Source organism: Qipengyuania aestuarii (genome assembly GCF_019711535.1).
Lineage (GTDB): Bacteria > Pseudomonadota > Alphaproteobacteria > Sphingomonadales > Sphingomonadaceae > Qipengyuania > Qipengyuania aestuarii.
The window spans coordinates 731142-788812 of sequence record NZ_JAIGNP010000003.1; the positions used below are offsets into that span (position 1 = coordinate 731142).

49 protein-coding genes and 1 tRNA gene (2 of these 50 cut by a window edge) are annotated in these 57671 nt (G+C 61.5%); 36 read left to right on the plus strand and 14 right to left on the minus strand.

From position 1 onward, the window contains the following. From K3175_RS13390 to K3175_RS13405, 4 genes are all read right to left on the minus strand, one after another. Window positions 1-469: the 5' portion of a hypothetical protein gene (locus tag K3175_RS13390; protein ID WP_221543904.1), read on the minus strand. It extends 116 nt beyond the left edge of the window; 469 of the gene's 585 nt are visible here — the first part of the coding sequence; the start codon lies at window positions 467-469; its stop codon lies off the left edge, out of view. 86 nt (window positions 470-555) lie between these two features. Further along, window positions 556-1104 carry a hypothetical protein gene (locus K3175_RS13395; RefSeq protein ID WP_221543905.1) on the minus strand — a complete coding sequence of 183 codons (549 nt, stop codon included), beginning with the start codon at window positions 1102-1104 and terminating at the stop codon, window positions 556-558. Window positions 1105-1173: 69 nt separating this feature from the next. Next, on the minus strand, window positions 1174-2085 hold the full coding sequence (locus K3175_RS13400; RefSeq protein WP_221543907.1) for an exonuclease domain-containing protein: 912 nt from the start codon (window positions 2083-2085) through the stop codon (window positions 1174-1176). A 156-nt stretch (window positions 2086-2241) separates the two neighbouring features. After that, the gene (locus K3175_RS13405) at window positions 2242-5637 is read right to left on the minus strand and encodes a hypothetical protein (protein ID WP_221543908.1); all 3396 of its coding nucleotides are present in this window, start codon (window positions 5635-5637) and stop codon (window positions 2242-2244) included. A 666-nt stretch (window positions 5638-6303) separates the two neighbouring features. Here K3175_RS13405 and K3175_RS13410 point away from each other — a divergent pair. Genes K3175_RS13410 through K3175_RS13435 form a run of 6 tightly spaced genes read left to right on the plus strand, consistent with a single transcriptional unit; the run spans window position 6304 to window position 14729 of the window. Further along, window positions 6304-6933 (plus strand): DNA polymerase III subunit epsilon, encoded by a 630-nt coding sequence (locus K3175_RS13410; RefSeq protein ID WP_247710896.1) that lies wholly within the window; start codon window positions 6304-6306, stop codon window positions 6931-6933. A gap of 2 nt (window positions 6934-6935) precedes the next feature. Beyond that, on the plus strand, window positions 6936-8489 hold the full coding sequence (locus K3175_RS13415) for a type I restriction-modification system subunit M (RefSeq protein WP_221543910.1): 1554 nt from the start codon (window positions 6936-6938) through the stop codon (window positions 8487-8489). Then, window positions 8489-9529: a virulence RhuM family protein gene (locus tag K3175_RS13420; RefSeq protein ID WP_221543912.1), complete on the plus strand. Its 1041-nt coding sequence runs from the start codon at window positions 8489-8491 to the stop codon at window positions 9527-9529. The genes K3175_RS13415 and K3175_RS13420 overlap by 1 nt, the downstream gene beginning before the upstream one ends. Beyond that, on the plus strand, window positions 9526-10737 hold the full coding sequence (locus K3175_RS13425) for a restriction endonuclease subunit S (RefSeq protein ID WP_221543914.1): 1212 nt from the start codon (window positions 9526-9528) through the stop codon (window positions 10735-10737). The genes K3175_RS13420 and K3175_RS13425 overlap by 4 nt, the downstream gene beginning before the upstream one ends. Further along, entirely contained in the window at window positions 10734-13991 is a 3258-nt protein-coding gene (locus K3175_RS13430; RefSeq protein WP_221543916.1) for a type I restriction endonuclease subunit R, read from the plus strand. Before K3175_RS13425 ends, K3175_RS13430 begins: the two co-directional genes overlap by 4 nt. A gap of 3 nt (window positions 13992-13994) precedes the next feature. Further along, window positions 13995-14729, plus strand: a complete 735-nt coding sequence (locus K3175_RS13435) for a M48 family metallopeptidase (RefSeq protein ID WP_221543918.1) — start codon at window positions 13995-13997, stop codon at window positions 14727-14729. Between the two features lie 306 nt (window positions 14730-15035). Here the strand turns inward: K3175_RS13435 and K3175_RS13440 are convergent, their stop codons facing one another. The 3 genes from K3175_RS13440 to K3175_RS13450 all read right to left on the minus strand — a co-directional run bounded on the left by K3175_RS13440 (window position 15036) and on the right by K3175_RS13450 (window position 18903). Next, window positions 15036-16349, minus strand: a complete 1314-nt coding sequence (locus K3175_RS13440; RefSeq protein WP_221543919.1) for a CitMHS family transporter — start codon at window positions 16347-16349, stop codon at window positions 15036-15038. A gap of 83 nt (window positions 16350-16432) precedes the next feature. Continuing rightward, the gene (locus K3175_RS13445) at window positions 16433-17827 is read right to left on the minus strand and encodes an OprO/OprP family phosphate-selective porin (RefSeq protein ID WP_221543920.1); all 1395 of its coding nucleotides are present in this window, start codon (window positions 17825-17827) and stop codon (window positions 16433-16435) included. Then, window positions 17824-18903: an ABC transporter substrate-binding protein gene (locus tag K3175_RS13450; protein ID WP_221543921.1), complete on the minus strand. Its 1080-nt coding sequence runs from the start codon at window positions 18901-18903 to the stop codon at window positions 17824-17826. Before K3175_RS13450 ends, K3175_RS13445 begins: the two co-directional genes overlap by 4 nt. 100 nt (window positions 18904-19003) lie before the next feature. On the opposite strand from K3175_RS13450, the gene K3175_RS13455 reads away from it, so the two are divergent. From K3175_RS13455 to K3175_RS13465, 3 genes are all read left to right on the plus strand, one after another. After that, on the plus strand, window positions 19004-19669 hold the full coding sequence (locus tag K3175_RS13455) for a response regulator (RefSeq protein ID WP_221543922.1): 666 nt from the start codon (window positions 19004-19006) through the stop codon (window positions 19667-19669). Then, entirely contained in the window at window positions 19659-21053 is a 1395-nt protein-coding gene (locus K3175_RS13460; protein WP_221543923.1) for a sensor histidine kinase, read from the plus strand. Before K3175_RS13455 ends, K3175_RS13460 begins: the two co-directional genes overlap by 11 nt. Window positions 21054-21214: 161 nt before the next feature. After that, window positions 21215-21358, plus strand: a complete 144-nt coding sequence (locus tag K3175_RS13465; RefSeq protein WP_221543924.1) for a hypothetical protein — start codon at window positions 21215-21217, stop codon at window positions 21356-21358. 15 nt (window positions 21359-21373) lie between these two features. On the opposite strand, the gene K3175_RS14370 is transcribed toward K3175_RS13465, so the two are convergent. After that, window positions 21374-23215 (minus strand): M61 family metallopeptidase, encoded by a 1842-nt coding sequence (locus K3175_RS14370; RefSeq protein ID WP_221543926.1) that lies wholly within the window; start codon window positions 23213-23215, stop codon window positions 21374-21376. A gap of 131 nt (window positions 23216-23346) precedes the next feature. Here K3175_RS14370 and K3175_RS13475 point away from each other — a divergent pair, with 131 nt between their 5' ends. From K3175_RS13475 to K3175_RS13540, 14 genes are all read left to right on the plus strand, one after another. Continuing rightward, window positions 23347-24153 (plus strand): class II glutamine amidotransferase, encoded by an 807-nt coding sequence (locus tag K3175_RS13475; RefSeq protein ID WP_221543928.1) that lies wholly within the window; start codon window positions 23347-23349, stop codon window positions 24151-24153. 38 nt (window positions 24154-24191) lie between these two features. After that, window positions 24192-25907 carry a thiamine pyrophosphate-dependent enzyme gene (locus K3175_RS13480; RefSeq protein WP_221543936.1) on the plus strand — a complete coding sequence of 572 codons (1716 nt, stop codon included), beginning with the start codon at window positions 24192-24194 and terminating at the stop codon, window positions 25905-25907. A gap of 51 nt (window positions 25908-25958) precedes the next feature. Beyond that, window positions 25959-26237 carry a hypothetical protein gene (locus tag K3175_RS13485; RefSeq protein ID WP_221543938.1) on the plus strand — a complete coding sequence of 93 codons (279 nt, stop codon included), beginning with the start codon at window positions 25959-25961 and terminating at the stop codon, window positions 26235-26237. Window positions 26238-26670: 433 nt separating this feature from the next. Next, window positions 26671-27225, plus strand: coding sequence for a DUF4402 domain-containing protein (locus K3175_RS13490; protein WP_221543941.1), 555 nt, complete (start codon window positions 26671-26673; stop codon window positions 27223-27225). A gap of 80 nt (window positions 27226-27305) precedes the next feature. Further along, on the plus strand, window positions 27306-27791 hold the full coding sequence (locus tag K3175_RS13495; protein WP_221543943.1) for a DUF4402 domain-containing protein: 486 nt from the start codon (window positions 27306-27308) through the stop codon (window positions 27789-27791). Between the two features lie 200 nt (window positions 27792-27991). Next, on the plus strand, window positions 27992-28489 hold the full coding sequence (locus K3175_RS13500) for a DUF4402 domain-containing protein (protein WP_221543945.1): 498 nt from the start codon (window positions 27992-27994) through the stop codon (window positions 28487-28489). 71 nt (window positions 28490-28560) lie between these two features. Continuing rightward, entirely contained in the window at window positions 28561-29091 is a 531-nt protein-coding gene (locus tag K3175_RS13505; RefSeq protein ID WP_221543947.1) for a DUF4402 domain-containing protein, read from the plus strand. Window positions 29092-29239: 148 nt separating this feature from the next. Next, complete coding sequence (locus K3175_RS13510; RefSeq protein WP_221543949.1) at window positions 29240-30151, plus strand: fimbrial biogenesis chaperone; 912 nt, start codon at window positions 29240-29242, stop codon at window positions 30149-30151. 59 nt (window positions 30152-30210) lie between these two features. After that, entirely contained in the window at window positions 30211-33009 is a 2799-nt protein-coding gene (locus K3175_RS13515; RefSeq protein WP_221543951.1) for a carboxypeptidase-like regulatory domain-containing protein, read from the plus strand. A 79-nt stretch (window positions 33010-33088) separates the two neighbouring features. Then, window positions 33089-34246, plus strand: a complete 1158-nt coding sequence (locus K3175_RS13520; RefSeq protein WP_221543952.1) for a PepSY-associated TM helix domain-containing protein — start codon at window positions 33089-33091, stop codon at window positions 34244-34246. After that, entirely contained in the window at window positions 34243-34446 is a 204-nt protein-coding gene (locus tag K3175_RS13525; RefSeq protein ID WP_221543954.1) for a hypothetical protein, read from the plus strand. The genes K3175_RS13520 and K3175_RS13525 overlap by 4 nt, the downstream gene beginning before the upstream one ends. Next, window positions 34443-36554 (plus strand): TonB-dependent receptor, encoded by a 2112-nt coding sequence (locus tag K3175_RS13530; RefSeq protein ID WP_221543956.1) that lies wholly within the window; start codon window positions 34443-34445, stop codon window positions 36552-36554. Before K3175_RS13525 ends, K3175_RS13530 begins: the two co-directional genes overlap by 4 nt. 176 nt (window positions 36555-36730) lie before the next feature. Beyond that, window positions 36731-37768: a diacylglycerol/lipid kinase family protein gene (locus K3175_RS13535; protein ID WP_221543958.1), complete on the plus strand. Its 1038-nt coding sequence runs from the start codon at window positions 36731-36733 to the stop codon at window positions 37766-37768. Further along, window positions 37765-38661: a hypothetical protein gene (locus K3175_RS13540; RefSeq protein WP_221543960.1), complete on the plus strand. Its 897-nt coding sequence runs from the start codon at window positions 37765-37767 to the stop codon at window positions 38659-38661. Before K3175_RS13535 ends, K3175_RS13540 begins: the two co-directional genes overlap by 4 nt. Here K3175_RS13540 and K3175_RS13545 read toward each other — a convergent pair. Beyond that, window positions 38652-39149: a DUF2141 domain-containing protein gene (locus K3175_RS13545; protein ID WP_221543963.1), complete on the minus strand. Its 498-nt coding sequence runs from the start codon at window positions 39147-39149 to the stop codon at window positions 38652-38654. The genes K3175_RS13540 and K3175_RS13545 overlap by 10 nt on opposite strands. Window positions 39150-39380: 231 nt before the next feature. Here K3175_RS13545 and rpe point away from each other — a divergent pair, with 231 nt between their 5' ends. The 10 genes from rpe to K3175_RS13595 all read left to right on the plus strand — a co-directional run bounded on the left by rpe (window position 39381) and on the right by K3175_RS13595 (window position 50688). After that, window positions 39381-40043, plus strand: a complete 663-nt coding sequence (rpe, locus tag K3175_RS13550) for a ribulose-phosphate 3-epimerase (protein WP_221543965.1) — start codon at window positions 39381-39383, stop codon at window positions 40041-40043. Next, the gene (locus K3175_RS13555; RefSeq protein WP_221543966.1) at window positions 40040-42037 is read left to right on the plus strand and encodes a heparinase II/III family protein; all 1998 of its coding nucleotides are present in this window, start codon (window positions 40040-40042) and stop codon (window positions 42035-42037) included. The genes rpe and K3175_RS13555 overlap by 4 nt, the downstream gene beginning before the upstream one ends. Before the next feature lie 7 nt (window positions 42038-42044). Further along, complete coding sequence (purH, locus tag K3175_RS13560; RefSeq protein ID WP_345719363.1) at window positions 42045-43631, plus strand: bifunctional phosphoribosylaminoimidazolecarboxamide formyltransferase/IMP cyclohydrolase; 1587 nt, start codon at window positions 42045-42047, stop codon at window positions 43629-43631. Window positions 43632-43905: 274 nt separating this feature from the next. After that, entirely contained in the window at window positions 43906-44586 is a 681-nt protein-coding gene (gene msrA, locus K3175_RS13565; protein WP_221543970.1) for a peptide-methionine (S)-S-oxide reductase MsrA, read from the plus strand. A gap of 37 nt (window positions 44587-44623) precedes the next feature. Continuing rightward, window positions 44624-45091: a Fur family transcriptional regulator gene (locus K3175_RS13570; protein ID WP_221543971.1), complete on the plus strand. Its 468-nt coding sequence runs from the start codon at window positions 44624-44626 to the stop codon at window positions 45089-45091. A 173-nt stretch (window positions 45092-45264) separates the two neighbouring features. Beyond that, window positions 45265-47187, plus strand: a complete 1923-nt coding sequence (gene dxs, locus K3175_RS13575) for a 1-deoxy-D-xylulose-5-phosphate synthase (RefSeq protein WP_221543973.1) — start codon at window positions 45265-45267, stop codon at window positions 47185-47187. Between the two features lie 95 nt (window positions 47188-47282). Then, window positions 47283-47675 carry a hypothetical protein gene (locus K3175_RS13580; RefSeq protein ID WP_221543974.1) on the plus strand — a complete coding sequence of 131 codons (393 nt, stop codon included), beginning with the start codon at window positions 47283-47285 and terminating at the stop codon, window positions 47673-47675. A gap of 160 nt (window positions 47676-47835) precedes the next feature. Continuing rightward, the gene (locus tag K3175_RS13585) at window positions 47836-48291 is read left to right on the plus strand and encodes a hypothetical protein (RefSeq protein WP_221543976.1); all 456 of its coding nucleotides are present in this window, start codon (window positions 47836-47838) and stop codon (window positions 48289-48291) included. Between the two features lie 132 nt (window positions 48292-48423). Further along, window positions 48424-49833 (plus strand): serine hydrolase domain-containing protein, encoded by a 1410-nt coding sequence (locus K3175_RS13590; protein ID WP_221543977.1) that lies wholly within the window; start codon window positions 48424-48426, stop codon window positions 49831-49833. Window positions 49834-49890: 57 nt separating this feature from the next. After that, window positions 49891-50688 (plus strand): crotonase/enoyl-CoA hydratase family protein, encoded by a 798-nt coding sequence (locus tag K3175_RS13595; RefSeq protein WP_221543978.1) that lies wholly within the window; start codon window positions 49891-49893, stop codon window positions 50686-50688. A 114-nt stretch (window positions 50689-50802) separates the two neighbouring features. On the opposite strand, the gene K3175_RS13600 is transcribed toward K3175_RS13595, so the two are convergent. The 5 genes from K3175_RS13600 to K3175_RS13620 form a co-directional block, all read right to left on the minus strand. Next, window positions 50803-51486, minus strand: a complete 684-nt coding sequence (locus K3175_RS13600; protein ID WP_221543980.1) for an NnrU family protein — start codon at window positions 51484-51486, stop codon at window positions 50803-50805. Window positions 51487-51544: 58 nt separating this feature from the next. Continuing rightward, a complete protein-coding gene (locus tag K3175_RS13605; RefSeq protein ID WP_247710898.1) occupies window positions 51545-52030 on the minus strand; it encodes an FKBP-type peptidyl-prolyl cis-trans isomerase in 486 nt (161 codons plus the stop codon). A 14-nt stretch (window positions 52031-52044) separates the two neighbouring features. Continuing rightward, window positions 52045-53424 (minus strand): amidohydrolase family protein, encoded by a 1380-nt coding sequence (locus tag K3175_RS13610; RefSeq protein ID WP_221543982.1) that lies wholly within the window; start codon window positions 53422-53424, stop codon window positions 52045-52047. Then, window positions 53421-54797 carry an amidohydrolase gene (locus K3175_RS13615; protein WP_221543984.1) on the minus strand — a complete coding sequence of 459 codons (1377 nt, stop codon included), beginning with the start codon at window positions 54795-54797 and terminating at the stop codon, window positions 53421-53423. Before K3175_RS13615 ends, K3175_RS13610 begins: the two co-directional genes overlap by 4 nt. An 82-nt stretch (window positions 54798-54879) precedes the next feature. Further along, complete coding sequence (locus K3175_RS13620) at window positions 54880-56568, minus strand: peptide MFS transporter (RefSeq protein WP_221543986.1); 1689 nt, start codon at window positions 56566-56568, stop codon at window positions 54880-54882. Between the two features lie 215 nt (window positions 56569-56783). On the opposite strand from K3175_RS13620, the gene K3175_RS13625 reads away from it, so the two are divergent. From K3175_RS13625 to K3175_RS13635, 3 genes are all read left to right on the plus strand, one after another. Continuing rightward, window positions 56784-57125, plus strand: a complete 342-nt coding sequence (locus tag K3175_RS13625) for a GntR family transcriptional regulator (RefSeq protein ID WP_221543993.1) — start codon at window positions 56784-56786, stop codon at window positions 57123-57125. A 150-nt stretch (window positions 57126-57275) separates the two neighbouring features. Next, window positions 57276-57560 (plus strand): integration host factor subunit beta, encoded by a 285-nt coding sequence (locus tag K3175_RS13630; protein WP_221543995.1) that lies wholly within the window; start codon window positions 57276-57278, stop codon window positions 57558-57560. Window positions 57561-57624: 64 nt separating this feature from the next. Then, a tRNA-Leu gene (locus K3175_RS13635) sits at window positions 57625-57671 on the plus strand (it continues 38 nt past the right edge of the window).

A 57671-nucleotide genomic window follows, 5' to 3' on the forward strand; every position in this document is an offset into this window, starting at 1 on the left:
GGGCCTCGTCTGGCGCCTTGCGCGACCGGGATAGGATGTTCGCGCCGGGTTCGGCGCGTTCGATCCGATACGCCGCGGCGATTTCCTCCAGCACTCTGTTGGCGCACTCGAGCGGCAGGATGTCGAGATCCGCGCGCTCGCGCTGCAGCAGTTGCAGGTCAGCCGGAGGAAGTGGGCCACCTGCAGCAAAGCTGTGCCGCAGATAATATTGCGCGGTGCGCGAGGCCCTCGCGATCACCGTCGCGTGTCTAGGGATGCGCGCGGCAATTCCGTCGAGGATCGAGGCGCGCGTGGCCGTCCGATCAAACGCAGCGTGATCGATGGTGAACCGGGCGCCGGCCTTTCGGCACCGGGTGACGGTGAAGAGCGCGGTCGAACGGATTGCCGAGCGTGCGGCGTGCTCGCTGGCATCGCGGATGATGACAAGCGAGCATAGGGTGTCTGGGTGCCGCCTGGAATTCGTGGTCATGGAAATGGTCCCTTGCTGGTGAACGAAAGAGGGCGGCGCTCCCGCTGGAAGCGCCGCCCTCTCGTGGTTGGTGAATGTAGACGCGGTCAGGCTGCGGCGGTGTCGACTGGGACTGCAGTGCCATCGGCATGGAAGGCGAAAGTGGTTTCTTCCCACGCACCGGATTCGAGCAGAGGACCGACCGCTTCGACCGCAGCTGCGATGCGGCTCTCGGCACGGATGCGCGCCTTCCGGCGCGTCGCAGCCTTCTCGACGGCGACCTCCCGCAGCACGCCCCGTTCGTCGATGTCGAACTGACGGCTGCGATCCATGGTCACGAGTACCAACGGCTTCTCGGCGCCGACGCAGGCCGGCTCGACCCGCACTAGGCCGATGCCGTCCAGCATTCGGAAGACCAGGAAATACCAGGCGGGGGAGGTGTCGCTCGGCGAGCTGTAAACCGCGAACACCGCATCTTGGCGATCTTCGGCGGCCTTGCAGGCTAACGCCTCCATAACAGGCAGGGTCGCGGCGCTCACGCAGCCGAACGTAATTGCCGAGGTGCCGGTGCCTGTTTCCGGCAATCCGAGCTCAAATTGGAGGGCGAGCGCGTTCGCCCGGTGGGCTCGGAGCCCACCGACTTGGGTATTGTTCATTATTCTGTTCCTTGTTTTCGGTGACGGCCATGCTGGCCGGAGCTTTTCCCTCACCCGGGAGGCTCGTAATCAGCGCCTCCACGACACCACTTCGACCTTCCGCTCTACCGGCTCCCAGGTCCAATCTGCTCGATACCGTTCGACCCAATCGACGGGGACGATGGTAGGATTGCGGCCCACCAGTTCGCGGTACCACGCGACCTCGGCGTCATAGTCCGCTTCGCGCACGAGCTTGTGATTCACGCCGCGGTCCGAATATCGATATCCACGGCGATGCACGTCTTTTCGCAGGCGATACGGCAGATCGCTCGCCTCGAGGCGCCAGGTTGGCGATCGCGCACCGGCAAGCGCATGTGCCATCACCGTACGTCTGTCGCGGCATTCGTGTGCGAGCAAATGGATCAGGCTTGCGACGTCGTCGGCCGCGCGATGCGCGGTCGGATTGAACATCCCAGCCTGCATCAGAAGATACCCCTGCGCGTGACCGTCGAAGCCCAAAGCGTGCCAATCGACATCCGCCATGGCGCAAATCCACGGCATCTCGCCGACCTCCGGGACGAGCATTTCGAGGTGCTGACGGTCGAATTTGGAGTGAAAGGCGAGGCATGCATCAGCTGTCTTGAGATGCTCGGCGATCTTCTGCGGCACGAGCCGTTTGCCCACGACCATGGTGTCGGTAATGCCAGTGATCTTTTCAATCTGTGGCTCAATCGGCCGTGAGGGCTGCTGTAGACCGCATTTCACGCGTTCCACCTCAAGGATATGCCCCTGCTGATCGACGACGATCATCGCGACGGCGATTTCGAGGATTTCGTGATACTGGGGATCAAGGCCATCGGTCTCGAGATCGATCACCGCGATCTTCATGAAGGGCGGTCCCGCATTGGTGGGTGGTCGCCATTCCTGCAGCGGTGTTATCCGGTGCAGGACGCGGGTCTGGCCGTCGTTGCCCCGCGCGGCCGGAGTGGTTGGGGTATTCATATGTCGTTCCTCGTTGTTGATGAACGAGGACAGCCGCAGGCATTTTTCCTTCACCCCGCTGTCCTCCCAGACAGCGTCGTTTCCCGGTTTTCATACGGCCGAGCATGCCGAACTTTTCCTAATGTGGTTGCGCGACGGCCACTGCGCAAAGTCGCATCAGAAACCTTGGCCAAAGCCGTTTGCGATTGCCGCCTGCAGGTTGTGCCTGCTTGGAGGCTTATTGGCTTTAGATGCCATGAGAGCGATTTCCCCGTTGAGCGCAATCGCCATAAATTCGCGTCGCCGACTTGCGGCATCATTGCGCGCCGCACCTTTGGTGGGCGTGAGAGGCTGTGCAGCGAATTGAAGGGCTTTGGCAACATTTGGCTCGACTGACCATTTTTTCAACAGGCGGTCGACGCCGCTTCCGCGCGACCCCGCCAGCGTCCACTCGCCATGGACACCTTCCAGTTCGGCCGATCTCGAGGTCGCAGCAGTAGCAAGCCATGCCAGTTCTACCTTCTGATCGAAATCGATGATCCCGAGTGCCCGTTGAAGCCGAGGATCAGCAATGTCGCGATCTGTGAGCGCATATTTCTCCCGGAAGGGCGCTGGCACATCGTAGCCCGATCCGAGCTTCTCGACTAAGAACGGTCCGTCCATCAGCGCTCTCAAGAACGCAAAGTGTCGCGAACTTTCCGTCGCAGGCCCACTCTCTTCGCGGCGGCTCGTCTCTTCACTATTACCGGAGCTTGTTTCTCCTCTCGATGGGGCGTTAGCAGATGAGGAAGCAGGGTTCGATTGCGCATCGTTCTGCACCAAGCGCCGCTTGGAATGATTCGCTTGTGCAACCGGACCAATAGTGACCTCCCTTTGTTTGGCCCCAGAAACTCTAGGCATTGCGGGGCCGCTTACGCCCTCAAGTTCGTCGTCTGTGGGAGCGACGGAACGGCTCTGCGTGTTCTTGCTGAAGCCGCGCTTTAAACCGTCGGCGGCCAGCTGCTTTTCATTGGGTGTATTGTCACGACTATTCCCTGATGGCGGACTACCCTTGCTCGCGACTCTTGGTGCGCCAGCTCCAATACGGATGTTGGCGGCCTCTCCCGGGATGATACTGGGCTTATTACTTGAGCTAGCGCTCTCGACCTCTTCAGGGTGGTCAGGAACCTTTCGCGTTTTCGTCGGATACTGGTCATGCTGAAAAACGCGGCCCGCGAGATCAGCAGGAGAGGCCACCGACTGGTCCGTTTTGATCATCTTAGCATCGGCAGTTTGGGTGCGGGTCGAGTTTTGCTGTTGCGCTTGCGCCGATAGGGTATTCGGATCATCGCTTGGCCCCTCGGCCAATTTACCCTCGATGTCGGCTGATACCGGGCTTTTCTTCCCGGAATTCCCGCTGGGCTCCGAATCTGCTTGTTGGGCGAGCCGCTCAAGCATGGTCGTCACCCGCTGCCGTTCAATAGCATTGGGATCCAGTGTTCTCGCATCATTTCTCGCCGCCTCTTTCGTTGCGGCAGTATCGGCAAGCGACGGATCGGCTGTGCGCGGGTGGGTATCGTCCCTCCCTTGGGTCGGTGCCTCTTGGATTGTTTCCGTTTCGTTGGCGGAAGCAATAGCCACAGGTGGCTGAACACGGGCGAGGGGGGACTGCGTCAGGGCCGCGTCAATTTCAGGAAGCCAGGAACCGTAGTCATCGAACAGGATCTCGGCGCACCGTAGGTGTTCCTGCGCATCCTCCATCAAGTCGTAGGTGCGCTTGAACTCTTTGCCGGAAAGCTTCTTCGGATGTTGAGGCAGGCGTTCGCTATCGGCGGTAATCCTGCGCGCGGCATGAAAATGAATATGACGAGCGCGCGATGTCAATCTTGCCTTGAGCATGGCTGCAGCGTCTCGCACGAAGCGCAGGGTCTGCGTAGGCGCATCCGTCGGATGCATCGCAAGAGGGTGCTGACGTAAGAGTTCGCCGACTTGATGATCCCACTGACGCTGCTCGTTATCGTTACCGTTGAGAGTGGGGTACCCCTGTTTCTCGCGCCAGTTCTGCCGGGGCCCAAGGTGGACGTCAGATTCCTTGTCGATGCCGATTTCGGATAGCTTGCCAGGGTGAAAGCGCGTCTCGCTACCAACAGCGCGTAGCTCCTCGTTCACAACACTTGCGTACTTCTCCTTGAGATCGAAGATCCACCCATCGTTACGCGTATCCTGGTGAACGTTGCGGTCGAAGGGGTAAGTGGTTTTCTTCTTTCCGGAGTCGGTCTTGTAGTGGAGCACGATATCCGGCTCCCACATACCCTCCCATTCTGATTGCGGATTGGCCGCAGCTTCCTCCCACAGCTCGATTTGCCGCTTTAGCTTCCCGTTTTTGGGATAAGGCTTCCCTCTGGCAGCATAGTCGGCTTTGCTTTTTTCGAAGGCATCCATAAGCGACTGTGGTACCGCCGGGGGCGATGCGCTAGAAAATCGCCGCATGGGTCGTGGGTGATAATCAAGGTGGTAGTGACCGTTCAGCGGATTGTTGTTTTCGTCGGCTTCGTGAAACACGCAAACGAAGGGTAGATCGCGCCTGCGGAATTCATTCGTGAATTTTTCCAAGACGCGTCGTTTGGCTGCGGCATCCAGTTCCTTGGGTATCTCGCCCACGATGCGGCGCTGAAGTTCAGGCGAACTCCCCGCATAGTATCTGATTTGATCGGCGCGGCTCCGGGGTTTCTGTCCCTTTGATGTTTGGGCGGCGCTGCGTTCATGCCACCCGCACCCCCGGAGCGCAGCCAACGTCGCTTCAATCTCGTCCTTCTCGACGTCGATCCACTCGCTGCCGCCCGCAAGAATTTGCTCGCGCACCTTGGATGGCAAAAAGTTGCGCTGCAGAACCGACTGCCAGAACGGGTCGTCGCGGACCGGCCGAACTTTGAGCCATGGCTTTTTCTCTGGACCGGCTGCCCTGATCGCCGTCTTGGCGACGATTTTCCATGCCGGTGCGAAATCTTGCACTGCGCCCAGATTGGAAAAAATCATCGGCCCGACCTCGTCGGCAGGGACCACATCCCGCGCCATATAGTCGGTACGGTCTTGTGCTTCCTTGGCGAGCAGGGCCTCTAACCCCGGCACTTTGTCCGCATCTTGCAAGTAATGGTCATGCTGAGCGACCGACGCGATGGCCTCCTTCGTCGAACCGCTGATTGTCTCGTGCGCAAAATGAAATGTGCGCTTACCGCTAGGTGCTTGATACGTCCGGGGGCGCGTAATCGGTGGCGCAAAGCGCTGGGCTGAAGCAGTCCCCGGTTCGGCACCCCAGAGCGTGCGGGCGGGCCCACGCCTATCGAGGCCGCCGACCCTTCCGGTAATGTCTATGTCTTTCGACATGCCGTCGCTGAAGAAGTTCTTCGTTGCCAGAATGCGTGCGTCGGTCTGGATTCGGATTTTCAGTTCGGCACGACCTGCCTTTCCTTGATAGCGATAAAGCTGACCCGCGGTCAGGTTGGGTCCGTGCATGAGCCTGACGCAATCGCTCTCCAGCGCCTTGAGGTGCTCAAGTGCTCGTCTAGCCAGCAAGCGTTTGGCTTCCATTTCCATAAATGGAAGTATGGCGAAGAACAGGGATCGATCACAATCGGCTAAACGCCCATTTTTGGTTGCGTATGCGGAAATGTATTCTTACACTTGCACATACGCAAATGAGAGCGGTTCGCAATTTACTATCGCTTAGGTTTCCCTTGATTTGCGCAAGCATACAGGTCTTAGGCGCCAGCCGGACCTTTATGCCCTATTACGCCTAAAAGAATTAGGGCCGCCAGCCCTTGCCAACCCTCGAACTGGGGTGAGGCGGTTGGTCTGCTAGGATTCCCGAAAATTATGCGAGAGCATCGGGTCTTTGGGCACGTATATTCCGACCGATGTATAGCAAGCAGGACACCCTTCGGACACGGGGGTGGTAGCGCCCTTATAGCAAGCAGGACACCCTCCGGTCAGGTGGCCGGTGTGGGCGGCAGCACCTTACAGCTGATCGAGCGGCAAGAGGTTAATTCGCTTGTGGGCGGGCTTCTGGCGTTGCGCGAACCGTCGCCGGGCGGCCGTCGAAGCAAGTGCGCCGACTAAGGCACCGGGTGCACCTTGTAGCGCGGCTTCGAGTGTCCGAGCGAAGTAGGCCAGCGCTTGGGTCAGCGGCGAGGGCAGCAAACCGCGTGCCACTACGCAAGACGGGATCAAATCAAGTTAAAAAATTGCTGGATCGCAAATCCATTGACTTTAGTCACCGATCATCTAGATCGGCGATCCATGAGAAAAAATCTTAGCCTTGATTCGATCTCGCGCGTCAGCAGTGGCGTCGCAGTCGATCGCTCTGGCGGGGGCGCGTTTGCAGTTATGGTAGGCGACGTCGGTACCAACGTGCTGATCCCTGCAGGGCTGGGTGAAGTGGGTTTTGCAGGTGAGGATGCGCGTCTGAAGGATTTCGACATCCTCATCTCTCTCCGCGGCAAGCGGAACGGCTCGTCGGTCTTCAAGGATGATAGGTTTGAGGGACGCCCCGTCCATGCCTCGCTCGATGTAGCCGTGATCAGGTTGCATCAGCCGGACCATATGGCTGCACTTGCGCTGTCGTTCTGGTTCAATCTCGAGAGCACCCAGCGCCTGCTGGCAGTGCATCGAGTTGGTAGTCACGCGTTCAGGCTCCCCCTGCCCGCGCTCCGGAAATTTCAAGTTCCGCAATTTACCCCGCAGTCGGCCGACCTGTTCGTCCGCGCCGGCGTTGCTGGGCGGCAGGTGTTGAAGCTTGAGCGTGAAATCTCCGCTCGCAGAGAAATCGTATTCGAAGAAATGATGACCCAAGCTGCCGCGCAATTTGCCGGCGGCCCAGGACGAGAGGATTAGTCGTGACCGCAATTAAGCAATCGGATGTCAACAAGGCTGCATGGGATGCATGCGATACGTTCCGGGGGACGATCGATCCTGCCGCATACAAGGACTATATCCTGGTCTTCTTGTTCTGGAAGTTCCTGAGCGACCTCTGGGCCGACGAAAGGAAGGCTGCCGAAGATCAGTATGACGGTGACAGCGAACGCGTGGAGCGGCGTCTTTCGCGGTTTCGGTTCCAGATCCCGGACGGTGCGAGCTTTCACGATCTGTATCCGAGCCGGAGCGCCGACAATATCGGCGAACAGGTCAATGTTGCGCTGGAGGCCATCGAGCAGGCCAACATCGCAAAGCTGGAAGGCGTGCTGAGCGAGACGGACTACAACAGCCGCAACAACCTTGGCGAGACGGCCGACCGCAATCGGCGCATCAAGGACTTGTTCGACAACTTCGCGCGTTCCGCACTCGATTTCTCGCCTTCCCGCTTTGGCGGTGAGGACAACGCCGAAGACGTTATCGGCGAAACCTACATCTATCTGATCTCCCGTTTCGCATCTGACGCGGGCAAAAAGGCCGGCGAGTTCTTCACGCCGCGCAAGGTTTCGGAATTGCTGGTGCGGCTGGCCGATCCGCAGCCCGGCAACAAGATCCTCGATCCAGCGTGCGGTTCGTCCACCTTGCTCGTCCGTGCGGCCGAGTATGTCGCTGGGGTCGAGGGCAAAGACCACGCAAGCGAAGCCGATGCCCAGGTCTTCGGACAGGAAGCCACCAACCAGACCCAGGCACTCGCCCGGATGAACATGTTTCTCCATGGCCTCGATAATGCGCGGATCGAATGGGGCGACACGCTCACCAACCCGAAGTTCGTCAACGGCGATGCACTGATGCGGTTCGACCGGGTCATCGCCAACCCGCCATTCTCGCTGAAGAAATGGGGGCATGAGGTCGCGGGTGATGATCGCTTTAACCGCTATCATCGCGGCGTCCCGCCGAAGTCCCGCGGGGACTATGCGTTCATTAGCCACATGGTCGAGAGCGCCAAGCCGCGCGAAGGACGCGTGGCAGTCATCGCACCGCACGGTGTGCTGTTCCGTGGCGGGGCCGAAGGAAAGATCAGGCAGGCGCTGATCGAGGAGAACCTTCTCGACGGCGTGGTCGGCCTGCCCGCCCAACTCTTCCCCTCGACCGGCATTCCGGTTTGCATCGTCATCTTCGACCGCTCGCGGGAGAAGGGCGGGGCGCGAGAGGATGCCGACGACGTCTTCTTCATCGATGCCAGCCGTGAATTCGTGCCGGGCAAGAAGCAAAACGAGCTGTCGAAGGATAACCTGAAAAAGATCGTCGATACGTGGCGCGCGCGTGAGGATGTCGAACGCTTCGCCAGCGTGGTCACGCGCGAGCAGATCGCCGAGAACGGCTACAACCTCAACATTCCGCGCTACGTCGATACCTTCGAGCCCGAGGAGGAAATCGACATCGCGGCGGTGCAGGCCGAGATCGAGGAGCTGGAGAAGGAACTGGCTGAGACGCGCCAGAAGATGAACGGCTACCTCAAGGAGCTGGGCGTTCTCTGATGGCTAATCGGAAATCCAATGGAGAGCTGATCCAGTATCAGACTGAGGACGGTGTAACCGTTATTCGGCTGCAGGCGCGAGACGGCAATGTATGGCTCAGCCAGGCTGAGATTGCGGACCTTTATCAGGTGACGCCACAGGCGGTGACCCAGCACATCCGGGCAATCTACGAGGACGAGGAATATGACGAGGAGGCAACTTGTAACGATTACTTACAAGTTCGAATCGAGGGCGGACGCGAGGTAAAGCGCTCGATTGCGCACTACAGCCTGCCCATCATCCTTGGCGTTGGCTTCCGCGTGCGGAGCCCGCGCGGCGCGCAGTTCCGGCGCTGGGCGGCGGATGCTCTGTCGGAATATCTGGTCAAGGGCTTCGTCATGGATGACGAGCGGTTGAAGGACCCCGAGGCCGACTACTTCGATGAGCTGCTCGCCCGCATCCGCGACATCCGTTCATCGGAGAAGGTATTCTACCGCAAGGTGCTAGATATCTACGCGCTCAGCGTGGATTACGACCCCAAGGCGGAAACCAGCCAGACCTTCTTTCAAACGGTGCAGAACAAGATGCACTGGGCGGCGCACGGCCATACCGCCGCCGAGGTGATCCACGCCCGTGCTGATGCACAGAAGGACCATATGGGCCTCACCAGCTGGGCGGGCGAGACGCGGGGCAACCTGCCGCGCAAGGACGATGCGCGCGTGGCGAAGAACTACCTCGAGGAAGACGAGATTCAGGCGCTCAACCGCATCGTCACCGCCTATCTCGAATTTGCCGAATTGCAGGCAGAGAACCGCAAGCCGATGTATATGAAGGACTGGATCGCCAAGCTCGACCAGTTCCTCTCCCTGTCCGACCGCGAGATCCTGACGAATGCCGGTCGCATCTCGGCGAAGCTCGCCAAGGAGAAGGCCGACGCTGAATACGACAAATGGCACACCCGCGCCATCGAAGCGCCGAGCGCTGTCGAACGACATTTCCTCGAAGCAACGCAAGCGGTGGAGCAGATCGGCGCGCAGCGGAAGAAGGGGAAAGCAAAGTGAGCGGCTTACCGATGGTCCCGTTGGGCAGCATAGCTAAAGTCTACGATGGCACTCATCAAACCCCCCAATACGTAAGCGAAGGGGTGCCCTTCTATAGCGTCGAACACCTCACTAGAAATGACTTTAGCGACACCAAATTCATCGCACGCGAAATATATGATGCAGAAATCCGCCGAGTAAAAATCGAGCGTGGGGACATCCTAATGACCCGCATAGGCAGTATTGGAGAGACGCGTCTTATAGACTGGGACGCTGAAGCTTCTTTCTATGTTAGCCTGGCACTCGTCAAACCCAAGCCCGATATATCTTCTCGTTACTTAGCGCACGCGATGCAGGGTGCGCATTTTCAGCGCGAACTTTATAAGCGAACTTTGCACGTAGCATTTCCGAAAAAGATAAACCTTGGCGAAATTTCAGAATGCACGATCCCGCTGCCTGAGATTGATGAACAAGAAAGAATCGCATCTGTTCTGGACGCTTGGGATAAGGCAATATCTGAGGCCAAAAGTAGCGCTGAGACACATTCAATCCGTTTGGAATGGCTGATTGACGCAGTGCTTTCCGGTAAGAGTCGCCTATCCAACTTCAATAAATCATGGTCGAGACTGCAGCTTTCGGACGTGCTGACGGAGCATAAGCTGCGCAGTAGCGGTAACGAGGACGTTTTTTCAGTAAGCGTGCACCGTGGCTTAGTGAACCAAATTGAGCACCTAGGCCGCTCTTTCGCCGCGCAATCCACGGACCATTATAACAGGGTCATGCCCGGGGACATTGTTTACACCAAAAGTCCCACGGGCCAATTCCCTCTTGGCGTCGTTAAACAAAGCACTTTGGACGAGGATGCAATTGTATCGCCGCTTTATGGGGTGTTTCGGCCAAAGAGCAAATCGTTGGGGTCGCTATTGGACGCACTCTTTTCGGTTCCCTCGTTCGCAGTAAGATACCTCACGCCGCTTGTGCAAAAAGGGGCTAAGAACACTATTGCTGTGACAAACAACCAATTTTTGGAAGGCCGCGTTATGCTGCCGTCAGATGCGGAAGAAATTGATGCGCTTGCCGATTTAATAAAGACCCAGCGAGAGATTATCACGCATAGCAAAAAGCTCGTCTCACTTCTCGAAGATCAGAAGCGTGGGATAACGCAGAAGTTCATAGGTGGCAAAGCGGGAGTATCAGACCGCCCTGGGTTTAGTAAAACAGAAGCATGACCTCCCCGCGCTTCTCCATCAGCGAAGAAGGCGGCGTGCAGCTGCCCGCCGTCATGACCCTAGCGCGGCTGGGTTGGCGCTATGTCAGCCGGGCCGAAGGAGAAGCGCAGCGCCGCGGTCGGCTGGAGCAAGTCATCCTCGAGGATGTGCTCGCTGAGCGCATGGTGGCGATCAATCGTATCCGCCAACGCGGCAAGACCCACACCGTGCCTGAAGAGTCAGCGCGCGAGCTGATCGAGAAGCTGAAGGAAGCGGCCAGCGATCGCGCCATCGGTCTGATGCCCGCCAACGAGCGGGTGACGAACCTGCTCAAGCTTGGCGAGAGCGTCGACGTGGAAGTCGATGGCGAGAAGCGCGGGCGGCAGCTCAAGTTCATCGACTGGGACACGCCTGAGAACAACCTCTTCCACATGACCGCCGAGTTTCCCGTCCGCCGCGAGCGGCGCGAGGATACGCGGCGACCCGATATCGTGCTGTTCGTCAACGGCATCCCGCTGGTGGTGATCGAGGTGAAGTGCTCCGCAATCGAAACCCAGCAGGGCATTAGCCAGCAACTGCGCAATCAGGCGCCCGACGAGATCCCGCGTCTCTTCACCGTCTCGCAAATGCTGATCGCCGCCAACGACAGCGATCCGCGCTACGCTACCAGCGGCACACCATCGAAGTTCTGGTCGCTCTGGCGCGAGGAAGAGATCGCCGACAACCAGGTCGAGCGGATCGTCAACGCCGGGCTCGACCCGGACGAAGCGTCGAAGATATGGATCGATTTCGACCGCCACCGCCGCACACATGATGGCCTTATGGATCCGGGCGCGGGCGGGCGGCTGCCGAACCAGCTCGACTGCCTTCTCATCAGCCTGTGCCGCCCCGACCGCCTGCTCGATATCGTCCGCGGCTACACGCTGTTCGACAATGGCGTGAAGAAGGTCGCCCGCTACCAGCAGTATTTCGGTGTGCGCCGTTCGCTCGAACGCGTCCGCCAGCACGATGATGATGGCCACCGCAAGGGCGGCGTTATCTGGCATACGCAGGGTTCGGGTAAATCGCTGACGATGGTGATGCTGGCCGGCGCCATCGAACGCGAGTTCGGAAAGGCGCGCTTCGTGCTGGTGACAGACCGTGTTGATCTCGATCGGCAGCTTACGCAGACTTTTCGTAATGCGGGCAAGCAACCGCAGCAGGCTACGCGGGGTAGCGACCTGATCCGCATGCTGAAGGACAAGCGTCCTGTCATCACGACGCTGATTCACAAGTTCAAGGCGGGGCTTGCATCTGCGGGTAGCTTCACCGATCCCGATACCGACATTTTTGTGCTCGTGGACGAAAGCCACCGGAGCCAGACGGTCAAGGATATCGACAGTCTGCACCGCCAGATGCGCAAGGTGCTGCCCGGCGCCGCCTATATCGGCTTCACCGGCACCCCGCTGCTGAAGCGCGAGAAGAGCACCTTCGACCGGTTCGGCGGGCTGATCCACGATTACAAGATCGACCAAGCCGTTGCGGACAAGGCGGTGGTGCCGCTGCTCTACGAAGGCCGCCACGTCGAGATGGAGGCGCAGCAGGCGAACCTCGACAAATGGTTCGAGCGCAAGACGCGCGATCTGACGGACGGTCAGAAGGCCGACCTGAAAAAGCGCATCGCCCGAGCGCAGGTTGTCCAAGGCGTGGAGCCGTGGCTGAATGAAGTCGCCCAGGACGTAAGCGAAGATTTCGAGCGGACGATGTTGGGCACGCCCTACAAGGCTCAGCTCGTCGCTCCCTTGAAGCGCGAGGCGGTGCTGCTGCACAAGATGCTCGAGGAGATCGGCATCGTCGAAAGCGCCGTTATCATCTCGAAGAGCGACGACCGTGAGGGTCACGATGACGTCGGCGACGATGACGACGATATCGTGCAGTCCTTCATCAAGAAGGTCGAGGCGAAGCAGCCCTTGGCCAAATACGAGGAAGACACGATCCGCGCCTTCAAGTATGGCGTGGGAGTGGATGTTTTGATCGTAGTCGACAAGCTGTTGACCGGCTTCGATGCGCCGCGCAACCAGACGCTCTACATTGCCAAGAACCTGCGGGATCATAAGCTGCTGCAGGCAATCGCACGGGTAAATCGACTGTTCTCCAGCGAGGAGAAGGACGAGGATGGCGACGCGCTCTATGACAAGGAGCACGGTCGTATCGTCGATTACGTCGGCATCCTCGAGGATCTCGACCAGGCACTGACGGCTTACAGCGCATTCGAAGGCTATGATGAAGGCGACGTTGCGCAGGCTCTGGTGTCGATCCGTGAGGAGGTCGACACCTTGCCGGACAAGCACGCAGCTTTGCTCGACCTCTTCAAGGGGGTGGGCAATCACTACGATCCGGAAGCCTATGCGCTTCACTTGCGCGACGAGCTTCGCCGGAAGCGCTTCTACGATCGGCTGTCCGATTTTGCTCGCACGCTCCAGACCGCCTTCGGCTCCGACCAGTTCGTGGAGAACACCGAGCCCCGGGTGATCGCGAATTACAAGCAGGACCTGAAGCGATTCGAGGCGTTACGCCGCGCGGTTCGCCTGCGTTATGGCGACGCCGAAGAGGACTACGATTATAAGCGCTATCAGGCGTCGATCCGTGCGCTGCTGGACAAGCATATCGATGCAACGGAGTTGGTGGCGATTGTGCCGCCGGTCGACATCTTCGACGAAGACAATTTCAAACGAACCGTCGAGGAGCAGACTGGCACGGCCGCCAGCGTTGCCGACGCGATAACATCTGCCACCCAGCGTTCGATCACCGAACGGATGGACGAAGACCCGGCGATGTATCGCCGTTTCGCCAAAATGGTGCAGGACATCATCGACGGGTTTCGCGAGGGTCGCCTGAGCGAGAAGGATTATCTGACCAAGGCGCACGAAATCCGAGACCAGGTAGTCGAAGGGTCGCGGGCGAAAACGGAGGAGACCCCGCCATCCCTTCGTGGAGATCCACTGGGCAGTGCCATCTACGGTCAAGCGCGTGATGCGGTTGAAGAGTTGGCGGACGAGCAGTCTACCGAGATTTCCGAAGAGATCGCTGTCGAATTTGCATCGATCATTGAGCGCCACAAACGGGTCGGTTGGACGACTGATCCGAATGCCGAAAACGCAATGCGGCAGGATATGGACGACTATCTGTTCGACCACATCAAGGGGACGCGAGGGCTTTATGGTTTGTCGGTAGAGACGATGGACAGCCTGATGGACGCCGCCATCGCTATCGCGAAACGGCAGGCGGCTCGCTAATTAATGGAAAAGCATGCAATCGAGATTGGTGGGGAACTGATACGTTTCCAGCTGCGTCGCTCGCAGCGGAAGACCATGGGAATCTCGGTTTCGCCCGATCAAGCGGTTGTGGTCAGCGCACCCGAGAACGCGGATTTCGCCGACATCGAAAGCCGCGTTCGAAAAAAAGCTGGCTGGATCCTGGATAAGCAGGCCGAGTTCGCGACTAGGAGTGTTGAGGCAACTCCGAGGCAGTTCAAGCCAGGTGAGACATTCCTTCACCTCGGCCAGCAATATCGGCTGCGGGTGGATCCAGACAGGGTGGGGGTGGTGCGCGAAGGGTCGCGCATAATCGTGGGTGCCATCCAACCGAACGAAGCCGACCGCATCCGCAATCGCTTGGTTAGATGGTATATGAAGGAGGCCCGACAGCACTTGCCTGCCGCGCTCGAAAGATGCCTGCCCGGTTTTCGCAAGGAGGTAGAGCGAAAGCCCAAACTTCTCATCAGGCCGATCAAGATGCGCTGGGGTTCGTATATCTCGGCCACCCATACGTTGATTCTCAACCGATCACTTGTGCAGGTCTCGCCACCGTTGATCGATTACGTCGTCGCTCACGAGCTCGCGCACGTTGGGTATTGCGATCATGGACCGGCCTTCACCGCTAACCTTACCGAGAAAATGCCCGACTGGAGGACGCGTAAGAGGGCTCTGGAGAAGCTAGGACCAGAGCTTTTTGATGCTCCCATTCTCCGGTGAAACTCCGGTGAAATTAGCCGATATTCACGTTGTATTCCCGCATTGTTCCGCGTATCGGAAAAGCAGAATCCCCAGTTTTCCGCCATTTCCGAAAATAGGCGCTGCCCTCCGAAGGCAGAGGCCACAGGTTCGAATCCTGTCGGGTGCGCCAGCTTTTCAATGACTTAGTCGCTTGGGCGAGGTTAGTACGTAAAGCTTCGAGCGGTAATTTAGCCTGCTTAAGCGAGTGTAAGCGTTAGAAACCGCCTCTCAACGCCGCGATGAGAGGCGACTACTTCAATTCAAGACCGATTCGTGTGGCAATCGCTAGAACATTCCCAAAATCCAAGCGAAGCTGAACAAAACGAGCGAAAACCCCCACATGATCATCAGCGAGTATTTGATATGCTCACCCAGGCTGATCCCCGACAGGCCGAGGGCAAGCCATAAGGACGCAGAGAACGGGCTGATGAAAGTGCCGACGATGTTGCCGATCATCAATGCGTAGACGATGCTTTGGTCCGGCACCCCGAGCGGTTGCATCACTTCGATGACAACTGGCAGCAGGCCGAAGTAATAGGCATCGGTGGAAAGCACGAGTTCCAGTGGCAGGCCGAAGAAGCCGATCAGAATATGCAGGTGGGGCAGCAGCCATTCGGGCATCACGGCCACCAAATTGTCGGCCATGGCGCGCAGCATGCCCGATCCCTCCAGCACGCCAAGGAACACTCCTGCAGCAAGGATCACCGAAGCCAGCATCATGGCTGGACCGGCATGCGCGCTGATCCGTTCGAGCTGGATTTTCACGTTCGGATAGTTGAGCGTGAGAGCCACGGAAAAACCCAACATGAAGATCAGCCCGGCAGGCAGGATACCGATAATGAGGGCAACCATGACGGCGAAGAAGAGGACCGCGTTCGGCACCATATTGCCGGGGCGCAGCAGCGTCTCGTCCAACACGGAACTTTCGGCCAGCGGTGAACGCAGGTCGCTGGAATCCGGCGCCGCTCCGCTGGCTGCTGCTGCGGCGACGCGGCGTCTTTCCCGCAGACCCAGGCCGACAGCCAGCAGTACCAAGGCGCCTGCGCCAAGTCCCTGGATCACGATCAGCGGACGCCAAAGCTCCGTAACGTCGAGACCCGTGACCGCCGAGGCCCTGCCGAGGGGGCCGGCCCACGGCAACATGTTGAAGATCCCAGCGCCGGTGACCAGCACCAGCAGCATGAGCAGCGGGCTCATATTCAGGCGTCTGTAAACCGGCAGCAGCGCCGGGATCGTCAGGAGGAATGTAGTGGCTCCCGCACCGTCGAGGTGCGCAAGCATACCTACCAGCGCGGTGCCGATCACCACCAGCACCACATTGCCCTTGGTCAGTCTTACGATCCCATCGATCATGGGCCGGAACAGCCCGGCATCCTGCAAAACGCCAAAGAACAGAATTGCGAAGATGAACATGATCGCGACGCCGGCGACCCGTTCGAGGCCGGATTCAAAGAAGCCGCTGATCTCCTCGGGCCCGAAACCAACCGCGAGTGAGGCCACTACTGGGACTGCGCACAGCGCCGCCACGGGCGTGACCTTGTTGAGTATGAGCAGCACCATCACGGTGATGATCGTTGCAAGTGCGGCTATGGTTAGCATGGCGGAGGTTCCTCTCGATTTTTTTCTTGTCGTTTGTGCAGGCGGCGAGCGCTTGGGCCGAGCATCGCCATCCGGTCAGCAGGTCAGAAGGTGACGCCGATGCGGGTTGCTATGGTTTCCCCGCTATCGGGGCCTGTGAAAGCACCCGATTGATTGTCGGTATTCCAGTGCACCCAGTTGAACTGGAGACGTGTGAAGTCGTTGAGATACCAGTTGGTGCCGATCGTCGCGGCCCAACCCTCGCCGCCCTTGACGAGGCTTGTGTAGTCGATGTTTTCGTAACGGGCTGTCACTTCGATCGCGCCCGGCCCGCCTTTGAAGACCGAATTCAAGACGTTCGGTTGACCAAAATTGCCCGTGCGTGAACTGTAGGGTGGCAATTCACCGGTCACGAACCATCCGCCTGCCAGGCTCCATGCTTCGCTCAGGAAATCGGACCGGCCTGCATCCAGCCTGGCGCGCCGCTCCCCAAATTCAGCCATTGCCCAGGCCGGGCCCGCAAAGGCACCCAATTCGGCGCCGAAGCCGGTGGTGCTGCGCCCGCCCGACAGGACACCGGTCGAAACGCGTAGCGCATCGTTGAAGCGGCCGCCGATGGCGGTGTTGCGCGCAAGGTTGGTGGCGCCCGGTGACAGGTATTCGTCGAAGCCCCATAGGCCAATATGCATGAGAGCGCGATTGGACTTGACCGGGTTCCAATGGACCCGCGTCATCACGATGCGGCTGTCGCCGGTGTTCTGGTTTCCGTCGAGCCGGTCCCCAGTAACCGCCAAGGAGACGTGTCCGTTGTCCCAGAACAGACGCGACATGGCCCCCATCCCGTAGGAACCGCGCTGCGGAATGATCGCTGTGGCGACCACCGACCGTTCCAAGAACGGTGTGGCATCTGACGACGTGCTGCCTTCGAAGCTCCGATCATTGAACACGTGGCCTGCTCGTATGTCGTACGCCATTTCGGAGCCGATCGAGTCGCGCCAGCCCAGGAATGCGCTTGCTACATCGATGTCGTTATCCGAAAAATCGGCTTCAAATTGATAGAAGAAGCGGCGTCCGATGCCGCCCTCCACACCCATTCTGAGGGCGCGCATTCCAGTCGCGGTATGATTGCGCGCGTCGTAGCGCGACCCGGAGGTTGAGCTGACATCAGCCAGGATGCGACCGCGCGGCTTGAAGGTGTAGGTGCCATTGGCGGAGCGAAACGTTGGCAGACCGTCGCCCCAGTCGGCGACCACTCCCGAGGCGCTGGTCTGCTCCGCGTCTGCTGCTGGGTCGATCTGCGCCATCTGCTGCGTTTCAGCATCGGCAGCCACACCGTCACGCTCGTGCTCCAGCCGGTCGAGCCGGACCCGCAGTTCCGCAATTTCGGCAGCCTGTTGGCGGACCAGTTCTTCGAGATCCGGCTCGACCGGCGATTGCGCCAGCACGGGCGACGCGGCTAGCATTGCGACCGCGGAACAGGTGAAACGGAGCGTGTTCATGATGGATTTGAGCCTTCGGCAAGAAGTGCGCGCCATTCGGCAAGAAAGCGCTGGCGCTTGATGGAATCGAGGTGGACGAGAAGCTGGGGCCCGATCCGGATTGGTCGCTGCTGCTCCCGCGACGGCATCCGATTGCTGATATCGCTTCGTACGGGCGACAGCCCTTGCTGAGCGAGCAGCATCTGGCCGCTGCGCGACAACAGGAAGTCGAGAAAAAGCTGCGCCGCTGCGGGATGTCGAGCGTCGCGAGCGATAAAGGCAACCCGAGACGCGGTAATCGTATAGTCGCTCGGAAAGATCACCTGGATCCGCTCGTCGCGTTTCGCGCGGGCCAAAGCGTAAGAGCCCAGTACGTTATAGGCGATGGCTGCTCGTCCTTCCGCCACCGCATCCAGCATCTCAGCACTGGTGGACGACAGCATGGGCCGGGTATCGGCAATGGCCTCGATCAGTGATCCTGTGTCGCGGGTGATGGCATAATCTTCCGTCAGGTAGAGGTAGCCCGCATCCGCTTTCGCGGGGTCGTAGGTCGTGACCTTGCCCGTGAGATCCTGGCGCCGATCGACCAGCAGCTGTTCGAACGCATCGTGCGTCTGCGGCACTTGCTCGGCAGGGACAAGCTGGCGATTGACGACGAAGACGATCGGCTCGGAAGTTAGTCCATAGCCCATGTCCTTCCAGACTGCGGTCGTGGGAAGCGCGGGCTTCTCGGGGCTACGATAGGCCTGCGCGTAACCGTCATTGATCAACTTTGTCTGCAGAGCCATTCCTGAAGACAGGACCAGATCGGCGCCGGGCTGACCAGTATCGCTCTCGCGAACCACCCGGTCGTAGACAGCGCGCGATTGCAAATCCTCGTAATCCACGGATATGCCGGGATAGGCCGCCTCAAAGCCGGAGATAGCAGGCTGCACCGCGGCCCTGTCGGTAGCGCCATAGACACGCACCATTCCCTCCTCGCGGGCCGACGCGATCAGCGTTTCATAGGATGGGGGATAGCCGGCCGGGCGTTGCGCATCCCGGCATCCTGATGCACCCACCACAAGCATCGCTATCGACAAAATCAGTAGTCGCATCGATCAGGTCCTCTCGCTTTCCGTCTCTGAGTTCGGATAAGCTTGCGACCGTGAGATATGTAAGCAACCTTTCATGCGCCTTTCACGGCTCCGCAGCATCATGCGAATCCTGATTGTCGAGGACGACGCGGCACTGGCTCGTGCCATCGTTCAGCTGTTGCGGGAGGCGGGGAACGCGGTCGATCATGTCTCAACCGGCGAGGATGCGCTGATGGTGGCTGCCGACGATGCCTATGCTCTCATCGTCCTCGATGTGGGCCTGCCCGACCTAGATGGCTTCGCAGTTCTCGAAACGATTCGGCGCAGTGGAAACCGAGTCCCGGTGCTGATGCTGACCGCCCGCGACGGGCTCGACGATCGCGTGCACGGGCTCGACCTCGGAGCGGACGACTACCTGCGCAAGCCTTTCGCACCTGCGGAACTGGAAGCACGCATCCGTGCGCTCGGCAGGCGGCGCGGCGGTAATCCGACGCCGGAACTGAAAGTCGGCATGCTGGTGATGGACCGGTCGCGCGGCGAAGCGCGGGTCGGCGCGCGCGCGCTCGACCTTCGCCGGCGCGAATGGGCAGTGCTTGATGCACTCGCCACCCGTGCGGGCCAGATTGTATCGCGCGTGACGCTGCAGTCGGAGGTGTTCGGCTATGACGAGCCCGTCGGTCCGAATGCCATCGAGGTAAACATCGCGCGGCTCCGTACCAAGCTCTCATCGGACGGGCCGGTCATTCGCACGATCCGAGGCGTGGGTTACATGCTCGATGGCGACTGAGAACGCGCAAGAGACCACGCTTGCGCTGCGGACGCGGCTCCTCGCCACGATGCTGGCACCACTGCTGGTCATCGCCGCGCTGTTGGGGCTTGCCGGCGCAACGCTGATTGCGGACGTGGTCCGGCGCGGGAATGATCGCGTACTCGGCGGCGCACTGGAGGCGGTTGCCGAAACGGTTGAGGTCGAGCGGGGGCAGGTAACGCTCGACCTTCCGGAGGCCGCCTTCGGGATGCTGGAAAATAGCGAGCGCGACAACATTTATTACCGCATCGCAGTCGGCGAAAAGGCGTTAACCGGATACGCCGACCTGTCCGCCCCCCTTATTGCCGACGTCCCCTTGGAAATGCCGCGCTTCCGTTATGAACGGTACAAGGATCAGGATATCCGCATTGCAGAAATGCGCCGTGAATTGCCCGGGATCGAAGCGCCGGTGATCGTGCAGCTTGCCGAAACACTCGACAGTCGGCGCGCTCTCCGGCGGAGGCTAATTGCGCTTTTGGTGCTGGGAGAGCTTATGCTGATCGGCGTGGCGATGGCGCTGATCCGACCGGCATTGGGCTGGAGCCTGCGGCCGCTGGCACAGTTGGGCAATGCCGTGGCTGCCCGCGATACGCGCGCGACGCCCGATCTCTCTCCTCTGCAGTCCGGTCCGTTGCCGGCCGAGTTGCGTCCATTGGCAGACGCCTTCGACAGGCTTCTGGCGCGGCTTGACAGTGCAACGTCGGGCATCCGGCGCTTCACTGCCGACGCCTCGCATCAGATGCGTACGCCGCTTGCCGTGCTTAAGGTACAGGTTGCGCTCGCCCGTCGTGGCAATCCCGACGCGCTTGGGGAAATCGCCACCGCAGCGGACCGGCTCGAACATCTCTTGACCCAGCTGCTGGCGCTAGCACGGGCAGAGGAAGAGGGTTTCACGCCAAGGCGCGAAATTGTCGATTTGGGCGAAGTCGCCGCTGCTGTCATCAACCGGCGGATCAATCAGGCGATTGGCGCTGGAATAGATGTTCATCTGGAGGCACCGTTGCAGGCCACGGTGAAGAGCCACCGCACGCTAATCTTCGAGATCCTCTCCAATCTGCTAGACAATGCGATCCGTTACAATCGTCGCGGCGGGACCGTGTTGATAACAGTGGCAAGTGACAATGTTTGCGGCTCCTCGATCGCGGTCGAGGATGATGGTCCGGGATTATCCGAAGCTGAAATGGCGCGGCTCGGCGAACGCTTCGCGAGGTTTTCGACCGCGCGAGGCAGCGAAGGCAGCGGCTTGGGCTTCGCCATCGTCCGCTCGGCCGCGGCTCGGCTCGGCGCCTCACTCCACCTCGTCGATGCAAAGCCCGGCTTGCGAGTAACGCTGACCTTTCGTGACGGAGCAAAAAGCGTTTAGTCCTGCCCGGCCGAAGAAACTAATTGGCCATAATCGTGTAGTGAGGCTGACCGCATGCCAACATCTTAGAGATGGTGCGCTGCCCGGTCATCAAGCTCGGCTGATCGAGCGTCAACCTGTCGCCGCGCGCGTGGTGCAACGACGCAGCGACCGCCAAAGCCGTGGAGTTCGATCTCTTGGAGCAGGTGAAGAAGCAGTTCGACGTGGCCGGCATCGAAATTCCATACGCGTATCAGAACGTATTGCTGAGCGAATCGGTCAGCATCGACTCACGGCAAAGCGAAGCTGGGTTCGCGGACAATTGAGCCGCTAACCGAGGCCTAAGCGCGGGAACTCAGGATCGCGTCGAGGAGCCGGGGTGCATCGCCGTGTTCTTCGAGTGACGGGTAGCGCTGGCCAGTAGGACAATCGATCTTCACCGTTTTCACCCGGTCGAGCCGTTTCACCACCAGGATCACGCTGCCGCCACTGTCGGCGCACGTATCGATCGCATCCTGCATCGCTGCATGCGAATAGGATGTCTCGCCGACGGACAGTATCTCCATGCCCTTGACGATCCCGGCCTTGAAGGCCGGCCCGTCCCACATCACGTCGATCACTTTCGCGTTCAGACCCATCTTAATTCCTAGCGAATAAGAGAAGTCGAAATAGGAATGGTGTGTCTGATCGTCGGCCTGCCAACCCGATGGGCTGTCGTGCCAGACCAAACGATAACCGCCGTTTTCGATCCCGGCATAGGGGGCGTGCGGGGCAATGCCATCGACGCGGGAAGCGAAGAAATCGGCCCAGTTGTACTCGAAGGTCTCTGCCAGCGCTTCAATAAGCTGATCCCGCCCATAAGGTTTCGGCTTCAATCGCTCATGTGGCTCCCAGGCGCCGTCAGGCGCGAAGAAGCTGCGCATCAGATCATCCAGCGAGCGTTCGCCTGCGGTCCCGCTGCGGATGATAGTGTCCGCTTCCAACCAGATCAGCAGACCTTCGGAATAATAGTCTTCGGACCGCTGCCAGCTCTGCCAGGGCTGCACCTCGCGCGCGGTGAATATCGGATCGTTGTCGGTATCGGCCAGCGGGCGCCAGTTGCGGCCCGGACGATTATCGTAGGTGGCGAAGATCAGCGCGAATGCCTCACGGGTCAGCTGCGGCGAAATCAAGCCGCAGCGTGCTGCCAGAACATGGCCGTAATACTGCGTCAGCCCTTCGTAGACCCACATCAGCTCGTTGGTCATGCGGCTGAAATCGCTCTGGAAATTACCTTGCGGCACGCGGTATTTGCCGACCCATGCATGGACGTATTCATGCGGAAGAAGGTCGCGCTCCGTGGTGGAGCTTTGCCACTTGCTGAAGTAGGTCGCGCGAACGCCTTCTTCGCTACAGTTTTCATGTTCCAGTCCCATCCGCCCGATCTGGTCGGAGCAGGCCATCAGGAAATGGTAGGTCTCGAAGGGCCGGTGGCCGAACAGTGCATCGGCTTCTGCGATCAGGCGTCTGTGGCATTCGAGTTCTTCGGAATTCTGCGGCAACTGGTCTTGGCGGTCGGCCGCGATCAGCAAGGTAACGCTGTCGTCAAGGTGTTCGCGGTGCGTATGGATGCCGGCCAGAACCGGGCAATCGATCAGCGTCCGCACATCGACCGGATCGAAGCGAACGAATCCATCCTCCGGCACAATGCGCTCTTCGTCTCCTATGCCCAAGGCGCAAGCCCAGTCCCACCCTTGCGGTAAGCGCAAAGCGGGCTCGATCATTATTTCGTCGATCGGTGAGTCGGCGGGGTAGAGCAGGCATTCCTCCCAGTGGAACCGCAAAATCTCGTCGCTGACCATGATCCGCCCCTGGTTGGACTGGGTTGGGGAGAGTGACTGGTGCGTTATTTCAAGGCGTCGCGCGCCTTCGGTAAGGTGGACGATGATACGAAAGGGATCGTCCGGATCGCGTTGCCAGCGGCATGGTACGCCGTCTGCCCGAAATTGCAGGCCGGCGAGCCTGTCGATCGCACCGCGCGGCGCATGATATGCTGGGAGCCACTTGGCCAGAGTGAGCGCGACCCGACCCTTTTGCTCGCATACCAGAAGGCCTTGTCTGCACCAGAAGATAGCGCGCGCGACATCTGTCGCGTCCACAGTGAGCTGTATGGGCGAGGCTCGCTCGGTGCTCGATTGGCCCACTGGTATCCTCCCTTTCGGTCAGCTTCTTCCGGCTTTGCAAAGCACGCTGCAGATATTCGAACTTGCGAATATATCGCTGTCGTTCCAGTAAACCACCGGACTACGAAAGCGGCAAGATCCGGGGCAAAAGCATGTGCGAACTTTTTGCGATGAGCGCTTCGGAGCCGCACACCGTGCGATACGAGCTCGACCTGTTTGCACAGGAGGGGGGAGAAAAGCATCGCAACCGCGATGGCTGGGGTATCCTGTTCGCCCAGGATCGTGACGCCTTTCTTTTCCGGGAACCCGATCCTGCCGCATCCAGCGAACTGGCGAAGATGGTGGTGCGCCAAGATCGGCCATGCAGGCATTTGATCGCGCATGTACGCCGCGCGTCCGCCGGAAAACCGGCCCTAGCCAACACCCATCCTTTCGACCGCGTGGTGCGCGGGCAAAGGATTGCGTTTGCGCATAACGGCGATTTGCCGAATATCCAAACCTGCGAAGATGCGCCCGCTCTGATCGGTCAGCGGATCGGCGATACGGACTCCGAGCTGGCCTTCCTGATGCTGTTGCACCGGCTGGCCGCGGCGAATGCAACTACCCCTTTGGATCGCCATGATGTCTTCGCCCGCTTCGCTTCGGAACTGCGCGAACTCGGCAGCGCGAACTTTCTATTCTTCGATGGCGAACTTCTCTTCGTCCATGCCGACCGGCGCAAGTTCGAGACCGAGGACGGGCTGACCGATCCGCGCGAGCCGGGACTGAATATCCGGTCTTTCGAAGGCAGGCATTCGGGACAGACTTGGACTACGCGGGGTGCCAAAATCGAGAACATCACCGCGCCGCTCCACCTCTTCGCGTCGGTGCCGCTGGACGAAAACGGGTGGGAGCCTCTGGCTCGCGGCTGTGTCCTAGTCTTAAAAGACGGCGCGATCCTGGCGCGTGCCCAAACCTGACGCGGCGCTGCCCGCGCCGCCGCATCAAAGGAAATTGCATGTCGAAGACTGTCGCCGAAATCGTTGTCGATGCGCTGGAAAAAGCCGGGGCGAAGCGGGTGTATGGAATCCCCGGCGACACGATCAATCATTTCACCAACGCTGTCGCCAAGAGTGATCTGCGCTGGGTCGGTGTGCGCCATGAAGAAGCGGGCGCCTTTGCGGCTGGCGGCGAATCCTACATGACCGGTGAATTGTCGGTTTGCGCCGGAACGTGCGGTCCGGGCTCGCTCCATTTCGTAAACGGCATTTATGAAAGTCACCGCAACGGTGCGCCCGTCTTGCTCATCGCATCGGATGTCGCGCGCACTGAAAAAGGCTTCGACTTCCCGCAGGAGGTGGAGCAGAAAAAGATCTACGAGCAGCATTCGCATTTTTGCGAATACATCTCGCACCCTTCGCAGGCGCGGCGCATCGTCACCAAGGCAGCGCAGGCCGCGCTGACGAAAAAGGGCGTGGCGGTGGTGATCGTCAATGGCGACATGTTTACCGAGAAGGACGACGATGCGATGGACTGGCAGGTCTATCGCCCGCAGCCGGTGTGCCGCCCGAATGACGCGGAAATGGCTGAGCTGGCCGCGATGGTCGATGCTGCCGGCAGGGTGTCCGTCTATGCGGGGATCGGGGCGCGTCATGCGCGCGAAGAGATCATGGCACTGTGCGGAAAGCTGAAGGCCCCGATGGTGCACACCACGCGCGCCAAGGAGTTTCTCGAACCGAACAACCCTTACAATGTCGGCGTCAACGGTATCCTCGGCAACAGGGCTGGTGTGAACGCGCTGGAGAATGCCGATCTGGTCATCAGCCTGGGCTGCGACTTCGCCTACACCCAGTATTATCCGGACGGAAAAAAGATCGTCCAGATCGACATCGATCCCACGCATCTCGGCAGACGTTCGGCCATTCACCTCGGTTTGGTCGGCGATGCCAAGTCGACTATGGCCGCGCTGCTGCCGCTGGTTGCGGCAAAATCGGGCGACGATCACCTCAAGGCACACAAGACGCAATGGCAGGAGGATCTCGAAGGATACCAGAAGCAGGCGGACGAAAGCGATGCCCGCCTTATCCATCCGCAATTTGTCGCCAACATGCTGGATGGCAAAGCGGCGGACGATGCAATCTTTGTATCCGATGCGGGCACGTCGATGGTCTGGATGCTCCGTCATATCGAAGCAAACGGAGACCGTCGTTTCCTCAACACCCTGCTCCACGGCACGATGGCAAGCGGGATGCCCCAGGCGATGGGCATCAAGCTCGCCTATCCCGAGAGACAGGTGATCGCCATGTGCGGCGACGGCAGTCTGACCATGCTGATGGGCGAATTGCTGACATTGGTTCAGGAGAAAATCCCGCTGAAGCTCGTCGTCTTTCACAACGACACCTTCGGCTTCGTGGAGATGGAACAGCGCGTCGAAGGGCTGGTCGATCATTACACGGGGCTCAACAATCCGGATTTTGCAAAGCTGGCTGAGGCATGCGGAATTTCAGGCTGGCATGTCGAAAACGCAGAAATGCTCGAGGCGGCGATGGACGCTTGGCTGCGGCATGACGGACCGGCGCTTCTGGATGTGAAGGTCAACCAGATGGAGTTGGTCATGCCCCCCAAGATCGAATCCTCACAGGTCGCCGGGACGGCACTGTTCGGCGTCAAGGCCGTTCTGGACGGCCGCGCGAAGGAGGTCATTGACTTGCTGCGCAATAATTTCTTGCGGTAATGAAGCGGCGCTCTCTCCTTACGCTTAGATAAAAGCGGCCTCGGTTGCGATATGCAGAAGGCCTTTTATGCGCACCTAAAAGGTTGCGGCGTTCGCTTTCCCTCTGGTCTAAAACTCAACCAAGGCTTTCGCGGACGACTTCTGCGTGGGCCTCGCGAACGAACTCAAAAATACGCCCGTAGTAATACCTGCCTCATGCCGGGATTGACCGACACGCAATTCTTCAAGTGCGCCGGAATAGAAAAAGCGAACGCCGGGCAGATGGAAAACAAGGCACACCCGCCCAAGGTCGGTTTGGATCAGGAGCGATGCATCTCCGTCCGCGGTTGAAGAACGAATACTGAGCCAACAGCTAGCCAGGATGATTGAGCGCGATTATTGAGGTGCAAGCTCTTGTTGAACTGGTGGCGAGATCCTGAGCGTGCTGCTTTCTAGATTTAGGTGATCTTAAAGTATCTCTTACGAGAGAAGGTGCCGCTGTTATCGACGCTAGCCTGAACCAGCGGCAGCTTTCGAGTGAAAATTGCGACCAACTGAATGACTGAAATGAGGGCGCATGCTGCGGTTATAAGGGTAGGGGAACTCGAGATTTCCAATGATCATAGTGCCCATCACTTTCATGTCGGGTGCGCCATGATCTCCCGTTCTAGACACAACCATCTGTTATTCCCGGGGTAATTTCGCAGGTGCCAGGCGAATTGTGATTTGCGTGCGATCCGTGGCATAGTCCGCCACTGGCTGGGAAACTGGGTAGGGAAGAGCCATGCGATCCGTTGTTCACTTTTCGCTATGCGCGCTCGCCATCCTCGGGCTGGCAATCCCCTCGGTCACCCTCGCCCAGCCCCGCTCCGGCGACCTGCGGCTGCGGACCGACGGCGAGCTGAAGTTCGGCACCTTCATGGTCTTCGGCAGCGGCGCGCGAAGTGTGAGCGCATCGGGCGCGGTGGTGGACCAATCGATCGTGGCTCTGGAAGGAACAAAGGCCCGGCCCGGCCAGTTTACAGTGGAGTATGAACGAAAAGGCGCGAACACGAGGGCTCTCACAGTGACGATCGAACTCGTCATCTCGGCGCCTGCCCAGATCCGCCAAGGCGGGGTCGATGCCCGACTGAGCCAGTTCGAAACGGACCTTCCTGGCTATTCCCGCATTTCCAACGGACAATCCGTTCGAGTCGAGTTGCCGAATTGCCGGTCCAAGACCTGTACCCGGAGTTTCAACATCGGTGCGCGCCTCGACGTGACGCGCAATTACGGGGGCGCGGATATTGCGATCCCGATCGATCTCGACGGGCGGGTGGTGTCAGTGGACTGGTCTTGAGGCCCGAGCGGCTGCTTCCTGACCTCCGCCCTCCCTTCTGGGCGCTCACATTATGCGCAATTCTGCTACCATATCAGGCGGTGGCCCGCGAAACGGGAATCTCCCAAGGCACTGCCACCGCCCAAGTTGTCGAGCCCATCCGCACGGTCCCGCTGGAGGATCTATCCTTCGGCGCGATCTCGGTCGCGCAAGGGCGGGCGGGAAAAGTCCGCGTTGATTCCGATGGGGCGACGGTCACGTATATTGACGGGGTTAAACCCCAATGCGGTGCCCGCGCCAATTGCTCTCCGCATCCAGGCAGTTTCTCGGTTTTCGGTGCTGCCCACCAAGCCTATGAAGTGTCCCTGCCATCTCAGATCACGGCCCATGGCCGCAGGACAGGCCGGGGGCTGGTCGTCGGAGATCTGGAAATGCGCAGTTCCAACAATCCTTCCTTGCGCCATGGTGGCCGACTTGATGGGGACGGAAGAGATACCTTTTTTGTCGGCGGTAGTCTGTCTGTGCCCGCAGGTATTGAAGCGGATGTCTTCACCGCAGAGCTGCCGGTTACCGTTTCCTACAATTGATTGCATTTAGGTTAACCTTAATAAAGGGTTTCGCCGACGCATTTCCGGCGAAGTCACTGGTTAATTTCATCTTTAGCAACGATAAGTAAGTTCTTAAGTTTACTGCGGGTAACATTGGTCCCGACGGGAATGGTCAAGTCAGATTCCTGTTTTCGGTAATTTCGGCGAACGCCGGAATCAAAATTTGAAGGGGACCAACCTTGAAAAAACTCGCAATTCTCGCTGCTGCCGCAGCGGTAGCATCTGGCCCTGCCATGGCTGCCCCTGGAGATACGGCAACCGCACAAGGTGCGGCTACTGCTGAAGTCGTCGCACCTATCACGCTTGCGCACCAGACCGGCGCCGCGCTCGATTTCGGTACGTTCACCACCGGCACCAACGGCGGCACAGTCACGGTGGATCTGACCGGTGCGGGCGTAGCCACCGCCGACGTCACCCTGATTGGCGGTTCGGTAGAAGCTGCCGACCTTTTCGACGTGACCGGCGATGTGAACCGCAGCTTCGCTATCAGCACCACGCCAGGTTCGGTTTCGAACGGCACCGACACGATGAACTTCACGACTTCGGCTCCTGCTTCGGCTTCGCTGAACGGATCGGGCGCAGCATCTTTCGCAGTTGGCGGCGTGCTGACTGTGGCAGGCGGTGAGTCCTCCGGTTCCTACACCGGCACTTACGACGTTACCATCAGCTATAACTGATTCGACTACGTAGGGTGCGGGGGTGACGCATGATTCCCCGCACCCGGCCTCTTTTTCGGGAGGGTAGGCCTATGCTGAAACGTTCCATTTCCCTGCGCCTGGCCATGCTGGCCGGTCTATCCTTGTCGTCACCGGTTCTTGCAGAGCCTGGTACGAGCGCGCAGGAGACCGGAGCTGCGGCAGCGAATGTGGCGGAACCGATAACTATTCAGCGATTGGCAGACCTGCGTTTCGGGCGGTTCGCATCGCCCTCTACTCCCAGTACTATCCAGATTACTCCCGCCGGGGCGTTTACTCCGTCGGGCGATGTTACGTCGTCGACCCAGATGGCGCAGCCGGCAAATGGCCGTGGCCCAGCCCAGTTCAGGGTGCGCCAGGCCGGTAATCGCGGCGGCACAGTCAGGATTCCAGAGACGATTACCCTGAGGAGCGGAGGCAACTCCATGGACGTGACCAGTGTCCAGGGCACCTTGACCGTCATCTCCGGCTTCGGTCGCTTCCGCGTCTACCGCTTGGATCTCGGCGGAACCTTGCAGGTAAAAGCGAATCAGGCGCCTGGCTCCTATGTCGGCGACTTCGATGTGACCGTCGTCTACAACTAGTCTGGCCCTCCCGACTTACCGAATGTTAACCGTCGAACCGTATCAAGCTCTCTGAAAAAGAGGGCTTTTGGTCGGCTATCCCATGAAGAAAATTTACCATGTTGCTGCGCGTGCAATCGGCTCGGCTTTCGGGCTTGCCTGTTGCGCATTGTCCAGCCCAGCCCTTCCCCAGAGCCTCGCGCTTGAAGCCGCACATGTCGAGGCCGAAGAAGAAGCCGCTCTGCCGCAAGTGGAAGCCGGGCAAGTTCCCGAGGGTTCGGTCGGCGGAATGGGCGATATCAATCTTTATCCTCGCCGGATCGTCATGGATCAGCGCCAGCGAATTTCTTCCGTTGGCATCTACAACAAGACCCCGTTCGACGGCGATTACGAGATCTCGATCAGCGACATGGTGATGACCGAGACCGGGGCGGTCATCCCGGTCGATAATCTGCCTGCCGGGGTGGACGCCGGCGATCTCAAGGCCGCCAGCGGCATGCTGCGCTGGTCTCCCCGCCGGGTCATGCTCCCCGGAAGCGAGGCGCAGACCGTGCGGATCATGGCGCGCCCTCCCGCAGACCTGCCCGACGGAGAGTATCGCGCACATTTCATGGTGGTTTCGGTGCCCAAGGATATCGATGAGGGTTATTCCATCGAGGATGCCGTCGGCGATTCCGCAGGTGCCGGCGAAAGCGTAGGCGTAACCATCCGTCCCCGCTTTGGAATTTCCATCCCCGTCATCATTCGCGTTGGAGAGACCACGCTTGATGTAGCCTTGCGGGATCTGTCCCTCGCCGAGGATGCGCAAGGCGAGGCCATCACTCTCACTATTGCCCGTAGCGGCACAAGGTCGGCCTATGGCGATCTTACGATCACCGCCGCTGGCATTGACGAGCCCGTGGCTATCGCCAAGGGGATCGGCGTCTATCCGGAAATCGACAGCCGGACCGTCCGCCTTGCCCTGAACCCAGAGTTCGACCGCGATCGGCTGGCCCCAGGCACGGTCCTGACGGCTACTTTCGTCGATGACGATTACGCCCCGGGCCGGACCTTGGCGAGACAGGAATTCAGCGTCCCGTGAGGGTGCTCGGCGCGTTCGGTGTATTGACCTGGCTTGCCGGGGCACCATCGCTCGCGAACGTGCCTACAAAAGAAGATCTTTCCTCGAACGACGCCATCCTGGCCGAAGCTCGCAAGCCCACTCCGGTATCGGCCACGCCAGCATCCGCTGGGGTTTCGGCGCTGCCTCCCGGGGTGAAGATGGCGGCATCCAATGCCCAATCGCAGCAACCCTTCGATCTGACGCCCGGTCGTCAGATTTTCCCGGTCGACAAGGGGGATCTGCCCCTCTTCACCGTGGACGACGAACTTATCCTGCAATTGCGGATAAAGGGTTTCGATTCGTCCGATACACTCATCGCCTATGGATCGCGCGAGGCTTTGTATCTTCCCCTTGGCGAACTCACGCGCATTCTGGACCTCGCCATCCGGATCAGCGACGACGGCCATTATGCGAGCGGATGGTTCCTGGCGGAAGACCGCAAGCTCACGGTGGATTTGCGCCAGCGCCGGATCGTGACGCCAGATGGAATGCGGCCGCTCAAGCCGGATGACGCGATGGCCTTCGAAGGGGAGATGTATCTGCGGAGCGAAATCTTTCCCGAGATCCTTCCTGTCGCGCTCGAACCCAACCTTCGAAGCCAAGCCATTCTCCTGACTACGCAGGAACCCTTTCCTTTTGAGGAACGGCTGCTCCGCGAAACCGAACGCGCCAAATTGGGAACGCGGCGCACCTCGGGCGAAGCAGAACCTTGGACGAGGCAGGAAACGCCCTGGCTGCCTATTTCGGTCCCGATGGGCGATGTGGAACTAAGGCCGGTTTCTGATTCCGCGAAAGGTGCGCGCATCGAAGGCGATCTGCGCCTGTCGGGCGATGTCGCCTATCTAACCGCCCAGACCTATTTCTCCGCGACCAGTCAGGACGGACTGGTTGCCTCGCTCGTCCAGGCCGGCCGCCGCGATGTCGATGGCGATCTGCTGGGCCCCCTCGCTGCAACCGAATTCCAGTTCGGCGACGTTGCTACCACGTCGATGCCCGTAGGCTTGCGGGGCCGCTCGGGCAGGGGCGGGTTCGTTACCAACCGGCCGTTCGAGAGCGTGTCGGTCTTCGAACAGATCGATTTGCGCGGTATCTTGCCCAGCGGTTACGAGGTCGAACTTTACCGCAATGACATCCTCGTGGGCTCTGTCGCCAAGGCCAGCAATGGCCAGTATGAATTCCTGGAAATTTCGCTCGATTACGGCCTTAATGTCTTCCGCTTCGTCTTTTACGGGCCACAAGGGCAACGCCGCGAAGAGGTCAAGCGTGTCAGCGTGGGAGATGGCCGGCTCTCGAAAGGAAAGCTCGAATATGATGTCGGTGCCATTCAGCGCGGCGTGAACCTGCTTGGAGTGAACGGCCCCGAGTTCAATCCGAGCGAAGGCTATGGCGGCTGGCAGGCCGCGGGGCGCGTCTCATACGGATTGAGCGAGAACATCACTGCGCTGGCGAGCGTGGCGATGATCGATCAGGATGAGGATGGCGGCCTGGTCGGGACAGCCGGGGTCCGCACCGGCTTTGGTGGCTTGGCGCTTCGTGCGGATGCGGCCTTGGCCAGCGGCGGCCGCTTCGCCATGGGAATTGGCACCGGGGGCCGTTTGCTGGGAGGCGCGTTCGCTCTGTCCCATTTCGAATATGGCGGCGGCTTCGTCGATGAATTGCGCAGCAACAACCGCGATCCGCTGAGCCGGGCCACGGAACTGGATATCAACACTACGCTGAAGGTCGGCGGAGGGGTGAATGCCATCCCCGTGGCCGCGCGGCTGCGCAATATTGCATATTTCGACGGGCGGTCGGACATGCGTGCGCTGGTGCGCGGATCGGCCCGCATGGCCGGCTTGGTCCTGTCCAACAACTTCGAATATCAGCGCGCCACCAATCGGGATGGCCCCGGCTTTACCCAGCTCGGCGGCAATTTCGATCTGGCCACCTTCCGGCGCTCGCGCACGCAGGCGCGCGCCTCTGTCGGCTACAGGATTATGCCCGAAGTCGAGCTTGCCAATGTATCGGGCGAGATCGACCGCCAGCTCGACGATCACACGGTGGTGAACGCCCGCGCTTCCTACGCCTTCAATGGCGGGGGCCTGGGTCTGGGAGCATCGGCCATTCGCGAATTCGAGCGGTTTTCGCTCGCCTTCGACGGCAATTATGCATTCGAGCTCAAGAATTACTCGGCCGCGATCAGGATGGGATTCAGCTTCGGCCGCGATCCGTTGACGCGTGAGTTCTTCCTTGCGCGTCCCGGACAGGCCTCGTCCGGCGGCGTCAGCCTTCGTGCCTTTCAGGACATGGACGGCGACGGCATCTTCGGCGAGGGGGATGCCGTGCTCGAGAATGTGGATTTTACCGTCCACAACAACGTCGGAACGACAAGGGCGGATGGAACGGCGCGCCTTACCCATCTGGGCCATGGCAACCGCGCGACCGTGCAGGTGGATCCGACCACGCTGCCCGATATTCTCATGGTTCCGGTAGAGCGAGGCGTGGAATTCGTTCCGCGTGCAGGCCGTTTCCACGTCATGGACTTTCCCATCGTCGCACAGAGCGAGATAGAGGGAACGGTATCGTTCAAAGGTGCAAAGCAAGGGCGCGGCGTTTCCGGTCTTCGTCTGCAGTTGGTCGATACGGACGGCAAGATCCGCGGGACAGCGCGATCCGAGCGGGGTGGCTACTTCTTCTTCGAACAGGTGCTGCCGGGGTCGTACCAACTGGCGGTCGACCCTGAGCAGGCTGGCAAGCTCGGCATTTGCATCTCCGATGCCGAACGGGTGGAGGTGGGCGCCGAAGGGGCGATCCAGTCGCTCGATATCGAAGTGCGCGAATGCAAGCAGGCAACCTGACTGCATATTCTGAAAGGGGCGTGTGCTATTGCGAATGATTAGCATTGACCCACAGGATTGGCATCTGTAGCGGGCGCGCATGTCTCGCCGAGCGATCCGAATCTGGTACCTGATCCACAAGTGGAGCAGCCTGATTCCGACCGTTTTCCTGCTGATGCTTTGCCTCACCGGTCTGCCGCTCATTTTCCATGACGAAATCGACGCGGCCATGGCTGGAGACGCGGAAGCAGCCCTGAGTGGTCCTCCCTCGGCCGAAGCCGGTCTGCCGCTCGATGTCATGCTCGAAAAGGCTCTCGCGGGTGATCCTGGGTCAGTGCCGCTGTTCATGGCATTCAGTCAGGACAGCCCCTTGCTGACCGTGACAACCGGCCCCCGCGCGGATGCGCCTGCCGATCAGATGGAGCTCTTCTTCTTCGACAGGACGACTGGCGCGTCGCTAGGCCCAGCACCGGTCAATCCGGTAATGGACTTCATCCTCCAGCTGCATACGGACATGTTTCTTGGCCTCCCAGGCATGCTGGTTCTGGGTGTGATGGGATTGCTGTTCGTCGTCGCGCTGGTCTCGGGTACCGTTCTTTACGCCCCTTTCATGCGCAAGATCGCATTCGGCACCATTCGCAGGAATAAAAGCGACCGGTTGCGGCAGCTCGATCAGCACAATTTCGTCGGTATCGTGGCGCTGGCGTGGATGCTCGTCATCGGGCTGACGGGTGCCATCAATGCCTTTGCCGACCCACTGACCGACAGTTGGCGCGACGGCGAGGTTGCGCGGATGGCTGCGTCATACGCGGGTACGCCTTCGCTGGCTCCGCGAGATTATGGATCTCTGGACGCGGCGATGGCTGCCGCTAACCGGGCTCTCCCGGGCCGCAGCCCCCAGTTCATCGGTTTTCCCGGCGGCGACTGGTCGTCCGGCCACCATTATGCGATCTTCTTCCAGGGTGACCGCGCCCTGACTGAGCATCTGCTGACCCCGGCGCTTGTCGACGCGGCCACGGCACAAGTTACCGACGCCCGTGATATGCCAGCGCTCAATCAGGCGCTGATGATGTCCAAGCCGCTGCATTTTGGGGACTATGGCGGGCTGCCGCTCAAGCTGATCTGGGCCTTGCTGACCCTGGCCACGATCTGGGTTCTATGGACCGGAATCCTCCTTTGGTTTCGGCGCACCCCGGGCAACATCGAACGCCGGGTGGAGGAAATCTATTCCGGCAGCACTCCGGGGCAGGCCGCATGAAAAGCGCGCCGCGTAAACCCTCGGCAATTTTCGCAATTCCGCTGCTGATCGGCATGGCGCTGATTGCGGGCCTTATCCTTGGCCTGACTGGCGAAGGCGCGCGAGATGCGCTGGCATGGGCCCTCGCTGGCCTTGCTCCGATGACCCTCTTTTTCGGCCTTTTGCGCCGGTCTCCGAAACGATCCCCAAACTGCTCATGAAAGACCTCCACATGAATCGTTCGACGTGCATTTCCACGATTGCCCTTGCCTTGTCGCTCCCTGCCGTTGCCCATGCGCAGGAGGATCAGGACACCATCGTGGTCACGGCTCAGCGCGCCAACCAATCGGAAGTCACCAATGGTGGGAGCGCGGGGGTTCTTGGAGACAAGGCGGCAGAAGACCTGCCCTTCACCATCCGCACCTATAACGAGAGCCTGATCCTCAACCAGCAGCCGCTTACGCTGGGCGAAGTGCTCGAAAACGACGCCACCATCCGCACGACCTACGGCTTCGGCAATGCAGCAGAGCAGTTCGTCGTTCGCGGGTTCACGCTGTTCGGCGACGACGTGGGCGTGAACGGCCTTTACGGCGTCGGCCCGCGCCAATTGGTCGCTCCCCAGCTCTATGGCAGCGTGCAGGTTCTCAACGGAGCCAGCGCATTCCTCAACGGGGCGGCGCCTGGCGGAACGGGGCTCGGCGGTAACGTCAACCTTCAGCTCAAGCGGGCAGGATCCCGAGATTTCGTCCGCGTTACTGGATCGGCGCAAGAGAACGCCCGCTTCGGCGGCGCGGTCGACGTTTCGCGGCGCTTCGGCGAGAACCGCGAATGGGGTGTCCGCCTTAACGGCGCGTACAGCGACGGCGAAACATCGATCGACCGCGAAGGCAGGCGCACTGCCGTCGTCGGCGCGGCGATCGATTACTCTTCGGGACCGTTCAAGGCAGCGCTCGACCTTGCCTTTCAGGAAGTCCGCGTGGACGGCCTGCGCCCCAAGGTGACCATCGCAGCGGGCGCAATTCCGGCGGTTCCCGAAGCGGACGCCAATTACGCGCAGGACTTCACTTACAGTGAACTGCGCGATGTCTTCGGCACCATCGATCTCGAATATGCCGTTGCAGATAATGCCACTATTTACGCGAAGGCGGGCGCGCGCGATGGATCGGAAGAGGGGATATATGGCGGGATCACAGTCGATGACGCGGTGACGGGGGCGGCGACAGGATCGGCCCTGTTCGTCCCTGCCACCACCAATAACGAAGCGGTGGAAGCGGGTCTGCGTGTGAAGCTCGGCCAGGCAATCACGCATGAGTTCAATTTCGGCGGCAACGCCAACTGGCAGGTCTTCCGCACGGCCTATGATTTCCTTCCGGGCTACGGCACCAACCTTTACGACACCCCGCAGGTCGCGCGACCTGACTCCACCGGCTTCATCGGCGGCGATCTCGACAATCCCAATCCTACCGCGCGGACCACGCTGTTCAGCGCCTTTGCGTCGGATACGGTGGGTCTGTGGAATGACCGCATTCTGGTGACAGGCGGGCTGCGCCTCCAGAACATCCGCCAGCGCAACATCAACTATGATGGCACTCCCGCAGATTTCTACGATCGTGACGCCGTAACTCCGGTGGCCGGACTCGTCGTCAAGCCTGCCGAACAGCTGTCCCTTTACGCAAACAGGATCGAGGCGCTTCAGGCAGGGCCCATCGTCCCATTTGACACAGCCAATCCCCTGCCAAACGCGGGCCAGGCACTCGCGCCGCGCAAGTCGGTTCAGTATGAAGTGGGCGGAAAACTGGGTCTGGGCGGCATGTTCCTCACGCTTGGCGCCTATCGTATAGAACGGCCGGGCGAGGGGCTGCTGGAAGACGGCACCTACGGTTACCGCGGGGAGCAGCGCAACGAAGGCTTGGAATTCACCGCCAGCGGCGAAGTGGCGGCGGGCCTGCGTCTGATCGGCGGTGCCGCATTGAGCGACGCGGAATATGATGATGGCACGAAGGTAACCGGTGTTCCCGAATACACTGCCAATGCAGATGTCGAATGGGACCCTGCGTTTCTTCGAGGCGCCACATTGACGGCGCGGGTTATCCACACCGGCCCCCAGTGGGTCGATGCGGCGAACACTCTGGAACTCGAGACCTGGACCCGTTTCGATCTTGGCGCCCGTTACGTATTTGCTGCCGGCGAGACGCCGGTCACTGTCCGGCTCTCGGTCGATAACGTCGCCAACGAACGCTATTGGGCCAGTGCCTTCGATGCTTTCTCCTCGGCCTTGCTGCAGGGGACGCCGCGCACTTTCAAGGCCAGCATTTCAGCCGACTTCTGATCCTGCAACCGAGAGGCAGTGAAAAGTCTTCCCTGCCTCTCGGCCGCAAGCGAAGGGCAGCTTTCCAGCCAAAGCTGGAAATCGCTGGCCAAAAGGTTACATAGTCATGACAAAGTGTGACTCATTCGGGAAACTACTAGGTTCGCCGATCTCTATCGGGCATTGGCGCCAAGACTATGGAACGTACGATCTACCAGTTCGAGGACTTTGCCCGCAGCGCAGGTAACAGCGCACGCGCGCCGCTGCGGTTGCAGCCGGCGAGCCGTAGCGGCCAGGCCGTGCGCGTGGGTGTGATCCTCAATCGCCGCAGCCATCAGAATCTCGCGGAAACGCGCGAATGCGAAGGGCGCAGCAACGTGACGGTCGCGTGCCCCGATACGCGTCACGATATCGTCCACGAACTGGCCCGCTTTGCGGAGCGCGGCATCGATCTGCTGGTCATCAGCGGCGGAGATGGGACAGTTCGCGATGTCCTGACCATGGGGCAAAGCGTTTTCGGCAACAACTGGCCCAAGATCGCGGTTCTGCCGAAGGGCAAGACCAATGCCCTCAATGTGGATTTGGGTTCGCCTGAGGACTGGACCCTATCGCAGGCCATTGCCGCCTACACCAACGGGCGTACGGTCAGGCGCAGGCCGCTTGCGGTCCAGCCGATCGACAGCAAGGACCCTCCAGTGCTCGGCTTCATCATGGGAGCGGGCGCCTTTTCTTTGGGTGTCGACGCCGGTCAGGACGCTCACAAGATCGGCTTCTTCAATTCGCTTGCGGTTGGAATGACCAGCGCCTGGGGCGTCTTGCAGGCCTTGTTCGGGAGCGACGGCAACCAATGGCGGCGAGGCACGCGCCTCAAGCTCGCCTACCTGCCATCCGGTCGTGAGATCGAGCGATCGGATTTCGGCGATGCACTTCGGCGGCACCTCATGCTCGCATCGACACTCCAGACGATGCCGCTCGATATCAAGCTGTTCGGGAAAGGTCAGAACGGCATTCGCCTGGCCGTGCTCGATCATCCGCGGCGCCGCGTGCTTTTTTCGGTTCCGGCAATTCTCGCTGGCTGGCATCCCCGCTGGCTGAAGACGCAGGGCCTGCACCATGTCGCGGCCGAGGGTTTCACCATGACGCTCGATACCCCCTTCGTCCTGGACGGGGAGCATTTCGCTCCGGGTAGCTACCGGATCGAACAGGGGCCCGAACTGACCTTCGTCGCCGAGTGACGCAGAGCCTGCGCACGCGGGTGGGCGAGACGCTATCCCTGCCGCTTCGGCCCGAAGTGCAGGCCTATGCCCAGCGCCTCGGGAAAGAGGCTGGCGCGCTGGCGGTGCTTTTCTACGGCTCCAATCTGCGTACCGGCTCGCTCGAAGGCGTGCTGGATTTTTACGTCCTGCTCCCCGGCCCCCAGCGCGAGCGTGTCTGGCCGCGCGTCAGCTACCGTGAATGGTCGTCGGAAGGAGAAACGCTCCGCGCGAAGATCGCCACGATGAGCCTGGCGAAATTCTCCGAAGCCGCCGCTGGGCAAAGCAGGGATACTACGATCTGGACCCGCTTCGTCCAACCGAGCGCGCTGGCCTGGTCGCGCGATGGCGATGCTGCCGAAAAAGTTACCGAGGCGATCATGCAGGCGGCCTGCACTGCGAGCCGCTTTGCAGCTGTGCTCGGTCCCGAGGCGGGAAAGGCGGAAGATTTCTGGCGCGCGCTGTTCCAGGCAACCTATCGCGCGGAATTTCGGGTCGAAAAACCGGGGCGCGAAGATTCGATCCTGACGGTGAACGCGTCACATTTCGACGGGCTTCTGCCACTGGCCTGGGAGGCAGCTGGGGTCCCGTTCGGCCGGACCAACGGCCTACTCGAGCCGGACCTTCCTGCACAGACAGAAGCCGACCTGCGCGCCCGGTGGAAGCGGCGCGAACGATTTGGGAAGCCGCTTAATATTCTGCGTCTCGCCAAGGCAACCACCACTTTCGAAGGGGCCGCGCGCTATGGCGCATGGAAGCTGGAGCGTCACACCGGCATCGCGCTCGAGGTTACCCCCTTTCGCGAACGGCACCCCCTGCTCGCCATGCCGGGAGCAGCATGGGAGCTGTGGCGAGCGCGCCGCGCTCAGCGGTAACGCATGGTGATCGAGATGTTCGCGACGCCGCTGCCGACATCGAAGCCGACATTCTTGTAGCTCGGCTTGCCGAGGTTGAAGATGTTGATGCTCGGATTGTTAGACATGGCGCCGCCGTCGCTGAAAATGTCTGTTTCGCCATTCCCGTTGACGTCGTGGCGCACTGCGATGCCGTAATGGCCGGGCTTTGGCAGCGGCATGCAGAAGCGCATCGTTCCGGCCTTCGCGGGCGCTTCCATGCGATAGATCCACCGCCCGGACTCCAGCCAGTCCTGCTTCGTGGCGCGATAGGACTGGATGCGGATGGTGCCTTTCGATTCCTTGACGCCATTGATGGACACCATCACTGCAGGCCCCTTGCCGGGGGCGCATTTTGCCGCATCGTGAGTGATCTTTTGGCGGTACTGCGCCTGCGCGGGAGCCGCGAAAGAGAGGCCCGTCAGCGCAAGCGCCGCGGCCCCGGTGAAGAGGGATAAGGTTCTTGTCATGGCTATTAGCCCCGTAATCGTTCTGGCGGGCTTACCCGCCGGATATGGAACGCGATATATCATCTGGCTCTGAATTACGGCTGAATTTGCCGTTCAATTCCCGTTCCGGCGAGCGCCGCAAGCCTTGCACGGCCCGTGGATAATCCTGCGGACAAACTTGTGGACCCGTGGTGCGCAACTGTAATCTCTCTATACGACGGCTCACCCTTACCCGCCATTGGATTGACGCGCATGACCGCCCCCCTGATCTCCCCTTCGATCCTCTCGGCCGATTTTTCCCGGCTGGGTGAAGAGGTGCGCGCGGTGGATCAGGCCGGGGCGGACTGGATCCATATCGATGTGATGGACGGGCATTACGTGCCCAACATCACCATCGGCCCCGCAGTGGTGAAGGCGCTTCGCCCGCACACGCAGAAGCCGTTCGACGTTCATCTGATGATCGCGCCGGTCGATCCCTATCTCGAAGCCTTCGCGGACGCCGGTGCAGACCTCATCACCGTCCATCCGGAAGCGGGCCCGCATATCCATCGCACGCTGCAGGCAATCAAGGCGCTCGGCAAGAAGGCGGGCGTGGTGCTCAATCCTGGCACGCCGGCCAAGATGCTCGATTATCTGATCGAGGAAGTCGATCTCGTCCTCGTGATGAGCGTCAATCCCGGTTTTGGCGGCCAGAGCTTCATCCATTCGCAGCTGCGCAAGATCGAAGCGATCCGCAAGATGATCGAGAAAACCGGCAAGGATATCCGCTTGCAGGTCGATGGCGGCGTTGACGCCAAAACCGCGCCGCTGTGTGTCGATGCCGGGGCCGATGTGCTGGTCGCGGGCTCCGCGACCTTCCGCGGCGGTCCTGATCACTATGCTGCCAACATCGCCGCGCTGAAGGGGCTCGAATGAGCGATGGCCATTCCGACCTGTTGGGCGCCGCCAAGGCAGATATGCCCGGCGGCACGCAGGCGGCCCTGCCGCTGTTCGACGATCCCGAACCGCTGGTCGAGGGCAAATCCGAGCCCTCCCGCTCGGTCGAGCGAAAGGCCGAGCCACAAGCGGAAACGCCAGCGCCAATCACTGATCGGTCGCAGCCGGAGCGCCCCGCCAAGCGGGCTACGCCGCCGCCTGCTGCGCTTGCCTCACGGCCGCAGGTCGAGGTCGACCCCGAACCGCTGGAACCCTTGCGTGCGCTGGTCCCTGCCGATTTCGCGCTGCCCAGTTCCAGCCCGCTCGATGCGGCCATTCGCTGGGCCTATAAGTTCGGCGTGCCTGGCTCCGTCCTCGCGGCGCCGCTGCGCAAACCGGCGCGCAAACGCTTTCTGGCGATGGTGGAGACCCCGCTGCCGGGCGATCGGTCCGCCGGTGTTGCCCTTCGTGCGGGCCATTTTCAGGTGGGCGGGCTGAAGGCGCCGATCGGCAAGCTCGACTTCGCCTCGCCCTCCAAGCTTACGCCGCCTTTCGCGCGGGCCGTCCACGGTTTCACCTGGATGCGCGATCTGTCGTCCTCTGCGCCGCGCGGCCAGTGCGCCGATACCTCGGGCCGCATCTTTCGCGCCTGGATCAAGCGGAATCCCGCCCCCGGCAAGGGCGCAGCGTGGGACGTCGAACTGGCCGGATTGCGCCTGCTCAACTGGCTGGTGCATACGCCGGTGCTGCTCTCGGGCGAAGGGGAAAGCCTCAAGGATCCCCTTCTGGACGCGATCGAAACCACGGCACGCTGGCTCGACCGTAATGTGACGAAAAGCGAAGACCACCTTGCACAGGTCACTGGCTGGACCGCAATCGTGGCGGCCGGACTGCTCATGCCCGATGGCCGTCCGCGCCGCCTGCATGGGGAAGCGGGCCTGCTGAAAGCGCTCGGCGAGCTGGTTGGCGACGATGGCGGAGTGGTGTCGCGCAGTCCTTCGGCGCAGATGCAGGCGATCGCGCTGCTCATCGATCTGCGCGCCTGCTATGCCGCCGTGAAGTGCGATCCGCCCGCTGCGATTGAGGCCTTGCTCAGCCTGCTGGTCCCCGCGCTGCTATCCCTGCGGATGGGCGACAAGGGGCTGGGCAGCTGGCAGGGCAGCGCGGCCACCGACGAAGCCGCAGTCGATGCCCTGGTAACCGCCAGCAGGGTACGCGCCCGCCCGATGCTGGAATCGCGCCAGTGGGGCTATCAGCGCATCAAGGCGCGCGATGGGGTCCTCGTGATGGACGCCGCGCCGCCGCCCAAGCCGCGCCACGCGCGCCAGGGCAGCGCCTCGACGCTGGCGTTCGAGTTTTCGCACAGGAACCAGCGCATCATCGTCAATTGCGGCGGGTCGGAGCTGGCCGGTGCGCTTGTCCCCGCGCGGATCGAGCAGGGCCTGCGGGGCAGTTCGGCGCATTCCACGCTGGTGCTCGACGATGCCAATTCGACCGCCGTTCTTCTCAACGGACAGATCGGCAAGGGGGTCGAGGAAGTCGATTTCGACCGCCAGATCGTCCAGCAGGGCGGCCGCCGGGCGACCAGGCTGGAAGCGGCGCATAATGGCTATGTGGCGCGCTACGGCCTGCAGCACCGCCGGATTCTGCTCTTGTCTGACGACGGCGGCGAACTGCGCGGTGAGGACGTCCTCGAACCGTCGGGCAAGAAGGGGCAGCGCGGTAAGGTCGGCTTTGCGATCCGCTTCCATCTCGGCCGCGGGATCGAGGCGCGGCTGACCGATGACGGCATGGGCGCCCATCTTGCTTTGCCCGATGCAAGTTACTGGCAATTCCGCCTCGCAGGCGTTAGCGGCGAGGCGCACTGCATACTGGAGGACAGCCTGTGGGTCGATGGCCATGGCCGTCCGCACGGTGTGCAGCAAATCGTGGTCGAAGGCATGGCCGCGCGCGGCGGGGAACGGTTTCCCTGGCTGCTCAAGAAAATGGGATGATCTTTACGTGAGCGATGTGAGCATCAAGCGGGCGCTTCTCTCGGTTTCCGACAAGAGCGGACTGGCGGACCTGGGCAAGGCACTGGCGGCCAGGGGCGTGGAACTGGTTTCCACCGGCGGTACTGCTAAGACGCTGCGCGATGCGGGCCTCAATGTGAAAGATGTCTCTGATCTCACAGGCTTGCCCGAAATGATGGATGGCCGCGTGAAGACGCTGCACCCGATGGTGCATGGCGGCCTTCTGGCGGTGCGCGACAATCCCGATCACGCCGCTGCGATGGAGCAGCACGGCATCGGCGCCATCGATCTGGTGGTGGTCAATCTCTATCCTTTCGAGGAAACCGTGGCCAAGGGCGCGGGCCGGGATGAGGTGATCGAGAACATCGACATCGGCGGGCCTTCCATGGTGCGCAGCGCGGCGAAGAACCACGACTATGTGACTATCGTCACCGATCCTGCCGATTACGAAGCCTTGCTGGGCGAGCTGGAAGCGAATGGCGCGACATCGCGCGATTTCCGCAAGCGCATGGCGGCCAAGGCTTTTGCCGCCACTGCCGCCTATGACGCCGCGATCAGCCAGTGGTTCGCCTATGCCGACCAGGGCGAGACTTTCCCGCAGAAACGCGCGTTGGCATCCACGCTCGTATCCACCCTGCGCTATGGCGAAAATCCGCATCAGCAGGCCGCGCTCTACGTTCCGCAGCGCGTCGCTTCGCCGGGGCTTCCGCAGGCCGAGCAGGTGCAGGGTAAGGAACTGAGTTACAACAATTATAACGACGCCAACGCCGCACTTGAACTGGTAGCCGAATTCGCGGGCGGACAGCCTGCGGTGGTCGTCGTCAAGCACGCCAATCCCTGCGGCGTGGCGCAGGCTGACAGCCTTCTCGACGCCTGGAAAGCCGCGCTGGAATGCGACAGTGTCAGCGCCTTTGGCGGCATCGTGGCGACCAATGTGCCGCTCGACGGCCCGACGGCAGAGGCGATCTGCGAGATCTTCACCGAAGTGGTCGTCGCCCCCGGGGCCGACGATGCCGCGCGGGCTGCTTTCGCGAAGAAGAAAAACCTCCGCTTGCTGCTGACCGACGGCCTGCCCGACCCGCGCCGGCCCGGCTTCTCCCAGGTCGTCATCACCGGCGGCTTGCTGGTGCAGACGCGGGATAATGGGGCAATTTCCGAGGAAGATCTGAAGGTTGTCACCAAGCGTCAGCCGACCGAGCAGGAGCTGAAAGACTGCCTCTTCGCCTGGACCGTGGCGCGGCATGTGAAATCCAACGCCATCGTCTATGCCAAGGACGGCGCGACGGCGGGCATTGGCGCAGGCCAGATGAACCGCCGCGATTCCAGCCGGATTGCCGCGATGAAGGCCGCAGAAGCCGCAGAAACCTACGGCTGGGGCCAGTCCCGCACCGTGGGCAGCGCGGTGGCATCGGATGCATTCTTCCCCTTCGCCGACGGTCTTCTGGCCGCCGCCGAGGCGGGGGCGACGGCGATCATCCAGCCCGGCGGTTCGATCCGCGACGAGGAAGTGATTGCCGCTGCCGACGAGAAAAACCTCGCCATGGTCTTCACCGGGATGCGCCACTTCCGCCACTAGAAGTGTTCCGGATCAGGCTCCGAACACCGTCTTGATCGGGCGCGCCTGGCCCGAACACCGGCGGTGATCGCCTGAACCGTTCACAACCATCGTATTCAGCACGTTGCAATCGGACGGCGTGTACCCACGTGTGATAAAGACACGAAAGATAAGACATGAATCTCTTCACCCCCGACCTCTATCGCAATTTCGGCATCGGCTTTCTCGCCGGAGCGGCCATCATCGCATTTTCGAACAGCGGCGAGATCGTCTCGGCGGTCGCCGCGATCATCTGATGCGGCGCATTCCCCTTCTCCTGACCTCGCTGGCGCTGGCTCTGACCGGAGCCTGCCAGCAGCCCGCGCTCGCGGCGGAGAGTGTGGTGAAAACCCCGCCTGCCGAAACCCGCGCCAGCGAAAGCGGCGGGCTGAAGACCGCGATCTTTGCCGGCGGCTGTTTCTGGGGCGTCGAGGCTGTGTTCAGCCATACCAAGGGCGTGACCAGCGCCATTGCCGGCTATCACGGCGGGACCGAGCGTTCGGCGAAATATTCGCTCGTCTCGAGCGGCGTCACCGACCATGCCGAGGCGGTCAAGGTGACCTACGATCCCGATGTCATCCGCTATGACCAGCTGCTGCGCATCTATTTCTCGGTCATCACCGATCCCACGCAGCTGAACCGCCAGGGCCCCGATACCGGCGCGCATTACCGCAGCGCCATCGTGCCCATGTCGGCCGAACAGAACAAGGTGGCCAAGGCCTATATCGCCCAGCTGAAACAGGCCGGCGTGTGGGACAAGCCGATCGTCACGAAGATCGAGCGGGCGCAGGGTTTCTACCCGGCGGAAACCTATCACCAGGACTTTGCCGCCAAGAATCCTCGCCACGGCTATATCGTGCGCTGGGATGCGCCCAAGGTGGCGGCGCTGAAGCGGCTTTACCCCAGCGCCTATCGCGCGGAGTTCAAGCGCGACTGACTTGCGCCGCGGCCCTGCGCGTCCTACTTTTGACGCCATGGCAGGACATGCACACGCACATGAGGAACATTCGGGCGACGATCTGATTGACGCGGCCCGCATCACGCTGACCGATTCCGGCGAACAGTGGACGGGCATGCGCCAATCCGTGTTCGAGGAACTGGCGCGGCATGAAAAGCCCGCCAGCGCCTATGACATTGCCGACAATCTTTCGGCATCGCGCGGCAAGCGCGTGGCGCCCAACAGCGTTTACCGCATCCTCGACCTGTTCGTGCGCACCAATCTGGCCAACCGGATCGAGAGCGCGAATGCCTATCTCGTCAACACCCATCCCGGTTGCCGCCACGATTGCATCTTCCTGATCTGCGACGATTGCGGAAAGGCGACCCATATCGACGACGAACGCGTGACGGGCGCGCTGCGCGTTGCGGGCAAGGATGCCGGCTTCACCGATGTCCGCCCGGTCGTGGAACTGCGCGGGCTGTGTGATGACTGCGCCGCCTGACGGCGGTCGCGGGGTGACGACTGCGCCGCCTGACGGCGCTAACTAGGTGGCGATTACGCTGCCCGAAAGCCGACCCGGGTAACGGCAGTATTCGTGACGTCAGCGCCCAACCGTGTAAATTCATCGACAAGCCGTTCATCGACAGTTCGATAAACCAAGTGTAGAGCATTCGTATGAGTGACCGCCCATATACCCCCCTGCTCGACACAGTCGACACGCCCGACGACCTTCGCAAACTCGACAAGAGCCAGCTTCGCCAGCTGGCGGATGAACTGCGCGAAGAGATGATCGATGCCGTCGGGCAGACCGGCGGGCATCTGGGTTCGGGCCTCGGCGTGGTCGAGCTGACCACGGCGATCCACTATGTGTTCGACACCCCGACCGACAAGCTGGTGTGGGACGTGGGGCATCAATGCTATCCGCACAAGATCCTGACCGGCCGCCGCGACCGCATCCGCACGCTGCGTCAGGGCGGTGGCCTCAGCGGCTTCACCAAGCGCGCCGAAAGCGAATACGATCCTTTCGGCGCCGCGCATTCCTCCACCTCGATCAGCGCCGCACTGGGCTTTGCCATGGCGAACAAGATGCAAGCGCGGCCCGGCCGCGGCATCGCGGTGATCGGCGATGGCGCGATGAGCGCGGGCATGGCCTATGAGGCGATGAACAATGCCGAACAGGCGGGCAACCGGCTGGTGGTGATCCTCAACGATAACGATATGTCCATCGCGCCCCCGGTGGGCGGGCTGTCGGCCTATCTCGCGCGCATGGTGTCTTCCAGCGAATATCTGGGCCTGCGCACCATGGCATCCAAGCTGGCGCGCCGCATGGGCCGCCGCGTGTGGGGCGGGCTGGAAAAGGCCGAAGAATATGCCCGCGGCATGGTGACCGGCGGGACCATGTTCGAAGAACTGGGCTTCTATTACGTCGGCCCGATCGACGGGCACAATCTCGACCATCTGATCCCGGTGCTGGAAAATGTGCGCGACAGCGAACAGGGCCCGGTGCTGATCCATGTCGTAACGAAAAAGGGCAAGGGCTATGCCCCGGCCGAAAACAGTGCCGATAAATATCACGGCGTCGCCAAGTTCGATGTCGTCACCGGCAAGCAGAAGAAATCCACCGGCGGCCCGCCCGCCTATCAGAACGTGTTCGGCGAAACGCTGGCCAAGCTGGCTGAAAGCGATCCGCGTATCTGCGCCATCACCGCCGCCATGCCCAGCGGCACGGGCGTCGACAAATTCGCCCAAGCACACCCTGACAAGGCGTTCGACGTCGGCATTGCCGAACAGCACGGCGTGACCTTTGCCGCGGGCCTTGCCGCCGAAGGCATGCGCCCCTTCGCGGCGATCTATTCCACCTTCCTCCAGCGCGCCTATGACCAGGTGGTGCACGATGTGGCGATCCAGAACCTGCCCGTGCGCTTCGCCATCGACCGCGCCGGTCTGGTGGGGGCCGACGGCTGCACCCATGCGGGCAGCTTCGACGTCACCTATCTCGCCACCCTGCCCAACATGGTGGTGATGGCCGCCGCCGACGAGGCTGAGCTGGCGCACATGACCTATACGGCCGCCGAATATGACGATGGCCCCATCGCCTTCCGCTATCCGCGCGGCGGCGGCACGGGCGTGGAAATTCCCGAACAGCTGGAAAAGCTGGAAATCGGCAAGGGCCGCGTGGTCCGCGAAGGCAGCAAGGTGGCGATCCTGTCGCTCGGCACGCGGCTGGAAGAGGCCAAGAAGGCCGCCGACCAGCTGGAGGCCAAGGGCCTGTCCACCACCGTGGCCGACATGCGCTTCGCCAAACCGCTCGACACCGATCTGATCGAGAAACTGATGCGCAGCCACGAAGTGGTGGTGACGATCGAGGAAGGCGCCATCGGCGGCCTCGGCGCGCATGTGCTGACCTATGCCAGCGACGAAGGCCTGACCGATAACGGCCTCAAGGTGCGCACCATGCGCCTGCCCGACACCTTCCAGGATCAGGACGATCCGATGAAGCAGTATGACGAGGCAGGGCTGAATGCGCCGCATATCGTGGACACGGTGCTGAACGCGCTGCGCCACAACAGCGCGGGCGTGGAAGAGGCGCGGGCTTGAAGACCTGCCGGCGGCTCGCCTTATCGGCCGCCGCTGCAATCTGCCTGGCTGCACCGTCCTTTGCGCAGGACGAAGGTGACGCGGGGTCTGTCCTCATGAATGCATGGGCGGACCCGGCAGTCTGTAATCTTGAAAACGCGACGCCGGTATCATTCACGCAGCTGGCATCCGGCGATGGCACCGCGCTGGGTGCATGTGTGGTGGTCGACGGTTTCCAGATGGATCGCGCCCTTTTTGCCGGTCTTCGCGACGCCCGATCCAGGCGAGCCGCAACCGCCGAAAAACTGCGTGGAAACCGCGTCGGCCTGTATGCCGATTGGACCAAGGTCGGAAACCCGCCAAGCGAGCCGGAACGGATTAAAGTGGTCGGGGAGGTTGGCCGGTGCGAGACGCAATGGCCCGGAGCGCTCATGGTGATGGGCTATTGCCACTATACTGGCGGATCGATCCTGCTCGTCTCGGAAATCTATCGAGCCGGTTCTTTCTGATATTATCATCCCGGACCTGATCCGGGGTACAGCTTCGTACAATGACTGCTAACGACCCAAATGCGGATGTTGACTTCATCGTGGATGTTGGGGAGTCTTCGATGATGGGAAGTATAGACACCATATTTGCCGCACAGCTCGTGCTGAGGAAGTGCGCGGCATGATTGGCCTTGCGACCTCTACTGCTGCATTGCTGGTCATGCAGGCCGGACCCGTTGCTCGACCGGTTTTGCCATGGGACGGAGAGGTGCAGGCATTCGGGTGCACAATCGTAGGTGATGAACGCAGCACTGAGGAATACGTGCTTACCCTCACGGACGCGCAAGCCTTGCTGGTGGGCCAGTCTCCGGGCCAGGCTGTTCGAATGGACATGTTCGTTCCCTTCGAAAGTCTTGCGCCTGTGGTGCGGGGCAAAGCGGCCATTCGGCGGCTACAGTTCAGCGCCGGGGAACAAACCGTCTTCGTGCGGCAACTGTATCAGGGTGGCCAACTTCAGAGCACATTCTTGAGCCTGGGCGCAAATGCCCGGGAAGGCCGGGATTTGCCGTTTGAGACGTTTGCCGGTTTTTGCTCACCTACCCAACCACGCGTTCCCAGTGTGACGAGGGAGGAGTGAGGGCCTCATCTCGGCCTTGACCGCCGTAATCACCTTGCTAGTGTAATAATACAATAATACGCTAGAGAGGATCGCCCCATCAATCGTTTCCTACTTGCCCTTGGCACGTTAGCCGTTTCTGCCTGCGCCACCGTGCCCGAGGCGAATGCCCCGCAGCCGGTCGCCGGGATCCCGGCGCTTTCGGGCATTGAACGTGACATGGCCGAGCATCGTCTCACCGGCCTTAGCGTGGCGGTGTTCGACGAGTATGGTTCCATCCGCACGCAGACCTACGGCCTGACGTCGAGTAACGGCGCGCCTGTGCGAGAGACCACGGCCTTCTCCACTGCTTCGATCTCCAAGCCGGTTACCGCGATGCTGTGCCTGATCCTGGCGGCGGAGGGGCGGATCGATCTCGACGCGCCGATCGCGCAGTCGCTTACTCGCTGGCAGCTGCCGCACAGCGATGTGCCGGGTGCTGGCGAGGTAAGCTGGCGCCAACTGCTGTCGCACACGGCGGGAACCTCGCAGCACGGATTCGCCGATTTCTACCATGGCGACCGCATCCCCAGTCTGATCGACAGCGTGGAAGGGCGGCTGCCGCGCTATGACAAACCGATCGAATTCCTGTTCGCTCCCGGCTCGGACTGGAAATACAGCGGCGGCGGCTATGTCATCGTGCAGATGGCGCTCGAAGATCTGACAGGCGTGCCCTTGCACAGGCTCGCGCAGGAGCGGATTTTCGGTCCGCTTGCCATGCAGCACACGACCATGATCCAACCCGGAGAACCCGGCTTTCCGCAGGATGTGGCGCTGGTTCACGATAGTGAGGGCAGGCAGATCCGCGACGGGCTTCCGATCACCCCGCAAGTCTCGGCTTCGGGCATGTGGTCCACCCCGCACGATCTTGCGCTCTTCGCCATCGCCATACAGCGCGCCTTGCGCGGCGAGACCGCAGGACCGGTCACTCCGGCGATCGCGCGGTCCATGACCGATGTGTTTTCGCTTCAGCATGTAGGGGGAATGGGCATGCCCTTCTTCCGCGGCTTCGGCCTGGGCAATACCGACTGGTTCCGGCACGATGGGTCCAACACCGGCGTCAATTCCGACCTCTTCGCCGCGATGGAGGGGGGATACGGTTTCGTGCTGATGGGCAATGGCGACGATGACAACACCGGCCCGGTCTTCGCGGAGGCCCGCCGGACGATCATCGATACGATGGGCTGGGCGCGCCGCAAGCCCATCGAGGACGTGGAAGACAATCCCGGGCGGCGGGCGGCGATCATCGGCAGCTACAAGGGGCTGCTCTACAATCTCGGTCTCGATTACCGGATCGAAGAGCGGGGATCGCAACTGGTCGTGGCTTCCGAATTCTTCACGCAGTTCCTCGGCCGCGACTACAGCCGAATGCATCATCTCGGCGGAGATGTTTACCGGATCGAGGATTATCCCAACCTGCTTCAGTTCGAATTCGACCCGTCTGGATCGGTGAGCGCGGTCACCCTGTCGCGCCCGGATAGCCGCGTCGCGCCTTTCCGGCGGGAGATCGCCGCCTTTCGCTAAGGCCTTTCGCGGCGGCCAAGCCGATGGCACAAGCGGCCGCGAAAGGACCCACCGCCCATGACCCTGCTCACCGCCGAAACCGCCGACCACGTCACCACGCTCACGCTCAACCGGCCCGACAGCATGAACCCGCTCGGCGCGGCGGGGGACGGGGACGCGTTTGCGGCGGCCTGCGATGCGATCAATGCCGATATGGACGTGCGCTGCGTGATCCTGACCGGGGCGGGGCGGGCCTTCAGCGCGGGCGGCGACATCAAGGCGATGAAGGAGAAGACGGGCACCTTCGGCGGCAGCGCGCCCGAGATCGCCGATGGCTATCGCGGTAACATCCACAAGATCCTGCGCGCGCTCTACGGCCTGCGCGTGCCGCTGATCGCGGCGGTGAACGGGCCGGCGATCGGGCTGGGATGCGACTTGGCGTGTCTCGCCGACATGCGGATCGCCAGCGAGAAGGCGCGGTTCGGCGTCACTTTCCTCAAGCTCGGCCTGATCCCGGGCGATGGCGGCACCTGGATCCTGCCGCGCATCATCGGCGAGGCGCGGGCGGCGGAGCTGTTCTATACCGGCGATGTGATCGATGCCGCTACCGCGCTCGACTGGGGCTTGGTCAGCCGCGTGGTGGGGCATGAGGCGCTGCTGGAGCAGGCGGGGGCGCTGGCCGCCAAGGTCGCCGCGATGCCGCCGCATGCGCTGCGGCAGGCCAAGAACCTGATGCGGCAGGGGCGCTCGACCAGCTATGACTGCGCGTTGGAAATGGCCGCCAATGCGCAGGCGCTGATGCATGCGACCAGCGACCACATGGAGGGCGTCGACGCGTTGATCGAGAAGCGGGAGGCGCGATTTACCGGCGACTAGCGCCGGGAGTTTTGTGCTGTCCTGTCGCTGCGCCGCTTAAGGATGTTTTCGTGTCCTATCGCTTCGCTGCTTGAGGACGAGTCTGCGTCCTACCGCTTCGCTACATGAGGACGGTTAGACCCAGCGCCAGATGCCCGCATCCCATCCATTGGCGTGGATGTGGCCATAGGTCGCCGCCAGCCAGATTGCCGCGCCGCCCAGCCATGCGGCGGCGCCCGCGTGCTTCAGCCCGCCAAGGCGCGGCCAGTAGCTGGTCTGCGCTTCCCAGCCCGCCCAGGCCTCGCCCATCAGTGCCTCTTTCTTACGGTCCTGCATATGCGCCCCGAGCAGCGCGAGCAGGGCGATCGCCCCGGCCAGAACCAATTGCCGCGGCGTCGGGCTCAGCATCACATGCACGGTAGCCCATAGCGCAAAGGACCACATCATCGGGTGGCGGGTGACATGGAAGACGCCGTGCACGCCCGCCGCCGCATGTTTCGCCGCGCGCGGATCGGGCAGGGCTGGATTGCGGACGAAGGACCCGGCCAGCAGGACCGAGGCGAGCAGCATGATCACGCTCGCCGCGATCCACAGCGCATCGCCCTTGCCGTCCCACAGCGCCGGGCCGCCCGGGCCAACCGCGCGGAAGGCCTGCACCATCCAGACGAAGGTGGCGAGCGCGACCAGCGAATAGATCAGGCGGAAGAGGTTTTCCCCCACCAGGCTGACCAGCGGGCGGCGCAGCGGGTGCGACAGCGCGAAATGCGTGCCGACGAACGCCATGCTGGCAGCCGCGAGCGCGATGATCGAGGACGGCATGTTTCCCTCCTGATTGGCCGGGCCCAGTCAATCGCAGCGCGGCGGCAAAGGCAAGCGCTTACTCGATATCGATCAGCTTCACCGTGAACAGCAGCGTCGCGCCGCCGGGGATGGGGCCCTTGCCGGTGGGACCATAGGCGAGGTCGGCCGGGGCAGCGATTTCGATCGTGTCGCCCACGCCCATTTGCGGGATCGCCATCTGCCACGCCTTGACCAGCCTGCCGAGCGGGAAGGTCGCCGGTTCGCCGCGATCGAAGCTGGAATCGAAGGTTTCCCCGTCGATGAAGGTGCCCGCGTAATGCACGGTCACCGTGTCGGCCACGGTCGGCTTGCGGGTGTTGCCCGTGTAATCGACGAAGCGCCAGCGCAGGCCGCCGTCCATCGAATTCCAGCCGTCTTCCGCCTTCAGGCCGCTGAGAAAGGCCTGCTGCGCATTCATCCACGCAATGTCCGAGGATTTGTCGGCACTCTGTATCTGGGCTGCGGCGGAGGTAATCGCCACGGCCGCACAGGCGGCGCCGAGCGCCAGCAACATGGTTCGCATTTCGGGGTTCTTCCTTACCAATCGTAGGCCTTGGGCATATCGCTCGTATCGAGATCGCGATAGCGGTCGCGCAGGCGGCTCTGGTGGCTTTCGAGGGGTTGTTCGACCCCGTCGATGTAGACGCTGACCGGCGTCGATCCGAGTTCGAGCGGATCACCGTCCCACACGACCAGATCACCCACCGCGCCCGGCGTCAGCACACCTGCCCTGGACCCCATGCCCACGATGTCCGCCGGAACGGAGCTGATCGCGGCAAAGGCCTGGCCCCAGCTCAGCCCGTCGGCACCCGGAATGCGGGTGAGAGCGACGAGGTTGCCCGCATATTGGTTGAGATTGCGCGGGTTCTCCATCGCGGCGGCGTTGATCGCCACCTTGACCCCGGCTTTCACCATGCGGCCGATGTTCGACTGCGTGCTGGCGAGTTCTTCGAAACTGGCGGGCAGATCGTCGAGCCCGTCGGCGATTACCGGAATACCGGCAGCGGCGATTTCGGGGGCGACCAGCCAGCCCTCGCTGGCGCCGACCAGCACCAGATCAAGGCGCGGGAATTCGCGCTTGAGCGCGATCACGCTGCGAATGTCCGAAGCGCGTTCGACCATGACGAACAGTTTCTGTTCGCCGCGAACCACCGGCACCAGGGCCGCGGCATCGAAACGGGTCAGCAGCACGTCGGTCCCGCGTTCGCGGTTCTCACCGGAGAGGCGCGGATCGAGCGGGAGATCGTCACCCGTGCGAACGTCGCGCTGGCTTGATTCCATGCCGGGGATGCGTGCATCCTCGCCGAACTGGCCCGCTTCGCGCAAGGCGTTCCGGAACAGCGCATGGGCAGAGGCGCGGCTGCCGCCGGCCACCCGTGCGCCTGCTTCGCCGAGAGCGACGGACTGGAATGCGCGCGGCTGGACCACGGCATCGCCATCCGATCCCAGATCGATGATCGCGCCCTGGCCCTGGAAGATCGAACCGGTCGAGGACATCAGGCTAGCCGCGCGGGTAATTCCCGCGGCACGGTGCACGGCAATGTGCTGCGAGGCCGGATTGACGGCCGGGGCCACATCGAGAGCGGCGCTGAAGGGCGAACCGCCAGCGTTCGTATCGTTCGACTGGCTTACGGCGCCCACATCCCACAGGCCAAGCGATGTGACCGTGGCGAAGAGGCCGGGCGTTACCCACGAACCCTGCGGCGCCTCTACCGCGGCGACCGAAGTCTGCGGCATGCCCGCAGCGGGGCCCGCATAGACGACCCTACCATTCCGCAGGACCACCGCACCGTTTTCGATCGGGGCCGAACCGTCCCCGGTGGCCACGGTGACGCCGGTCATGGCGACATCCTGTGCCAGCGCGGGCGTTGCGGCGAGGGCCAGCGTGCTGGCGGCAAATGCGAACAGCGCCTTCATTTCACGTCTCCTTCACCCGGCTGGCCAAGCTCGAAATCGCTGACCGGCCGCCGTTTGCGGTCCATCGCGTCGAACATCAGCGCACCGTCGACCCAGACCTTTTCGGGCCGCGAGTAGACCGACAGCGGATCGCCGTTCCACAGCACCACATCGGCCATCTTGCCCGGCTCCAGGCTACCAGTCATGCCATCGATGCCCATCGCCCTGGCGGCGTTGAGCGTGAACCAGCCGATCACTTCGGCATCGGGAATGTCGATGCCCGCGCGCCGCCCGGCGGCCTGCGCCTTGGCGGCTTCCTGGTTGAGCCGCTGGATGCCGTTGGCATCGTCGGAATGGATGATGACGCAGGCATCGGCCTGGCGCAGGAAGGCGGCGTTTTCGAGAATGCCGTCATAGGCTTCCATCTTGAAGCCGTACCAATCGGCCCAGATCGCGCTGCACACGCCGTTTTCGCGCAGCAGATCGCCGATCTTGTACGCTTCCACGGCATGGTGGAAGGCGGTGACCTTATAGCCCATCTCCTTGGCCATATCCATGACCAGCGCCATTTCGTCGGCGCGGTAGCAATGGTTGTGGACGAGGATGTCGCCCGCCAGCACGCCCTTCAGCGTTTCCTTGCCCAGATCGCGTTTCTTGCCGTCATAGGCTTTCGCATCCAGCCACATCTGGCGGTTCACGGCGAAATTGCCCATGCGGGTGGAAGGCATCCGGCCCTTGCCGCCATAGACGCGCTTAGGATTTTCGCCGCAGGCCATCTTCATGCCGTAAGGCGCGCCGGGAAACTTCATGCCCTGCACTGTGCGCGCGGGCACGTTCTTGAGCGTGACCGAGCGGCCGCCGGTGAGATTGGCCGATCCGGGCAGGATCTGCAGGCTGGTGACGCCGCCATTGGCCAGCGCACGGGTGAAGCCGGGATCCTGCGGCCAGACCGAATGTTCGGCCCAGACTTCGGGCGTCATCGGGCTGGTGGCTTCATTGCCGTCCGAATGGGCGTCGACGCTGGGGGTCGGGTAATCGCCCAGATGGGAATGGATGTCGATCACGCCGGGGGTGACGAACTTGCCGCTGCCATCGATCCGGTCATAGCCTTCGGTGGACAGCGAGGCATCGCCGGCAGCGACGATCTTGCCGTCGCGCAGCAGCACGGTGCCATTGTCGATCCGGCCGCCCTTGCCATCATAGACGGTGGCGCCGACCAGTGCGGTCGGGCGGCCGGGATAGGGCCGGTAGGTCGAGGCAAAGGGTGTGCGGTCGTCGGCACCCTTGGGCGCGGACCAGTCCTTGTCCGAAGCCGAGGCCGTGCGGCTGTCGGCATTCGCGGTGGCGCAGGCAGTAAGGCTCGCAGCGAGGGCGAGCAGGGCAAGTTTCTTCATGAAGTCCCCCAAAAAGAACGGGTCGGAACATCGCTGTCCCGACCCGTCTGGTCAATTGCCTTTGTCGATAAGAGTTGGCCGCTTAGCGGTTCTCTTCGTGCTTGCCGGGCATCTGCGGATTGGTCGCAGGGTGCATACCGGCTTCCTGCGCCTCGAGACCGGCACCTGCCTGGCCTTCGAGATCGTCACCGACCGTATCGTCGACGATGGTGTCGAGATGCATCAGCTTCTTGATCAGCGGGCTGATGACCATGACGAACACGCCGACGCCGACTGCGAACCAGCCCACCGTCGAATAGACGCCGAGGACGACCTGCTTGCCCGCTTCTTCGCCGACACCTTCGGCGCCGGTGGCCGAAGCGATCAGACCGGCAGCAAAGTTACCGGCGGCCGAAGCGAAGAACCACGTACCCATGATCAGCGAGGCCATATGGGCCGGGCTGAGGCGGTTCATGGCCGACAGGCCGACCGGCGAGAGGCAAAGCTCACCGGTGGTGTGCAGCAGGTAGATCAGGAAGATGAAGATGACCGGCGTCGGCACGTTCACGCCCACGCTTTCCGCACCCCAGACCAGCACCAGGAAGCCGAGGCCGACCTGGATGACGGCCATGCCGAACTTCAGCGGGGTGCTGGGTTCCTTGCCCTTGCGGGCGAGGCCTTGCCACACCATCGCGAAGAGCGGCGCGAGCAGCACGATGTAGATCGCGTTGATCGACTGGAACATGGAGGCGTTCACACCCTGCGTATCGACGTGACGGTCGGTGAACAGGTTGAGGCTGGAGCCGGCCTGTTCGAACAGCGCCCAGAAGACGATCGAGGTCAGGATGAGGAACATGGCGGCGAAGATGCGGTCACGCTCTTCACTCGGCAGCTTGGTGACTGCGGTGAACAGCACGTAGAGCACCAGGCCGCCGCCGAAGATGCCGAGCACCACGCCGACGAGTTCCTGGTACTGGATGGCGGCCCAGCACAGCGCGACCATGGCAAGGCCGGCACCGTAGATGCCCCATTCCTTGCCGCCCTTGATCCGTGCCGGATCCTTGGGTTCGCCCTTGCCGAGAAGCAGGGGCTTGCCGAGAACGAAGAAGACGAGGCCGAGCAGCATGCCGAAACCGGCGAGGCCGAAGCCGTACTGCCAGCCATAGGTCTGGCCGAGATAGCCGCAGATGATCGACGCGGTCGCCGCGCCGACGTTAATGCCCATGTAGAAGATGGTATAGGCCGGGTCGCGGCGGACGTCAGTGCGCGAATAGAGCTGGCCGACGATCACCGAGATATTGGCCTTGAGGAAGCCCGAGCCCACGATGATGAGAGCGAGCGCCAGCCAGAAGACGTTGATGATCGGATCGGCCTGGCCGCCATTGCCTTCGAAGGCCATGAAGAAGTGGCCGAAGGTGAGCAGGACTGCGCCGAAGACCACTGCCTTGCGCTGACCGATGAACTGGTCGGCCAGATAGCCGCCCACCACCGGGGTGATGTAGACCAGCGCGGTATAGGCACCGTAGATGACGGAGGCTTCGCTATCGGTGAAGAGCCAGTGCTGGACCAGATAGAAGATCAGCAGGGCGCGCATGCCGTAATAGGAGAAACGCTCCCACATTTCGGCCATGAACAGCAGGAACAGCCCCTTGGGGTGTCCGATGACTTCGGGTTGCGGGCGAGTGACGAGCACCACCCCTCCGATAAGAAAAGATGCCAGTGCGATTACGGCAACTCTGAATGCCCACATTTCGAACGCAGAGCCGAATGTGAAGAACATGCCTTCGACCATATGAATCGGTGTCCCTCTAAGTATTCCGATAGCCGCCCCTCCCTGGGCGCGGCCCTCCCTTGAAGCGGGGCACCCTAGCGGTTTGCGCGGCCATGTGAAGCATTAGTTACAGTCGCGACCAATCTGGAACGGCGCGGCAGGCAATGCCGCGGGAACCTTGCGCGCGGCGCTGTATTATGGCACTGATGCACTATTGTGTCGCCCGGGAATTAACCATGAAGAACCAGTCCAAGCCCGTCTATCTCAAGCTGCGCGATCTCATCGCGGCGGCTATTATCGACGGGCAGTATAAAGAGGGCGAGATGCTGCCTTCGGTCCGCGCGCTCGCGGCCGAGCAGGGGGCCAATCCGCTCACCGTCGCCAAGGCCTATCAGCAATTCCAGAACGACGGGCTGGTCGAGGTGCAGCGCGGCGTCGGCATGTATGTGGTCAAGGGTGCGGCGCAGATCCTGCGGGACCGCGACCGGGAGATTTTCCTGAAAGAGGAATGGCCCGAAATCCGCGCACGGATGGCCCGCCTCGGCCTCGCACCGGAGAAACTGCTCGCCGAAACGTGATCCTCCATCCACGAAATGCGACCTATTGTCTTGTGGAAACCACCTAATTCTGCCACTGGCAGGTGAAAGGGCTCGCAAAAATCGGTGCCCGTTACGGGTCGCATTTGTAACTGATGACGCTGCCATACCGGCGGTCTGGAAAGAGTGACCATGATTCGTTCAGAACTCCTCGCTGCTATCTCGAAGGACAATCCCGAACTGCGCGCCGAAGAGGTGGAGCAGGTGGTGGACATCTTTTTCGATGAAATCAGCCAGCGCCTGTCGGAAGGCGGCCGGGTGGAGTTGCGCGGTTTCGGTGCCTTTTCCACGCGCGAACGCGAAGCGCGGCAGGGCCGCAACCCGCGCACCGGGGATCTGGTGGACGTACCTGCCAAGCGGGTGCCCTATTTCAAGCCGGGCAAGGAAATCCGCGAGCGTCTCAATAACGAGCAATGATCCGCACCGGCACGATCCGGATTGCGACTTCCACCACTTGGCTCTAGGACGCCTCGCGCAATCAGCGGGTGTGGCGGAATGGTAGACGCCGGGGACTTAAAATCCCCTGAG

Bases quoted from the DNA above. Each gene is read 5' to 3' on its own strand.
- K3175_RS13395 (WP_221543905.1), bottom strand. From the start codon at position 1,104: ATGAACAATACCCAAGTCGGTGGGCTCCGAGCCCACCGGGCGAACGCG.
- K3175_RS13400 (WP_221543907.1), bottom strand. From the start codon at position 2,085: ATGAATACCCCAACCACTCCGGCCGCGCGGGGCAACGACGGCCAGACC.
- K3175_RS13405 (WP_221543908.1), bottom strand. From the start codon at position 5,637: ATGGAAATGGAAGCCAAACGCTTGCTGGCTAGACGAGCACTTGAGCAC.
- K3175_RS13420 (WP_221543912.1), top strand. From the start codon at position 8,489: ATGGCTAATCGGAAATCCAATGGAGAGCTGATCCAGTATCAGACTGAG.
- K3175_RS13430 (WP_221543916.1), top strand. From the start codon at position 10,734: ATGACCTCCCCGCGCTTCTCCATCAGCGAAGAAGGCGGCGTGCAGCTG.
- K3175_RS13435 (WP_221543918.1), top strand. From the start codon at position 13,995: ATGGAAAAGCATGCAATCGAGATTGGTGGGGAACTGATACGTTTCCAG.
- K3175_RS13440 (WP_221543919.1), bottom strand. From the start codon at position 16,349: ATGCTAACCATAGCCGCACTTGCAACGATCATCACCGTGATGGTGCTG.
- K3175_RS13445 (WP_221543920.1), bottom strand. From the start codon at position 17,827: ATGAACACGCTCCGTTTCACCTGTTCCGCGGTCGCAATGCTAGCCGCG.
- K3175_RS13450 (WP_221543921.1), bottom strand. From the start codon at position 18,903: ATGCGACTACTGATTTTGTCGATAGCGATGCTTGTGGTGGGTGCATCA.
- K3175_RS13455 (WP_221543922.1), top strand. From the start codon at position 19,004: ATGCGAATCCTGATTGTCGAGGACGACGCGGCACTGGCTCGTGCCATC.
- K3175_RS13460 (WP_221543923.1), top strand. From the start codon at position 19,659: ATGGCGACTGAGAACGCGCAAGAGACCACGCTTGCGCTGCGGACGCGG.
- K3175_RS13475 (WP_221543928.1), top strand. From the start codon at position 23,347: ATGTGCGAACTTTTTGCGATGAGCGCTTCGGAGCCGCACACCGTGCGA.
- K3175_RS13480 (WP_221543936.1), top strand. From the start codon at position 24,192: ATGTCGAAGACTGTCGCCGAAATCGTTGTCGATGCGCTGGAAAAAGCC.
- K3175_RS13485 (WP_221543938.1), top strand. From the start codon at position 25,959: ATGCAGAAGGCCTTTTATGCGCACCTAAAAGGTTGCGGCGTTCGCTTT.
- K3175_RS13490 (WP_221543941.1), top strand. From the start codon at position 26,671: ATGCGATCCGTTGTTCACTTTTCGCTATGCGCGCTCGCCATCCTCGGG.
- K3175_RS13505 (WP_221543947.1), top strand. From the start codon at position 28,561: ATGCTGAAACGTTCCATTTCCCTGCGCCTGGCCATGCTGGCCGGTCTA.
- K3175_RS13520 (WP_221543952.1), top strand. From the start codon at position 33,089: ATGTCTCGCCGAGCGATCCGAATCTGGTACCTGATCCACAAGTGGAGC.
- K3175_RS13525 (WP_221543954.1), top strand. From the start codon at position 34,243: ATGAAAAGCGCGCCGCGTAAACCCTCGGCAATTTTCGCAATTCCGCTG.
- K3175_RS13530 (WP_221543956.1), top strand. From the start codon at position 34,443: ATGAAAGACCTCCACATGAATCGTTCGACGTGCATTTCCACGATTGCC.
- K3175_RS13535 (WP_221543958.1), top strand. From the start codon at position 36,731: ATGGAACGTACGATCTACCAGTTCGAGGACTTTGCCCGCAGCGCAGGT.
- K3175_RS13545 (WP_221543963.1), bottom strand. From the start codon at position 39,149: ATGACAAGAACCTTATCCCTCTTCACCGGGGCCGCGGCGCTTGCGCTG.
- rpe (WP_221543965.1), top strand. From the start codon at position 39,381: ATGACCGCCCCCCTGATCTCCCCTTCGATCCTCTCGGCCGATTTTTCC.
- K3175_RS13555 (WP_221543966.1), top strand. From the start codon at position 40,040: ATGAGCGATGGCCATTCCGACCTGTTGGGCGCCGCCAAGGCAGATATG.
- msrA (WP_221543970.1), top strand. From the start codon at position 43,906: ATGCGGCGCATTCCCCTTCTCCTGACCTCGCTGGCGCTGGCTCTGACC.
- K3175_RS13570 (WP_221543971.1), top strand. From the start codon at position 44,624: ATGGCAGGACATGCACACGCACATGAGGAACATTCGGGCGACGATCTG.
- dxs (WP_221543973.1), top strand. From the start codon at position 45,265: ATGAGTGACCGCCCATATACCCCCCTGCTCGACACAGTCGACACGCCC.
- K3175_RS13580 (WP_221543974.1), top strand. From the start codon at position 47,283: ATGAATGCATGGGCGGACCCGGCAGTCTGTAATCTTGAAAACGCGACG.
- K3175_RS13585 (WP_221543976.1), top strand. From the start codon at position 47,836: ATGATTGGCCTTGCGACCTCTACTGCTGCATTGCTGGTCATGCAGGCC.
- K3175_RS13595 (WP_221543978.1), top strand. From the start codon at position 49,891: ATGACCCTGCTCACCGCCGAAACCGCCGACCACGTCACCACGCTCACG.
- K3175_RS13600 (WP_221543980.1), bottom strand. From the start codon at position 51,486: ATGCCGTCCTCGATCATCGCGCTCGCGGCTGCCAGCATGGCGTTCGTC.
- K3175_RS13605 (WP_247710898.1), bottom strand. From the start codon at position 52,030: ATGCGAACCATGTTGCTGGCGCTCGGCGCCGCCTGTGCGGCCGTGGCG.
- K3175_RS13610 (WP_221543982.1), bottom strand. From the start codon at position 53,424: ATGAAGGCGCTGTTCGCATTTGCCGCCAGCACGCTGGCCCTCGCCGCA.
- K3175_RS13615 (WP_221543984.1), bottom strand. From the start codon at position 54,797: ATGAAGAAACTTGCCCTGCTCGCCCTCGCTGCGAGCCTTACTGCCTGC.
- K3175_RS13620 (WP_221543986.1), bottom strand. From the start codon at position 56,568: ATGGTCGAAGGCATGTTCTTCACATTCGGCTCTGCGTTCGAAATGTGG.
- K3175_RS13625 (WP_221543993.1), top strand. From the start codon at position 56,784: ATGAAGAACCAGTCCAAGCCCGTCTATCTCAAGCTGCGCGATCTCATC.
- K3175_RS13630 (WP_221543995.1), top strand. From the start codon at position 57,276: ATGATTCGTTCAGAACTCCTCGCTGCTATCTCGAAGGACAATCCCGAA.